We start from the raw sequence: 57,671 nt of genomic DNA, 5'->3' as shown, positions 1-57,671 counted from the left end.
TCGTCCGGCAGGGCGAGGATCGCCTGCAGGCTTCGATACAGTTCGTGCGAATCGCCGCCGGGGAAATCCGCCCGGCTGGTGCCGCTGTCCGGCATCATCAGCGTGTCATGCACGAAAGCCGCGTCACCGGCGACATAGGTGATCGACGCCATGGTGTGGCCGGGCGAGAACATGACGCGCACCGGAATGGTGCCGACCAGGAACACCTCGCCATCCCTGAACAGGTGGTCCCATTGGCTGCCGTCGGTCGGGAAGCCGTCCAGAAGGTTGTAGATGTCCTTCCAGAGCTTCTGCACCTTGACGACATGCTCGCCGATGCCGGCGGGCGCGCCAAGCTTCTCCTTCAGATAGGGAGCGGCGGAGAAATGGTCGGCATGCGGGTGGGTGTCGAGCACCCAGACGATTTCGATTCCGGCCTGTTCCACATAGTCCAGGATTGCGTCGGCGTTCCCGGTGCCGGTCGACGCCGAGCCGGGATCGAAGTCGAGCACCGGATCGACGATGGCGCCTTTCATGGTTTTCGGATCGTGGAACACATACTGCCAGCTTCCGGTCGGTTCGTCCCAGAAGCTCTCGACGATCGGCGAAACACTCATGTCAGTCTCCTTTCATTGTCATGGACCGAAACGCCCGGATCACGATCGCGATCCGGGCTCTCGTCGTCGGCCGGATCACAAGGTCCTGGTCGAAAAGTACCAGTCCCTGGTGTCGTAGCCCTCCGAGGCGCGGGCCTCGGCCGCAGCCACGGTGCCCGGCGTCGGAACGATCACCGGATCGCCCGGCTTCCAGTTTTCCGGCATCGCGCATTTGTTGGCGTCGGCGGTCTGCAGGGCGACGACGAGGCGGTGGATCTCGTCAACCGAGCGGCCCGCATTCATCGGGTAGTAGACCATGGCGCGCAGCACGCCGTTCGGATCGATGATGAAGGTTGCACGCACCGCCGCCGTGTCAGAGGCGCCCGGCTGGATCATGCCGTAGTCATGAGCGACCTTCATGTTCAGGTCGGCGATGATCGGGAACCCGATCTCGACGCCGAACTTCTCCTTGATCGAGAGCACCCAGGCGATGTGCGAGTAATGGCTGTCGATCGACAGGCCCAGAAGTTCGACGCCCATCGCCTTGAAGTCGTCCTGGCGCCTGGCGAAGGCGATGAATTCCGTCGTGCAGACCGGCGTGAAATCGGCCGGGTGCGAGAACAGGATCATCCATTTGCCCTTGTAGTCGCCGAGCGACTTCTCGCCGTCCGTGGTCAGGGCCTTGAAGTCCGGTGCGGGTTCGTTGAGCCGGGGGCCCTTGCGTTCGACAGTGTCGGTCATCGTCGTGTTCCTTTGTTCATCTGGTTGTCTTTTGCGTTTGCACGACGGATATGGGCCCTCTTGATTCATTTTAGAAACGAATTATTTTACTCACACTGATCGATAACCTGAATGCTAAAGTGATGATCCTGCCAAGCCTGCAACAGTTGCGCTTTCTCGTTTCGCTTGCCGACGAGCTGCATTTCGGCCGCGCGGCGGAAGCGTGCCACGTCACCCAGTCGACGCTGTCCAACGGCATCAAGGAACTGGAGGCGACGCTCGGCGTGTCTCTGGCGGAGCGGTCCAAGCGCTCGGTGCTGCTGACACCGGTCGGCGCGGAAATCGCCGACCGGGCGCGCCGGCTCCTCACCGACGCCGCCGAACTCGTCGATACCGCCAAACGCTTCTCCGGCACGCTGCGCGGTGACCTCAGGCTCGGCGCCATTCCCACCGTCGGCCCCTTTCTCATGCCGAAACTGATGCCACGGGTGCGCGAGCGGTTTCCCGAACTGCGCCTCTATGTCCGCGAGGAACTGACGGAATCCCTGATGGCCGGCCTCAGGGCCGGCCGCCTCGACGCGATCGTCTTCGCCCTGCCCTTCGATCATGAAGGGCTTGAGATGATCGACCTTTTCGACGACGACTACCAACTCGCCATGCCAACCGGCCACCGGCTGGCTGACCGTGACGCCGTCACCGGCGGCGATCTTGCCGGGGAGAAGCTGCTGCTTCTGGAAAAGGGCCACTGCCTGCAGCGCCACGCCCTGTCCGCGTTTCCGGACGCGCATGCGACCCAGGACGACAGCTTCGCCGCGACCAGCCTGATCACGCTCGTCTCCATGGTCGAAGAGGGTCTCGGGATCACGCTCCTGCCGCAATTGACGATCGATGCCGGCGTGGCACGCGGCGCGCGTGTGGCGCTGTCTCCGCTCGAGGGAGCCTGCCCGCGCCGCATCGTCCTGGCGTGGCGGAAGACGTCGGCGCGATCGGAGGAATTCGCACAACTCGCCGAGATCTTTCGCGCGGCCCGCGCCGACCTGCAGCCCTGACGAAGGGGCATCCCGGCGATGGCCGAACCCGGGCCAAGGGCATGCCCGGACGCCGCCGGATCGCTTTCCGGTGCACAAAATCGCAGTGAGGCGTTTCGCGTTCGGCATTTCCATGTATACAACACGGCACGCGCGCTTGGTTCCGGAACCAATCGAAAAGGCGGCTTGCCGCCGGGAACCGGGCGCAACGGGGAGACGGGGATTTTTCGCGATCGAGGGTTGAGCGAAACGTCTCCGGGATCGCAGGAGGAGGATTGCGGTGCGCAAGATCGACATTTTCAATCACATCTGGCCGACGCCGTTTTATGACGCATTGCGCGAGAAGATCGGCGAGATGACCCATATCACCCGGCGCTCGGAAGCCGTGCCGATGATGACCAATCTCGACCGTCGCTTCGAAGTGATGGACATGTTCGGGCCGGAGTATCAGCAGGTTCTCTCGCTGGCGTCTCCTCCGCTCGAATATCTCGTCGAGCCGGACGACGCTGCGGAACTCAGCCGGATCGGCGCAGACTCGATGGCCGATCTGTGCCGGCAATATCCCGACCGCTTCCCCGGTTTCATCGGCACCGCGCCGATGAGCAATCCGGACCGCCTCGTGGAGGAATGCCGCTACCAGGTCGAGACTCTCGGCGCTCTGGGCATGCAGATTTTCACCAATGTCAGCGGCAAACCGCTGGATTTGCCGGAATTCCTGCCCTTCTTTGAATACATGGCGGCGGCCGGCAAGCCGGTCTGGCTGCACCCCGCGCGCAGCGCGAAATTCACGGATTACCTGACCGAGGACGAGTCCCAATACGAGATCTGGTGGACCTTCGGCTGGCCCTACGAGACCTCGGCCGCGATGGCCCGCATGGTGTTCTCAAAGCTGTTCGACCGGTGCGAAGGCCTGAAGGTGATCACCCATCACGCGGGCGGCATGATCCCTTATTTCGAGGGGCGGGTCGGGCCCGGATGGGACCAGCTTGGGGCACGCACCACCGGCAAGAACTACCGGGAGATCCTGTCGGATCTGAAACGGCCGCACCTTGAATATTTCAAGGATTTCTATGCCGATACGGCGACGTTCGGCTCCCGCCGGGCGATCGAGCATGCGATCGAGTTCTTCGGCGAGGAGCACGTGCTGTTCGCATCCGACGCCCCTTTCGATCCGGAAGGCGGGCCGATGTATATCCGCGAGACGATCAAGATGCTCGAGGACGCCGACATCTCGGACGAGACGCGTCACAAGATCTATCACGGCAATGCCGAGCGACTGCTCGGTCTGTAGGGTCAAGAGATCTCGCGAGGCGCGCCGGCGGGGATCCGGCGCGGCCGCGCGGCCTGTTCGAAGGACCGATCGGAGATCACGGTTTTTTTCGACCGCAGGCTTTCATTGTATACGCGGGGTGGTAAATTCGCTCCGTTCATCAGGGAGGACAGCATGTTCAAGATAGTCAAGCTCGTTGCCGCTACGGCAACTGCAGCAATCGTCGGGCTCGCCGCGCATGGCGCGTCGGCGCAGAACCGGATCACGATCGGCACCAATCCGCAGGGATCGCTCTATTATTCCGTCGGCGGCGGCATGGCCGCGGCATTGCAGGAGGCGATGCAGCGCCAGGCGACTGTTCAGCCCTATGCGGGATCGACGGTCTATCTTCCGCTCGTGGCCAACGGCGAACTCACCGTCGGCATCAATTCCAGCGTCGACACCGGCGCGGTCTACAATGGCGAGCATGGCAATGCCGCGCAAAAGGACCTGCGCATGCTTGCCCGGCTCTGGCCGCTTCGCGTCGCCTTCGTCGTGCGCGCCGAGAGTGACCTGAAAGAGGTCAAGGATCTCAAGGGCAAGCGCGTCGTCACCGACTTCTCCGCGCTCAAGGCCGTGGGCCTCGTCAATCAGGCCATGATCCAGGCCGGCGGCCTCAGCCTCGACGACGTCGACGGCGTGACCGTTTCAGGTCTCGGACCGGGCATGGAGGCGCTGACCGAGGGCGATCTCGACGCGACCAGCATCGCGGTCGGCATCCCGCTCACCCAGCAGGCCCACGCTTCGATCCCGGGCGGCATCCGCTACCTGTCGATCACCGGCGACAATGCGACGAGCGAGTTCATCAACGAGATCTATCCGGGCACCTATCTCCTGCCGGTCGAGCCTTCGGCGCGCCTGCCGGAAGTCACCGAACCGGTGACCGTGGTCGGTTACGACGTGTTCCTGACGACCAGCGCATCGCTGTCGGACGAAACCGCGACCGCGATCCTGGAAGCGCTCTACGAAGCGTTCCCCGCGTTGCAGGAAGACTATCCGCCGATCCGCAGCGGCAGCCGCGACAAGTTCGCAGTTCCCTCCAACACGGTGCCCTACCATCCGGCGGCCGTGGCCTTCTTCAAGGAGAAGGGCCTCTGGACCGAGGAAAATGACGCCCGCGACGCCGCGGTCGCTCAGTAACACAACTCCAAACGTCCGAAGGGCGGCCTATGGCGAAGACCGTTCTAGCCGCAATCCTTCCGGTGCTCGGCATCCTCTGGATGATCGATGCGCCGGAATGGATCGGCTTTGTGCCGATTACCGAGCAATATCTCGCGCTCATGATCGGGATTGCGATCCCGGCCGGGCTTGTGGCGGCGCCGCTGCCCGGCAGGTGGCGCATTCTCGACTGGCTGCTCGGTCTGGCCGCCTTTCTCAGCTGGATCTGGCTGGCGCGCAACTACGAGGCCTGGCTCCTCGATCCGCTCAATCGCGGCCCCGAAAAATGGGTTCCGGCGATCTTCGCGATCGCCGGGGCACTTGAGGCGACGCGGCGCCAGTGCGGGCTCGTGCTCGCGGCACTCGCCGCGTGTTTCATGCTCTACGGCTTCATCGGCTGGATGGCGCCCGGCATCTTCGAGGCGGCCTATCTGACGCCCGCCCGCTATCTCCTTTATATCTACAACGACACCAACGGCATTCCCGGCCTGGTGATGAATGTCGGTGCCACGCAGATCCTCGGCTTCATCGTTTTCGGCGCCACGCTGACGGCGGCCGGAGGCAGCCGGATCATGACGGATCTGGCCATGGCGACCATGGGCCACCGTCGCGGCGGCCCGGCGAAAGTGGCGATCCTCGCCTCCTCGCTGTTCGGCACGCTGTCCGGCTCCACCGTTGCCAACGTGATGTCGACCGGGGTGGTCACCATCCCGATGATGAAGAAGTCCGGCTTCCCGGCCCGCTACGCCGCGGCGATCGAAGCGGTCGCCTCCAATGGCGGCCAGATCGCGCCGCCGGTGATGGGCGCGACCGCCTTCGTCATCGCGGAATTCCTGCAGGTCGCCTATACCGACGTGGTGATCGCAGCGGCGCTGCCGGCGGCCTTCTACTACTATCTCCTCTACCGGCAGGTGGACCGTTTCGCGGTCGCCCACGGCCTTGAGGGCGAGGCGCGCGAGAACCTTCCGCCGCTCGGCGGCAGCCTGATGAAGAGCTGGCCGCTATTGGTGCCGCTCGGCGTCCTGATCTGGTTCCTGTTCTTTCTCGGCTACTCGCCGGGCAAGGCGGCCCTCTATTCGGCCGGCGCGACCTTCCTTTTGCATCTCGTGGCAGCGCCCAAGGACGCGCCGCGGCTCGCGCTGATCCCGCAGATTGCCCGCGACTGCGGCGCGACGCTGATCCCGATCCTGCTCGTCTGCGCCATTGCCGGCATCGTCATCGGCACGATCAACATCACCGGGCTCGGCTTCGCGCTCACCCTGGCGCTCGGCAAGATCGCGGCCGTCGGCGGCGTGGTCGCGCTGCTCGCCGCCACGGCGGTGATCGCCATCATCCTCGGTGTCGGCATGCCGACGACCGGCGTCTATGTGATCGTCTCGGTGCTGCTCGCACCGGCGCTGGTCCGCCACGGCATCCCGATGATGTCGGCGCATCTGTTCATCTTCTATTTCGGGCTGCTGTCGATGCTGACGCCGCCGGTGGCGGTCGCCTCCTATTCCGCGGCCAGTATCGCCGGCAGCGACATGTGGCAGACCGGCGTCACCGGCGTTCGGCTGGCCGTCGTCGCCTATCTCCTGCCGTTCATCTTCGCCTTCAACCCGGCGCTGCTGATGCATGGAAGCTGGCTTGAAATTGCCGTCTCCTGCGTGACGGTGGCGGCCTCCGGCCACATCCTGGCCGAGGTGCTTGCCAACCGGCGCGCCTATGGCGGCGGCGCGATCCGCATCGGCGCCATGTTGCTGGCGCTTGCCATCGGCGGAAGCACCGCCGCTCTCGCCCCCGGCAGCATTCCGGCCATCGCCGTCGCGCTGGCCTCCATCCCGGTTGCCTACCTGCTTTCGCGTCTTTCGGCGCCCGTCCTTTCTACAGCCAAGGAGCCCACGCCATGACCGAACGATATCCGGCAATGCCCCCGAGAAACCCGTCGCCGCCCTACAAGCGGATCGCGACGGAGGAGGCCTGGCTGCCGCCGGAAATCATGGATCTCTACATCAAGGAGATCCAGGAGAAGAACATCAACGAGCCTGGCTTCAACCAGCTCTGGGGCTTCTTCACCGGTGATTCCGAGCTGGCGCGCAACCATCGCCGCCGCATCCAGTCGCTCGGCGACGACCGCATCGCCGACATGGATGGTTCGGGCATCGACATGCAGGTGCTGTCGCTAAGCTCTCCGGGCGTGCAGCTCTTCGATCCGGCCACGGCGACCGCGCTGGCGGCCAGCGCCAACGACCAGCTCGCCGAGGGGATCGCCAAGCATCCCGACCGCTATGTCGGTCTCGCCGCCTTCAGCCCGCTCGATCCGGACAATGCCGCCAAGGAACTGGAGCGCGGCGTCAGCAAGCTGGGCCTGCGCGGCGGCATCCTGAATTCGCACACGCTCGGCACCTATCTCGACGACGAGAAATACTGGCCGGTCTTCGAAGCCGCCGAGGCGCTGGACGTGCCGATCTACCTGCATCCCAACACCCCGTCGCCGCAGATGATCGAGCCGTTCCTCAACCGCGCGCTCGACGCCGCCGTCTACGGTTTTGCCTGCGAGACCGGGCTGCATGCCCTGCGCCTGTTGGTGTCCGGCCTGTTCGACCGCTTCCCGAAGCTGCAGATCATCCTCGGCCATTGCGGCGAGGCCCTGCCCTACTGGCTCTACCGCGTCGACTTCATGCACACCCGCATCTCGTCGACCGACCGTCATCCGAACGTGCGGCCGCTGAAGCGCCGGGCATGGGACTATCTGTGCGACAACTTCTACTACACCTCCTCGGGTGTGGGCTGGGCGCCGCCGGTGAAGTTCGTGCAGGACGTCGTCGGTGTCGACCGCATGCTCTACGCGATGGACTATCCGTGGCAGTTCGTGCCCGAGGAAGTCGGCGCGCTCGATGCGATGGACATCACCGAGGACGCCAAGAAGGCGTTCTTCGAGGACAACGCCCGCAAGCTCTTCAAGATCGCCTGACGGGCAGACGACCGCCGGCCGCTCCCGGGCGGCCGGCGCTTTGCGTCAATAGGCGCCGCGACCGCCCAGAACCGCCCGGGCCGTCAGGAGCATGATGGCGAGGTCGAGGAACACCGACTTCGAGCGCACATAGGCGAGGTCCATTTCGATCATCTTGTCGAAGCCGATCTCGGCGCGGCCGGCGACCTGCCAGATGCCGGTCAGGCCCGGACGGGTCGCGAGCCGGCCCAGGGCGGCCGCCGGATAGGCCTCCACTTCGGCCGGAAGCGCCGGGCGCGGGCCGACGACGCTCATCTCGCCGCGCAGGATGTTGATGAGCTGCGGCAGTTCGTCGATGGAATAGCGGCGCAGGATGCGGCCGACGCGGGTGATGCGCGGGTCGTTGCGCGCCTTGAAGCACACGCCCTTGCGATCGGTCAGCTTGAGGACTTCGGCGCGCCGCGCCTCGGCATCCACATACATCGTGCGGAACTTCAAGACCTCGAATGTCTTGCCGTTCTGGCCGACGCGCGTCTGGCGGAACAGGACCGGACCCGGACTGGTCAGTTTCACGGCCAGCCACACCGCCAGAAAGAGCGGGCTGAGCGCGGCCATCGCCGAACCGGCGACGGCGACGTCCAGCGCGCGATGCCGCCAGTTGCCGTTCGCCGTCTCGCGCCGGTTGCGCGTTGCCTCGGCAAGGGCCCGGCCGAGAAATGTCAGGTTTCCGACGAGATAGCGGCCGGCCATGCGGCGCGGCTCGACGGCAAGCCGCCACATCCACTCGCCGCCGAGCCGGCGCAGGAAGGACGGCGCGCGCGACACGCGGCCGGACCAGAAATCGAACTGGGCGCCGACGCCCATCACCAGCTTCGCGTTCAGGCGATGGCGGTTGCGGGCGATCCAGACATCCTGCTTCGGCACGCCGAGCGCCACGAGAACGATGTCGGCGCCGGTCCGGTTGATCTGCTCGATGACCGCACCCGTCTCACCGTCTTCGAAGAAGCCGTGCCGCGTCCCGGCCACGCGCAGACCCGGCACGCATTCCAAAGCCTTGCGAGCGGCCTTTTCCGCCACGCCCTCCTGGCTGCCGAGCAGGAACACCGACATGCCGCGCTCCGCCGCCTGGCGGCAGAGCGGCAGGAACAGGTCGGTTCCGTTCAGGTTCTCCTTGAAACGCCGTCCCGTCAGCCGCGCCGCGACCGAGACGCCGGACCCGTCCGGCAGGACGTGATCCGCCCGGCCGAGCGCCCAGCGATATTCCGGCGACTTCGCGGCGACATTGATGCAATGCGCGTTGACGAAGGCGGCGGTCTTCGGCTCGGACCCGTCGAGAAGCAGGTCCAGCGCCTCGTCCTGTCCGGCGCTGAGGATGTCGAGCGAGAACAGTCGGTGGGTTTCGATCGCGGTCATGGCAGTCTCCATTGTTCGTTGAGTGGAGCATGCCCTTGCCGCGGCCTCGTTTCACGCGTGCCGAAGGATAGACCGGCCGTCAGAGGCCGGCCATGATGGTCCATGGGAACAAATGCGGATATGCTTTCGGCTAGGTGTTATGCGCTTAAGCATTTACCGCGTGTCAGGTCTTTTGGACCATAAAAGCTCGCATTTACCTTGGGGGAGAGCCCGCATGAAGGTGCTTCTGGCAGATGATCACGAACTGGTGCGCGACACGATCTGCGCCTTTCTCCAGTCGGAGAAGGACATGGACGTGTCCGTGGCTGCCGATTTTGCCGAAGCCGCAGACATCATCACGCGCGCCGGCCCCTTCGATCTCGTCCTGCTCGACTACACCATGCCCGGTATGGACGGGCTGGAGGGCCTGAAAAAGGCGATGAAGCTGAATTTCGGCAGTCCCGTCGCGATCATTTCCGGCACGATCAACCGGGCCAATGCGGAAGAGGCGCTGGCGCTGGGCGCCGCCGGCTTCCTGCCCAAGACCATCGCCGCGAAATCGCTGATCCATGCCATCCGGTTCATGGCGGCCGGCGAGCAATACGCGCCGGTGCGCTTTCTCACCGAGATCGAGGAGGAACAGACGCATCCCCTGGCCGACAAGCTGTCGGCGCGGGAAATGCAGGTGCTCAAGGGCCTCGCCCACGGCCAGTCCAACAAGGAAATCGCCCGCGACCTCGACCTGCAGGAGGTGACGATCAAGCTGCATGTGAAGACGCTTTGCCGCAAGCTCGACGCGCGCAATCGAACCCATGCCGCGATGATCGCCAAGGAAGAAGGCCTGCTTTGACGCCTGACCTATCCTTTGGGATAGGCCGGCCCTGCTGCCGGACGGGCGCTTAGCCTTACGCCGCCCCGGACGCTTCGCGCGCATCGGCTAGGAAACCTCAACATTGGGGATCCGCCATGAACGCACCGCTGAATTTCGACACGCTCCCGCCCGGCGCGCCGGGCCGCGACGGCCGACGGAACACTGTGGGCAAGACCCGTGGCGCGTGGTCGACTCTTCGGCGTCTGCGCGACGCCACGCGCCTGAAACGCACATCGTTTCGCGGCCTGTCGTTCTGGCGCCTCCTGCGTGGCGGCCGGCTCAACGACGCGGGCCGGCTCCCCCGCTACGTCCTCGTCATCGGCGTCGTTCTGGCGTCGGTCTGGGTGCCGATCATCACCTATCTCAAGGTCGCCGCGCCGTCCTACACGTCCAGCGTTTCCCTGATCCTTCCCGGCACCGGCGTGTCCAGCTCGGTCAGCCTGTCCGAGATCGGCCAGGCCTCGACCTCGGCGAACTCGCCCTATGCGAGTTCCTCGGTCAGTCCGACGGTCACCTATCAAAAGCTCGTCCAGTCGCGCCGGGTGATCAGCATCGCGGCGCGCGACGCGAAGATCGACGAGGCGCAGTTCGGCCAGCCGCGCGTCAAGCTGGTCGACCAGACCAGCCTGATGGAAATCCAGATGAAGGGCGGCACGCCGGAAGAGGCGCGCCTCAAGACTGAGGCCGTGCTCGCCGCGTTCCTGACCGAACTGAAGGTCCTGCGGGACGACGAGATCCAGCGCCGCGAGGATTCCGTGACCGGGACCGTGCGCAAATACAAGGATTCGGTGGACACCATTCGCGACGAGATCAGCTCGCTGCAGATCACGACCGGGCTGAACTCGACCGATCAGTATGACGGCATCGTCGAGCGCAACGAGCAACTGATGTCGGCGATCGCCGACGGCCAGGCGCAGTTGGAACTGGTGAAGAACTCCGTATCGTCGCTGTCCGCCCTTCTGGAGATCGCGCCCGAGGCCGCTTCCAAGACGATCAAGCTGCACGCCGATCCCGAATATGGCGCCCATTCGGTGGCCCTGTCGGAGGCCGGCGCCAAGCTGGCGGAACTCGGCAACCTCTACGGCGCGCGCCACCCCGAAGTCGTGGACGCGCAGACGCGCGTCAACGGCCTGCGCTCCAAGATGCTCGGCCGCGCGATGCAGGTGACCGGGCTCGACGCGGAGACGCTTGAGCGTGGCCTCGACCGCACCGCCATCGGCGAACGCGGCGTCCTGCTGTCGCAACTCGTCTCCGAGGTCGCCAAGCGGGACGGTCTCGTCGCGCAACTGGCGAGCCTCGGCGAGAAGCTCGCCGTCAACAAGGCGCGGCTTGTCGAATTGTCGGACACCGCATCACGGCTGGAACGGCTCAACCGCGACTACAAGGTCGCCGAGGCGGTCTTCACCTCGGCGCTGGCACGACTCAACGTGTCGAAGACGGATGTCTTCGCCTCATATCCGATGGTCCAGATCGCCGAGCCGCCGAGCCTGCCCTGGGCGCCGTCCTCTCCGAACAAGATGCTGGCGATCGCCGCCGGCGTGATGGCCACGCTGTGCACGCTTGTCGGCCTCGTCCTGATCTGGGTTCGCCGGCCGGTGATCGACCTTCTGACCGGCGCGCGCCGCAAATCGGGCGGGACGCCGAATGAAGCGGCATAATCCGGCGGAATCCTTCGTCTACTGGGCGCTTGCCCTGACCTGGGCTTTCTACGCCTTGGGGGCGCTCTATCTGGTTGGCCCGGTCGTCGCCTGGCTTCTGGCCGGGATGGCCTTCCTGTCGCTCTATTTCGGCCCGGCGATGCGCGCGGATCTGCGCGCCACCGGGCCGGTGCCCTGGCTCGTCTGGCTCTGGTTTGCCGGCATGGCCGTGATGCTCGTCGCGCTCTGGCTCGGCCATGTCGACTGGGATCTCGGGATGAAGCAGACGATCAAGTCTTCGGTCGGCTGGGCGAAGGGCTGGGCGCTGATCGCCCTCTTGATCTTCGCCGGTGCGGTGCTGCCGATCAGGCGTTCGATCGTGGTGCGCGCGCAAGGCGTCGTGGCCCTTTGCACGCTCGCGCTCCTGCCGATCCTCTTCGCCGCTCCCCATCTCGGCCTGCCGGAAAAGATCTTCGTATCGCCACTGAAAGCGGCCGGCGGACCCGGTCCTGAATATTTCAGCGTCTATCTCTACACGCTCGACCCCGCCAGCTGGACGCCGCGCTGGCAGTTCTACGCCCCCTGGTCTCCCTTCGCCGGCCTGATCGGGGTCGTCACGGTCGCCTTCGCGCTGGAGGAGAAGGACCGCAAATGGCTGGTCATCGGCATCGCCGCCGGCCTCGCGATGATCCTCCTGTCGAAATCGCGCATGAGCCTCGTTGCGCTGGTGGTCTGCACCGTGACGCCGCGCATGATGCCGCTCGTGGCGCGCGGCTTCGCCTGGCAGCTGGCGGCCGTGTTCATGGCCTCCATGGCGGTGCTGGGCACGGCGGTGCTGCAATTCGTGCTCGACGGCATCTCCGCCTTCAAATCCGCCCGCGCCGACAGCACCCGCGTGCGTGAAACGCTGCAGCGCATCGCCTATGAACGCTGGCAGAGCGAAGCGATCTGGTTCGGGCACGGCACGGTGCAGCCCGGGCCGCATATCGTCGAATACATGCCGATCGGAAGCCATCACACCTGGTACGGCCTGCTCTTCGTGAAGGGCCTGACCGGCCTGTTCGCGCTGGCCGTTCCCATGATCACCCATTTCGCGGTGATCATCGCCGATTCCGTGCGCCACAGCCGCGGCCGCCTGCCGCTCTCGATCATGCTCACCCTGGTCATCCTGACCTTCGGCGAGAACCTGGAGATCGAAGCCTATCTGCTGTGGCCCGCTCTGCTGGTGCTGGGCATCCATCTGCGCGAGATGGATGGCGAACGCGCCTGAGCGAACCCGCGCCCGGCAGGATTGCGCCTCGCCGCACTGATCCAAACGAACAGGACCCGGGCGCCTGCCGGCGGCCAGACCGCTGACAGCGGCCCCTTCGCTCATCCTAGAAGTGTTGCAGAGCGACCCCACATCCCAGCCCGAGCATGCGAGAACCCGGACGAACCTGAGAAGAGCTTCCAATGGACGAGGCCCTGAACCCTGCCGGTCCCTGGTTCTCGCCGCGCCCGGCCAAGGGCGCTGCGGAGAGGCAGGACCCGATCTGGGCGGAGGCTCCAACGCAAACAAAAAAGCCGCCGACTTGTGCCGGCGGCTGGTCGTGTCGATCCGCGAAGGATCACGCGGCGAGCGCGAGATCCCGTTCGGTGTCCAGGGTGTCGATCAGGAGCTCGGTCCAGGCTCCGACGAAGCGCAGCGCCGCATCCTGCGCCACCGCCCGGCCCCGCAGGCCCTTGGCTGCGATGTCGCGACGATCGACCGTCTCGAAATAGGCCTTCCAGCCCTCGACGCCGTTGTCGCCGATCTCGATCGCACCGGCCTCGATGTGGTCGGCAAGGCCGTCGATGCGCGGGCAGAGCACGGCGCGGCCGGCGGCCATGGCTTCCAGCGCCACGAGACCATAGGGCTCCCAGCGCGACGGCATGGCGACCGCGTCGCACTCGGCGACCGCAGCCGAGGTGTCGGCCGAGTAGCCGTGAAAGACGACGTTTCGATGCGAACGCGCCATCGACGCCAGTTTCTCGGCCTCCGGCCCGTCGCCGTGGAAGTGAAGTTCGATGTCGTCGCGCTGGGCGGCAAGGAAGCCTTCCAGCAGGACGTCGAAGCCCTTCTGGACATCGAAGCGGCCGATCGCGCCGATCACCATGCGCTCACGCGGCGCGACAGGACCGACCTCGAAGAAGGGCGCGAGATCCGCGCAGGATCGGATGGCCGTCAGCTTGTCGGCCGGGCAGAACTGCCGGCGACGCATCCACCGATACTGCGCGTCGCTGACCGCGACCACCGTGTCGAAAAGGGCGTAGGCGGTGCGCAGGAGCGTGTCGAAACGGTCCTTGTTGTCGACACGGGCGGCGACGAAACGCTGGGAGTAGCTGTGCTCGACATGGATGATCGGCGTGTCGGGATAGGCGGCGCGCAGGGCCGTCAGCATGGGCAGGTTCGCCCAGTTGACCGACAGATGCGACACGATCACGTCGGCCGTCACGACGGGCGACGAGAACTGGCCGCGCCGGACGCGGACGATGCGGTGCTGGTGGTGGCGCTGCAGCGCCTCGCTGCTCGACATGTGATCGAGCATCCGGTTCACGCCGCCGAAGGACGCGTCGTCGATGAGGTGGGAAACGGCTCTTATCATTGTTCTTGCTCCGTTGTTCAAAGGTGTGTCAGGCGGCGCGTGCGCCCAGCATGCGGCGCTCGGCGACGAGGTAAAATGCCGCGCCGAGAAGGCGAAGCGTCACGGCGGCGCCGATGGTGACCACGGTCTTGACCGGCTCCTCGATCAGCGGACGCGAGGAGGTCGCTACCGAGCGCCGGCAGAGGTCGAAGGCCAGCGCGCCGTTGCGCATCGAGATCGCGCGGCGGCACAGATAGCGAAGCTGGTAGGCCGTCGCGGCGGCGCCGTGGCGGGCGACGACCTCCGGCGCGATGCGGGCGATCTTGTCGCGCATGCGCAGCCAGGTCTCCAGCTGGACGTTCACATTGGCCGACAGGGCGCCCATGTGGATGCGATAGAGCGTCAGGAGGCCGGGGATGCCCTCGATCTTCCAGTCCTGGGTCAGGGCGAAACGCAGCCAGCCCTCGATGTCGTCGGACTGGCGGAAGGTCTCGTCGAACCACCAGTCGCGCTCCTGCTCGCCTGCCGGGCGATAGGCGAACCCCTCCAGCGCCTCGCGGCGCATCACGGCAGCCGAGCCGTTGCCGATCGGGTTGCGCTTGAAGATGTCCGCCACCGTGATGTTGCGCAGCTTCGGCGTCTGGTTGACGCCGATCGGGCGGCCTTGGGCGTCGATCATGCGCGAGCCGGAGAAGCTGATCCCGACATCGGGATTGGCGCGCAGATGCTCGACATGCTTTTCCAGCTTCTCCGGCACCCACAGGTCGTCGGCGTCGCAAAAGCCGATGAACTCGCCCTTCGCCTCGTGAATGCCGGTGTTGTGCGCGCCGGCGAGGCCGCGGTTTTTCTGCCGGATCAGCCGGATGCGGCGATCGTCGAAAGAGTTCACGATCGTGGGCGTCTCGTCGCTCGACCCGTCATCGACGACGAGGATCTCGAAGTCCTGGAAGGTCTGGTCGAGGAGCGACTGCAACGTGTCGGCGATGGTTTCCTGCACATTGTAGGCGGGAACGACGAGGGTGGCGACGGGCGCGGAATTGGTCATCGGTTCGTCCTTTCTGACGGGTCAGTGCATGGCCGCGAATTTGCGGAGGCTGCGCGGCATGACCAGGTCGGCGATCGCCGCCAGGAGGGTCAGCCCGCCGCGGCGGGGATCGGAGAAGAAGCCGCGCGGGCTCTTCGCGAGGGCGGCAAGCACCAGGTCGAAGGCGGCACGGCGCGAGGCGCGGACGCGCAGCGCCCGGCGAGCCAGATAGCGCAGGTGGACCGCCTCGGCGGCCGCGACCTCGCGCGGACCCAGCGCCGGGTCGGCGCGGCGCACGGTCTCCAGCGTCTTGCTCCAGCCCTCATGCATGGCCGCCAGATTGGCGGACAGGCCGCTGTCGCTGGTGCGGTAATAGACCAGCACCTCGTCGAGCCCCTCGATCCGGCGGCCGTCGGCGATAAGCCGCACCATCCACTCGACGTCCTCGCCGTAGCGCAGCGTCGTGTCGAACCCGCCGCTCGCCTTGAAGGCATCGGCATGTACGACGACATTCGACATGGTGCAAACAGCATTCTCCCGCAACAAGTCGCCCGGCGTCAGCGCCTCGGTCTTGACGGTGGAATAGGTCCGCACGGAGCTCTCTTCGAAGGTGCCGGAACCGGCGCGGAAGAAGCCGATGCGGCCGTAGAGCGCGTCGGGGGCGTCGGACCTGCAGAAGAGTTCGGCCATGCGCAGCAGCTTGTTCTCGACCCAGAGGTCGTCGGCATCCAGGAAGGCGAGAACCTGTCCCTTGGCGTAGGAGAAGGCGGCAACATTGCGCGCATTGCTCGGGCCGCCCTGCTCCAGGGTGATGAGCTTGAAGCGGCAGTCGCGGGCAGCGAAACGCGCGGCAATGGCGGCGGTCGCGTCGGTCGAGCCGTCGTCCATCACGACGACCTCGAAATCCGGGAAAGACTGGCGCTCGACAGACGACAGGGTGGCCTCGAGGGTGTCTTCAGCGTTCCAGCAGGGAACGATCACTGAGAAAAGCGGCATGAGTTTCACCTTTCGATTCTGATGCGTTGAGGAAGGACGTGGATGAACAGAACGGCGACGGACGCGACGAGTTGCGAAAAGACCGAGGTGACGAGAACGCTCCAGACGACGGATGAGAGGCCGAAGGGGGCGGCGACAACGATGCCGAGCGTCACGAATGCCGCGATGAAGACCGAACACACGAGTTCCACATCCGGACGACCGGCCGAGCGCAGCCACTGGGCGGCGGCGGACCAGACGATGGCCGGCAGGGCGGCGAAGCACAGGATGGAAACAAGCGGCGCGACGGAAGCCCATTTCTCGCCGAAGATGATCGGCACGTAGATCGGCGCGGCGAGCGCCTGCACGGCGATGATCGGGAACAGGGCGACAAGCGCGACGGCCAGGGCGTTGCGCAGCGTCGCGACGCGGTTCGCGGCCCCGCAGAGATGCGGAAACAGGACCGTCGAGAAGGCGACCGAGAAGGAGTTCGCGATGCCGAGGCCCGCATTGAATGCGAAGAAGTAGATGCCGAGCGCTTCCGGGCCCATGAGGACGCCGATGATCAGCTTGTCGGCCTGCATGCGCAGGACCTTGAGGAATTCGATCCCGAGGATCGCGGCGCCGAAGCGGGCGAAGGGACGGATCGGCGCCGGAATGACGCCAGCCTTCGGCGCCCACGGGCGCAAGCGGCGCATCCCGGAGAGCCAGATCGGCGCGCTGGCCAGCCGTGCCGCGGCGACGGCGAGCGGGCTCGGCCAGATCAGCACCATGGCCGCAGTCATCAGGTTCGCGGCGACGTTCTGCGCGCCGGCGACGGTGGCGGTGCCGGCGAGCTTGCCTTCGCGCATAGCAAGGCCGCACTGCACGAGCCCGGCCGGCATCAAGAGATACTCGCCCGCCATGAGGGCGATCAGCAGCGGTCCTGCGACCTGCCCGGTCGCGAGATGGAAGGCCGCCGCGATCGAAACCTGAAGGGCGAACAGACCGCCGCTCCAGGCCCAGTTGATCCGGCGCGCGGTGTGGCAAGTCGCTTCCAGATCGTCAGCCGAAGCCGAGATGATCTTCTGGATGACGCCGTTCTCGGTGAAGGCCTTCAGCAGTTCGGAGATGGCGAGAGCGCCGGCCACGACGCCGACCTGCGCCGGCGTGAGCACACGGGCCAGCGCGATCACCGCGACAAGCCGCGAGACCTTTGTCACCGCCTCGGAAGCGCTGTAGGCGGCAAGCCCGCTCAACAGGGATCCGCGGGCGAACATCCGCGTCATGTTGGCGATTGCGACGGTCATGCTTGGCACCTTCTCTCACGCCCGGAGGCGTCGTTTCGATGACCATATGTCTAGCGGCTGCCGTCGTGAGCCGGGGGAAGCGTTGGGTCAGCCGGGGATCAGGAGGGCGAGAGGGTGCTATCCGTCGGTATAGGGTTCGACGCGAAAGAACCTGGTCATGCACGGATGACGCGCCCGGCTTGTTTTCCACACGCGTAAGAGCATGCGCACTGCTTTCGCACACCCTTGGAGTTGTGCGTTCTTCCTGATTCAACCCCGTGATACGGATGAAAGGATCTGTTTCATGCGCATGTCACTTCCCAAGAAGCGCAAGGGACTGCTTCGGACAACCGCGCTGATCCTGGCCACGAGCTTCGCTGCAACCGGCTGTTCTTCGCTGAGCGCCATCGACAATCGCGAGCCGGTTTCACAAGGCCTGAGCTACCAGGCGGAATATCGTACGCCGAAGGACCGCGGCCGGCATTGGGACCGATCGGCGTCGAGCCAGAACCGCAGCCAGTGCAGCGACAATGGCGCGGCCTCGCTCGCGCATGCGCCGATGAACACGGCGTTCACGCCGGACACGGTGCTCCTGTCGGCCGGCGACCTCGTCATGGTGATGGTTGGATCGGACGCGACCTTCACCGGCACGCATGAGATCGCGCAGGACGGCAGGCTTGCGCTGCCGCATCTGGCGCCGATCATCGCCCTCGGCCGGACGACGGACTCCATCGAGCGGGAATTGGGTCAAGCCCTCGTCTCGCAAGGCTATTACGATCAACCGCCGCGCATCTCGGTGCGGCTACAGGACTTCGCGCCGGCCCGCGTCTTCGTTTCCGGCTCGGTCTTCGAGCCAGGCGCGGTCACGATCGGCGGCGTCTCGGGCGCGGACCGCGACAGCATCCGCCAGGAAGCGCTCGGCGCCACGGCCGAAGCCCGGCGGTTGTCGCGTGCGTTGCAATCGGCCGGAGGCATTCGGCCGGACGCCGACCTTTCCTCGGTGCGCATCCGCAGGGGCCAAAAGACGATCGTGGTCGATGCGCGCCCCGCCATGCTCGGCCGGCCCTATAACGACCTGATCCTGCTTGCGGGCGACCATGTGGACGTCGGCAGCCGCGATTGTTTCCAGGAGGAACTGGTCAAGCCGACACCGGTGACAACACCCGGCGTGAAGGTGTTCATGTCGAACCTGACGCAGCCGGCGGCCTCCAACGCGAATTCCGCGATCGGCAAGGAAGCACGCGAACTGCGCTACGGCACGCGCTTTCTGGAAGCGATCGTGGGCATGAACTGCATGGGCGGGACGAAACTCGTCAACGCCAACCGCACCGCGGCGCTGATCTCGCGCAATCCGGTCACCGGGGAATCGATCGTCATCGAACGCCGCGTGGAGGAACTGCTTCGCTCCGCCGACCGCGACGACTTCAATCCCTACATGATGCCGGGCGACGCGCTCGCCTGTTACGATTCGGGCGTCACCAATGTCTTCGATGTGGCGAGGGGCATGAGCTCGGTCGCCGCAGCGGCGGCGCTGCTGACGCTCTGAGGAGGCCTTAGGGAGACTGGACCGAGCCGCGTCGGTGTCTACCGACGCGGCTCTTCTTGCACCCGATGAAACTGCAAAAGGTCTGCGGCGCCTCGAGGCGCGATCAATTCGTCTCGTCTGCGGCAGGCGCGTTCTGCATGTCGCGGATCGCGAGAACCGATTTGCGCTCGAGTGCGCCTATTTCGGCAATCAGTTCCTTCAGATCCTCGCCCCGCTCCTCTGCAGCAAGATCCTGCGCCAGGCGCAGCACCTCTGCGAGCGAAACCGCGCCGAACATGGCTGCCGACCCGGCGTGCTTGTGTGCGACGTCGCGCGCCGCCGCGAAATCCCCGCGCTCGATCGCGTCCGTCAGGCGGTCGCCGATCTGCGCCGATTCCGCCCGGAAGATCCCGACGGCAACCTCCAGCCGGTCCTTCGGCATCAGCGAGGCGAGTTCCCTGAACACCTCTTCGTCGAGGATGACATTGTCTTCGCCCTCGTCGGCCGGATCCTCTTCCTCGGTTTCGACATCCAGGCGTTCGAGCACCTTGACGAGATTGCGCCGACGCAAAGGCTTGAGGAGATAGTCATGCACGCCGAGTTCGCGCATGACGTCCTCCTCGTTGTCCATCACATGGGCCGTCAGCAGGACGATCCGGCTCTTGCGCGACCGGCCGGGTCCCGCGCGGATCCTGCGCGTGGCTTCCAGCCCGTCGATGTTCGGCATGCTGATGTCCATCAGGATGATGTCGAAGCGGGCCTCGTCGGCCTTGGCGATCCCGTCGCCTCCGTCCACCGCCTGGGTGACAGTGCACCCTTCCTCTTCCAGCATCGCCTGCGCGACGAAACGATTGGTCTCATTGTCCTCGACCACCAGCACCCTGAAATTGCGCCGGGATCTCCCCGACTCCTTTTCAGGCGCGTCGGCTTCCTCTTCCGACGAGGTCGCCAGCTCCGCTTCCGGAATGCTCACGGTGAAGGTGCTGCCCTTCCCGAGTTCGCTCTCGACGGTGATCGTGCCATCCATCGCCGCGGCGATCCGCCGGCAGATCGCCAAGCCGAGACCATAGCCTTCCGCGCCGCGTTGATAGGAGGAGTCGAGCGTGACGAAATCGTCGAAAATGCGCCTGAGATTCCCCTCGGAGATTCCGACACCGGTGTCACTGACCTTGATTTCGACGCGTCTCCGGCCGTCCTGATCGTAGCTTTCGCTTACGGCGACAGTGATGGCGCCGCTCTCGGTGAATTTGACCGCATTGCCGACGAGGTTGAGCAGGATCTGGCGAAGCCGGTTTCGATCGAGCTTCACGCGCGGTTTGGCAAGAACGATCGAACACGTGATCGCGTTGCCGCGCGCCTTGGCCCCGAGTTCGTGGCTGCGCCGGACTTCATCCAGAAGGTCGGGCAGGTCGAACCGGGTGGGATGGATGTCAATCGCGCCAGCCTCGATGCGGGTGATGTCGAGCACGTCGTCGATGTGATGCTGCAGGATTTCGCCGGAGGTGATCGCTGTTTCCACGAGCTGCTGCTGCCGGTCGTCCAATTTCGAACCGGAGAGCAGATCGAGGATCGCCATGACGCCGTTAAGCGGCGTGCGCATCTCATGGCTCATCACCGCCAGGAATTGCGATTTCGCCTTGTCGGCGGCGAGCGCCTGATCGCGGGCGTTCGTCAATTCGCGCTGCACCTCGCGCCTTGCGGAAATGTCGCGCACGAAGGCGATGAAGATCGGCTTCCCATCATCGCCCTCGGACACGCCGATCGACATCTCGACGGGAAACAGAATGCCGCTGGCGTGCATGGCGTCGATCTCGAAGCGCCCGGCGCCGACCAGGTGCGGCTCGCCCGTTCTGAGAAACCGCTCCATGCTGTCACGATGCGCCTGGCGCTGTTTCGGCGGCACCATCATCTCGGCGACCGTCGATCCGACGGCCGTCGCGCGCGAATAGCCGAACGCCATTTCGGCCGCCGGGCTGAAATCCAGGATCACGCCGTCAGCGTCGGCGACGATGATCGCATCCAGCGAGGAATTGATCGCGCTGGCATAGCGCGCATGGCTCTGGCGTATGATCTCCGCGCGCCGCTCGGCCACGCGATGCTGCCGGTAGACGATCGCAAAAGACCCGACGAGGGCGAAGATCAGGAGCAGCCCGATCGACGCCGTCTGAAACAGGAGGACGGCCAGGCGGCTTCGGTTGAGATCCGACTGGACCGCGAAGACGCGCACGCCTTCCAGCGAAAACGTGCGGGTCGTCGGTCTCAACGCTTCGTAGGTCTCACGCAGCGCGGGAAGCGCGGCATAGAGAACCGCGTCATCGCCATCGATGATCGGGATGCTCTGCTCCAGCGTCTCGCTGATGGTCTCGAGATATGTTTCGGCTTCCGAGAGCGCTCTCAGGCTCTCGAACGCGGAGCTGATGCGGATCGTCTTGGCGCGGCTGTAGAAAATGTCGAAGCGTTTGCGCGCCTCATTGAGCAGTGCCGCGTCCGGCTCGGGCTTCTCCTCGGCGTCGCGCACCGCGCTCATGAATGTCAGCAACTCGATCTCGAGTTGCGCCAGCGTCCACTGGATGTTGTCGCGCGGCGCGGAGCGAAGCCCCGAGACTTCCGTGTATATCTGCTTGCCGAGAACAGAGAAAAGGCCCGCGATCAACACTGTGAGCACGGGCACGACATAACGCAGTCGAAATCTCTTGGGCCTGTCAGGCATTGGACCTCCTGCCGCGCCTGTCCTTATTCGATCTTCAACCGGTCAAGCTGCCAGATCGCCCGCGCATAGATCGTCTCCTTACGATAGTCGGTGGAACTGTCGAAGGGATAGATGAGCCAGAGCGGGCCCTTGTCGCGCACCGACATGACTTCGCCATCCATTTCATAGGCGATGATCGGGCCGCCCTTCACCGCATCGCTTGCCGGGATGTCGACGGCATAGTCGTTCAAAGCGATCGCGTTGACATTATCACCTTTGGCGCCAACCGCTGCCAGGAAATCATCCAGCGCCACGCCGGTGTATTCGTTGACGCCGTCCGTCCAGATCGTCGAGGTCTCGAAGGTGGTCGCAGGCAGGGCCTTGAGCATGTCCATGTCGAACACCGCCGCGCCGTCCTTGTTGGTCACGACGATCGCGCCGGTGACTGTGAGCACGATGTCGCTCTCGGGGGCAGGCAGGTCGTCGGCGGTCGCGCCGCCAAGACCCAGTATGAGCGCCAGCAGGAACGCGCTGGCGAGGGCAAGATGCTGTCTCAGCATGATCGCATACCTCTGCAGAGTGATTGGCTGCCCTTCAGTAACCTCTTTCGACTCCAGCGACGCGCACGATCAAGGATAGTCGCCTATACGAAAGGATAGGACGCTTCCGATCTCGGGACGGATGCTCACGTCTTCAAATAGGAAGCGATGTTCACCCAGCGCCCGCCGCGTTTGGAGGACTCCACGCAGGCCGCGACAAAGGCGACGCCCGCGACCCCATCTTCAATGCCCGGAAACATGACCTCCTCCGGCACCGGCCGACCGTCACGCCGCGCGGCGATCGCTTCGGCCGCCTCAGTGTAGACATTCGCGAAGCCTTCCAAATAGCCTTCGGGATGGCCGCCCGGAATGCGGCTGACCCGGGCTGCCGCGTCCGTCGCGCCGGCGCCGCCGCGCGTCAGGAGCCGCTTCGGCTCGCCCAACGATGTGTGCCAGAGGCGGTTCGGCTCTTCCTGAGCCCATTCCAGCCCGCCCTTTTCGCCATAGATGCGCAGCTTCAGCGCATTCTCGTTGCCGGGCGCGACCTGGCTGCACCACAGCATGCCCTTGGCGCCGCCGGCAAAGCGCATCAGCACATGGCCGTTGTCGTCCAGCTGGCGTCCCTCGACGAAACTGTCGAGATCGGCGCAGAGCGATTCCAGCTCAAGACCCGAGACGAAGCTTGCGAGGTTGAAGGCGTGGGTGCCGATGTCGCCGGTCGATCCGCCAAGGCCGGACCGCGCGGGATCGGTGCGCCAGCCGGCCTGTTTCTGGCCCGTTTCCTCGATGCGCTCCGACAACCAGTCCTGCGCATATTCCACCTGGACGAGCCGGATCGCACCGAGTTCTTCCCTGGCGACCATGTCGCGCGCCTGGCGCACCATCGGATAGCCGGTGTAATTGTGCGTCAGCACGAACAGGGCGTCGGCGCTTCTTGCCGCCTTGGCGAGCCTGTGCGCGTCAGCCAGCGTCGCCGTCAGCGGCTTGTCGCAGATGACATGAATGCCGCGCTTCAGGAACTCGCGCGCCACGGGGAAATGCATGTGGTTGGGCGTCACGATGGCGACGGCCTCAATGCCGTCCTTCAGACGCGCTTCACGCTTGGCCATCTCCTTGTAGTCGCCATAGGCGCGGTTCGGCGCGACGCCGAGATCGGCGGCCGACGCCTTCGATTTCTCCGGCGTGGAGGAGAAGGCACCCGCGACCAGTTCGTAGCGGTCATCGATGCGCGCGGCGATGCGGTGCACCCCGCCGATGAAGGCGTCGCGGCCACCGCCGACCATGCCGAGGCGAATTCGCTTTCCCATGATGTTCCTCCCTCGTCGCGATCAGGATATGCCGAGCATACGGCGATTGGCGGCGTCGTCCGTGCCGGAATCGGCGAAGTCGTCGAACGCCTTGTCCGTCACGCGGATGATGTGATCGGAGACGAACATCGCGCCTTCGCGTGCGCCGTCTTCGGGGTGCTTCAGGCAGCATTCCCATTCGACGACCGCCCAGCCGTCGAAATCGAACGCGGAGAGCTTGGAGAAGATCGCGCCGAAATCCACCTGCCCGTCGCCAAGCGAACGGAAGCGCCCGGCCCTGTCGACCCAGCCCTGATACCCGCCATAGACGCCCTGCCGGCCGGTCGGATTGAACTCGGCGTCCTTGACGTGAAACATCCGGATGCGGTCGCGATAGATGTCGAGGTGGTCGAGATAGTCGAGGCACTGCAGCACGTAGTGCGACGGGTCGTAGAGCATGTTGCAGCGTTCGTGACCGTCGAGCCGGTCGAGAAACATCTCGAAGGTGACGCCGTCATGCAGGTCCTCGCCCGGATGAATCTCGTAGCAGACATCGACGCCGCATTCGCCGGCGCGATCGAGGATCGGGCGCCAGCGCTTCGCCAGTTCGTCGAAGGCCGTCTCGATCAGTCCGGCGGGGCGCTGCGGCCAGGGATAGACATAGGGCCAGGCGAGCGCGCCCGAGAAGCTCGCCATGCGGTCGAGGCCGAGATTGCGGGAGGCCTGAAGCGCGAGCATGACCTGATCGACCGCCCAGGCCTGCCTCGCGGCCGGATTGCCGCGCACCTTTTCGGCCGCGAACCCATCAAAGGCCTCGTCATAGGCCGGATGCACCGCGACGAGCTGACCCTGCAGATGGGTCGAGAGTTCGGTCACGACGATGCCGTTCTCGGCGGCCACGCCCTTGAACTCGTCGCAATAGTCCTTCGAGGCGGCGGCCTTTTCCAGGTCGAACAGCCGATCGTCCCAGCTCGGAACCTGCACGCCCTTGTAGCCGCAATCGGCCGCCCAGGCGGTGATCGCCGGCCAGGAATTGAACGGCGCCTCGTCGCCGGCGAACTGCGCCAGAAACAGGGCCGGCCCCTTGATGGTCTTCATGAAACGTCTCCTCACGTCGGTTTGAGGAAAAGACAGAGTTCCCCGCCGTTTTTCAACCCGGCAAAGCGCATTTCACGTCACGATTGCGGCGATCACGACCGGTCCGAGCATAGGGCCCGGTGGTCCGAGGCCTCACCACAAGCGGGGAATGTTCTCCCATTGCAGGTCACCGAAGCCGGGGCCCTGCGTCGCCTCGGTGAACTTGACCCCGTTATGGCCGCCGTTCCATTCCAGAATCTGCGGCTCGCCCGCCTGATCGATCGTGAAGTCCCAGCCGATGCAATAGGCATAGGGGAATCGCGCCTGCAGCCGGGTGGCGATTTCGACGCATTGCGAATATCCCGGGATCATCCTGTTCGCGAACTCGACGCCGGAATCCGGATGGCGGTCGGTTCGCCGCCAATTCGGGAGGTACCCGAACGCGCCGAGTTCGCCTGTCGCGACATCAACCGGAATGCTGACACTTGTGCCGAACTTGACATGGGTGTCGCCGGTGCGGCCGAAGCGCAGATATGCGGCCCGGACGGACGCCACGCCACGTGGATCGACGACGGAGGTCAGCCGCAGGGTCGCGACCGAACTGGCGGTGAAGTCCTCGAAGAAGGCATGTTGGCGGATCAGCTTCTGGAAGACGCCGTTTCCGAGCCTGTCGGCATCAGGCGCGCGGAGATCCTCCGGGCCGAAGAAATGAATGCCCTTGCCCCGCGCGGAATCGTCTTCCTTGAAGACCACCCTGTCGCGATCTGAAAACAGGCATGCCTGAAGGCCGGCCGCGTCGAGGACATGGTTGTTCCGGTCGTAGAAGCGGCCGTTCACGCAATAGGCAAGGTCCGGCAGGTCCACGTCGCCGAACAGATAGGGCGCGACAGCCTTCTGGTTGGCGATCGCGCCATAGGCGCCCTTGCCCCGGCGCACCACGTGGCGACCGTAATAGTTGTCGGGCATCCAGCCTTCCCTGAACTCCCCCGCGACCGCCGAATAGACATAGAGCCACGGCGCGTAGAGTTTCGATCCGAACACGTCGCGCGCGTAGTCGTCGCAGCGTCGAACGATTTCCTGCGAAAGCGGTCCGGTGTCCTGCTCGATGGACCGGAGATAGCGCAGGGCCTCTTTTCTGTGCTTGCGGTGATAGAGCCGCTCGGAAATCCGTTCGGACAGAACGTCGCCGGTCTTGCGCAGTCTCTTCTTCAGGGGCGGTTTCGCGGACATGACAGGTCACCCCTTGCTCGTGATCCGACGCCCTTCTCCCCAAACGGAAAGGCGACGCTTCCGTTCGGGTAACACTCCGGCCGGCGGATGTCAGCAGGGTCCGGGCATGAGATCGCCGAATTGGCGGCAACGCTTGCGCTCAGGCCCAGGGCGGCGGGTCGAAATCGCTGCGGATGTGCTCGATGAACGCCGCCAGCTCCGGCCGCGAGGCCTTGTGGCGCGGGATCATCGCCTTGAACCAGATCGGGATCACCGGGAAATCCGGCATCAGCGTCACGAGGCGGCCATCCTTGAGCGGCTGGCGGGCGAGGAATTCCGGCACGATGGCGAGCCCCAGCCCCTTGGTGGCCGCATCGACGAGGATGCGGCTGTCATTGACCGTGTAGCGCGCATGGATATCCAGCGAGATCGGGCCGCTCGGGCCGCTGAAGGTCCAGGTGTGGCCGACCGGCACGAAGGCCAGGCAGTCATGGCCGACAATGTCGGCCGGCGTCTGCGGATGATAACGCTTCTTCAGATAGGCGGGCGCGGCGACGAGCAGGCGCGGATAGGGGCAGATGGGAATCTCGACCACGCCGCCGAAGGATTGCGGCAACGCGCCGAGCGAGATGTCGAAGCCCTCCTCCAGCGGATTGACCGGGCGGTCGATCAACAGGAGCTCGATCGTCATGTCGGGGTGCCTGGCCTGGAAGCGGTTCACCGACTCGCCCACATAGGCCGCCCCGATGGTCGTGGTGGCGCGCACGCGCAACGTGCCGCGCATGCCCTTGCGCTCGCGGTTGTAGAGCGTGTCCTCCAGTTCGGCGACCAGTTGCTGCAGGCGCGGCTGCAGCTTCTCGCCGTCCGGCGTCAGGGTCAGGGCCCGGGTCGTGCGCTTGAACAGCCGCGTCCCGATCTCATCTTCCAGGCGACCGACCCGCTTGGAGACGACCGAGGGCGTCGTGCCGATTTCGCGGGCGGCGCTGGAAAAGCCCCCGAGCCGGGCGCTGGAAAGAAAAGCCTTGATGTCGATCAGTAAGGGCATCTGTTCCTTCACTCCTCCTCGCGCGGCCGCGCGCGATACCGGGAACCGTCCCGATTTGCAGACCCATCGAAGCGATGGCGGAAGGGAGTGGGTGTCGAACCCACCTAGGACCGGCTGACGGCCCCACCCGGATTTGAAGTCCGGACGCTCCACCGGGAGCGATTCCCTTCCCCGACACGATCCGCCGGAGCGGCCATGTCCGTCTGCCTTGCCTGCTTGTCTTCCTGCCTCACATAGTCGTCCACGCGGTTCGCCGCGATGCGGCGCAGATCGCCGCGCCGCACTGTCAGACCGATCCGGTCGAAATGTTCCAGAAGCTCGATCGCGACCTTGCGGCCATTGTTGAGCCGGTCGCGGAACTGCGCCGCCGAGAACCAGCCGTCCTCCGCGCTTCCGGCGACATCGGCGGCGATCCCCGCCATCTCGCCGAGCGCCGGTCGCAGGAAGAAGCGGTCGGGCGCGACCTCGATGACGCTGCCCTGCCGGGCCATCGCCTTGAGCACACGCCGGACCTCCGCTTCGCGCTCGCCCAGCGATTTCGCGCATTCCCTCGCCTGCGGCGGCCGAAACCGGTTTTCGCCCGACAGATGCGGCGCGAGGCGCTGCCACAGGCGGTGGTCGCGCGCGTCCAGCGCAAGCCGATGGCCGGGCAGGCGGACGGCGCCGCCCTGGAAGAGGAGCGTGCCGTCGGCGATCAGGGCCCGGATCACCACCGTGCCGGTCTTGACGCGCAGGCGCGGCTCGAGCCGCCCCGCAAGCCAGGCGATGCCGGGTCCCAGCAATTGCGGATGCGCGCGATGATAGGCATCCAGCGTCGCGCAGGCGCTGGACGAAAGCTTCGCCCAGACATCCGGCGAGAACAGCAGGTCGTCGCCACCATGGGCGGCGCGCGCATGCGGGACCGCGGCAAGCAGCGCCTCTGCCTCTTGCGCGCCCATCGCGCGATCGCGGATGAAACCGGCGATGTCGACGGCGTGAGGCGGGCAATCGAGCAATGCGGCCAGCACCGATGCGGGCTCGGGAAGCGACAGCGCGTCCAGCTGGGCGCGCCGCTCGGGCGTGCGCCGGCGGCGCTGCGGGCCGCGCAGATCGACGAGCCGGCCGCCGCCCATGGTTCGCGAACCGGAGGTGTCGCGGATGATGAAGCGGTCGCCGACGGCGGCCGCGATCGGTTCGTCGAGCACGAGTTGCACCCGCCCGTCCTCGCCGGGCGCGATCGGGGCTTCCTGCAACAGGGCGATGCGGGCGCCGGTCTCGCTGGCGGCGTGGTGCAACCGCACCGGGGTCCAGTGCTGCAGCGGGCGCGGTTCGCTCGCCAGGAGGCGCAGTTGCGCGTCGATGCGAGATGCCGGCGCATGGGCGGCCGCGGCAAGCGCCACATCGCCACGGCCGACGGCGTGCGGGCTGATCCCGTCGCCGACCAGATTGAGCGCGCAGCGTTCGCCGACCCGGCCGGTCTGGACGCGGCGGTTCTGGGCGTGGATCGAGCGCACGCGCGCCTGAAGGCCCGACGGGCTGACCGTGACGGCATCGTCGATCCGGACCGAGCCGGAAAGCACGGCGCCCGTCACCACGGTTCCGACACCCTGAAGGCTGAAGCTGCGATCGACGGCAAGGCGGAAGAGCCCCTGCCCCCCGGCCGGCGCGAAGCTGCCCGCGGCTTCGACCAGCGCGGCGCGCAGGGCCTCGATCCCCTCGCCCGTGACGGCGGAGACGGGAAAGACCGGCGCAGCGGCAAAGGGCGTGCCGGCAAGCAGCGCCTCGATTTCACCGATGACCTCCTCGCGCCGCTCGGGCGCGACGAGATCGCATTTGGTGAGCGCCACGACGCCGCGCTCAAGGCCGAGCAGACGGACGATATCGAAATGCTCGCGCGTCTGCGGCATGACGCCGTCATCGGCGGCGATTGTCAGCAGCACGAAGTCGATGCCCGTCGCGCCGGCGAGCATGTTGCGCACGAAGCGGTCATGGCCGGGGACGTCGACGAAACCCAGGATGTCGCCCTCTGCCGCCGGCATGTAGGCGAAGCCCAGATCGATGGTGATGCCGCGCGCCTTTTCCTCGCGCAACCGGTCTGCGTCAATGCCGGTCAGCGCCTTCACCAGCGCCGTCTTGCCGTGATCGATATGGCCTGCCGTCCCGACGATCATGCGGCACCGTCACGGTCGAGGCCGGCAAGATTGGCTAGGAAATCGTCTTCCGCGTCCAGGCAACGCAGATCCAGGAGCAGCGCGCCATTGGCGATGCGCCCGATGACCGGCCGCGGCAGCGCCCGCAGCGTCGCGGCGAGACGATCGAGCGCGCCGCCGCCGCCCGCTTTCGGCGTCAGCGCCAGGGCGGCGCTCGGCAGGGTTTCCACCGGCATTGCCCCCGACCCGACCTGGCTGGAGCAGGCGACAACATCCACCGTCACGTCAGGCCCGAGCGCGTCGGCAACCTGCGGCGCGATGTAGCGCGCCGACGCTTCGATCTCGCCGACATGGCGCGCCAGCTGCCGGTAGGTCGGCACGGTCTCGGTCAAACGGTCGGGATCGCGGTAAAGGCGCAGGGTCGCCTCGATGGCGGCGAGGCGGATCTTGTCGACGCGCAAAGCGCGCTTCATCGGATTGGCGTTGATGCGCTCGATCAGAGCCCTGCGGCCGACGATGAAGCCGGCCTGGGGGCCGCCGAGCAGCTTGTCGCCGGAGAAGGTGACGAGGTCGGCACCGGCCGCGACCGCCTCGGCGACCGTCGGCTCGTGCGGGAGACCGAAGCGGGTCAGATCGATCAGCGTGCCGGATCCGAGATCGTCGACGAGCGGAACATTGTTCTCGCGCGCCAGTTCGGCCAGGTCTCGCGCCGGCACGGCCGCAGTGAACCCCTCGATGCGATAATTGGAGGTGTGGACCTTCAGGAGCAGGCCCGTCTCGTCATCGATCGCGGCGGCGTAATCGCGCTTGTGGGTCCGGTTGGTGGTGCCGACCTCGACGAGTTTCGCGCCGGCGCGGCGCATGATTTCCGGCATGCGAAAGGCGCCGCCGATCTCAATCAGCTCGCCGCGCGAGACGATCGCGCCGCGCCCCTGCGCCAGGGTGTTGAGCGTTAGGAGGACCGCGGCGGCGTTGTTGTTGACGACGGTCGCGGCTTCGGCGCCGGTCAGTTCGCACAGCAGGTCGCGCACGAGGTCGTCGCGTTCTCCGCGCTGGCCCTTGTCCACGTCGAATTCCAGCGCAACGGCGTTTCGCATCGCTTCGGTCGCCGCGGCGACGGCCGCCTCGGCCAGAAGCGCGCGGCCCAGATTGGTGTGCAGGATCGTGCCGGTGAGGTTGAAGACCGGCTTCAGCCGGGGGGCGCTTGCCTTTTCCAGCAGGCGCTGCGCGTCCGCCGCCGCTTCGTCGGGCGAGACATGCGGGACCGCGCCCTGACGCGCGGCGGCAATCGCGTCGCGGATGGCAGACACGGTCGCGGCATGGCCGAACCGCCCGGACAGGGACTGCCCGAGCGGTGTGCGCAAAACCGTGTCGACGGAGGGCAGCCGTCTCGTCTTTCGCCCTTCTGCGCTATCTCCGTGCATGTCCACCCTGCATTGCGGCCGTCCTCACGCGTCGCGCCACGCGCCGGTCGCCAGATACCGGTCGAGCGCGACGGCGGCCGCTGCCGCGTCGCCCATGGCGCCGACGGCGCGATGCGGCGAGCCCTCGCGCACATTGCCGACGGCGCAGAGGCCCTTGGCGTCGCTGCGCATCGCGGCATCGACGCGGATGCGGCCCGTGTCGTCCAGCGCGACGAGGTCGGCGACGAGGCCGGTGTTGGGCACGAGGCCGATGAAAGTGAAGATCGCGTCGGCGGCGATTTCATCCTCGACGCCGGACGCCTCGTCCTTGACCTTGACCGCCGTGACGGCGTCCTCGCCGACGATCTCGGTCGGCACCGTGTTGCAGCGCAGTTCGATCTTCGGGTTCTCCTCCACAGCCTCGCGGTAGCGCGCCTGACCGGCCAGACCGTCGCCGCGCATGACCATGATCACCTTTTCCAGATGATCGGCAAGCACCAGCGCCTCCTGCATGGCGGAATCGCCGCCGCCGGCGACCACGGCGACCTTGCCGCGCAGAAGCGGCGCGTCACAGCTGGCGCATTCGCTGACGCCCTTGCCGTGCAGACGCTCCTCGCCCGGCAAGCCCAGCCTGGCCATCGCCGTTCCGGTCGCCATGATCAGGCCGCGGGCGACGATGTCGCCGGCGCCGCTGGCGATCTTCCAGCCCTCGCCTTCCGCCGAAATGCCTGTCGCCGGCTCGTCGACGAATTCGACGCCCAGTTCCTCGGCCTGTTCCTGGGTGATCGGGCAGAGATCGTAGCCGGGCACGCCCTCGGCATAGCCCGGCACGCCGTCGATCTTCTCGATCTTGAGCAGCTCGCCGCCGGGCACCCCGTCGGTGAGCAGCACCACGCTGTGTCCCAGCCGGCCGGCGGTCAGGGCGGCGCTCAGGCCGGCCAGTCCGCCACCGATGATCGCCACGTCGAATTCCTGGCTCATGATGCGTGTCTCATCCTGTCTATACGATTGTGATTTCCGGCGTGCCGGCCTCGGCGACGCCGACGATCGAAGCCGCCGGATAGCGGGCCTGCCGGATGTCGGCGAGCACGGCTTCGGCCGCGTCCGGGGCGACGGCGACCAGAAGGCCGCCGGAGGTCTGGGGATCGGCCAGCAGCAGCCGCCGCCAGTCCGGGAAGCCTTCGGGCAGCGTCACCTCGTCGCCATAGCTTGCCCAGTTGCGGTGCGACGCGCCGGTGATGAAACCGCCCTGCGCCAGCGCCGCGGCTTGCGACAGCAGCGGCACCGCGTCGGCCTGAAGCTTCAGATGCAGGGCCGAGCCGCGCGCCATTTCCAGCCCGTGGCCGAGAATGCCGAAGCCGGTCACGTCGGTGATCGCGTGGACGGCCGCGTTTTCGGCGAGCGTCGTGCCGACGCTGTTGAGCAGCGTCGTCGTCGCGATCATCTCGCCATAGCCGGCCTCGTCCAGATCGCCCTTCTTGAAGGCGGCGGAATAGATGCCGACGCCAATGCCTTTGGTGAGGATCAGCACGTCGCCGGGCTGCGCGCCGGAATTGCGGCGCAGGCGATCCGTCGGGCAGACGCCGATGACGGCGAGGCCGTAGATCGGCTCCGGCGCGTCGATGGAATGGCCGCCGGCGACCGGAATTCCGGCATCGGCGCAGACGGAGGCGCCGCCGGCGAGGATGGCGCGCACCATTTCGGGCGCGATCTTGTCCACCGGCATGCCGAGGACCGCGAGCGCCATGATCGGCCGGCCGCCCATGGCATAGACGTCGGAAATCGCGTTGGTCGCGGCGATGCGGCCGAAATCCGTCGGGTCGTCGACCACCGGCATGAAGAAATCGGTGGTCGCGATCACGCAGGTGTCGTCATTGATGCGATAGGCCGCCGCGTCGTCGCCGGTCTCGGTGCCGACCAGAAGATCGGGAAAGGCCTGCATCGCTGGCTGGCCGGCGAGAAGGTCGCGCAGGACCGCGGGCGACAATTTGCAGCCGCAGCCGCCGCCATGGGCGAGGCTCGTCAGGCGAAAGGGCGCCGGCTCGGCCTTTTGCGCTCCGGTCACGCCCATGATGAAATATCCGTCATTCGCGTCTCCTCCCCGATCCGCAATTGGTCCAGCCAGAAAGCACAGGATCGGCGGCGAGAGAATTCGGTTTCTTTGAAAAAGGATCTTCGCGATTCACGAAAGATCGGCCGACAAACACCGGCGATCCGACCCTCGATCGCGAAAGATCGAGGGTGTCATCGCCAGTCATCGACGCGAACGGTCGGCAATTTGCCGCCGGTCATCGTGCCGGGCCCGAGACCGCGATAGCGGCCGCTGATCATCTTGAAGGCGCCCTGCGTCTCGCCGCCGATGACGACGATGTTGATGTCTTCCGGCCGGAAGATCGAGATCATCTCGTCGGGCGCGGCCCTCAGGCGGCTGGCGAAGGGCTCGACGCCGGCCACGGCATGCGGCTTGACCAGCGTCGTCGTCCACTGGTCGTCCCAGTAGTTGCGCGCCGGCATCTTGGCGTTTTCGGCGCACCACTCGATCAGCGACTGCTTGGAATAGCCCATGTCGTCAAAGGCGCGCGCGACGATCGGGTCCATCACGATCAACGGCGGGCTGAAGTGGTCGGTCGCTGTCAGGCAGCGGATGAACTTCTCCTTCCACGTTTCGCGCGGGCCGAAGCCGGACTGGGTGTACCAGCCGCCGAAGAAGACGCTGACGGTGGAATCGCTCGCCTTGAAACCGTTGTCGACATGGAAGGGCGACCACGGGCTGCGCTCCTCGTTTTCGGCGAAGCAGGCCGTGTAGTTCCAGTTGGACCCGACGGAACCCATATAGGTGTCGCCCGGCACCGAGCCGCCCTGCACGTTCTGGCTGGCCAGGCAATAGGCCCGGCCGATCGTGGCGTTGGCGTGGTTGTAGGGTCCGAGCGTGCCGATGCCGCTATTCATGCCGATCTCGTCGCGGATCGGGCCGTTGACGATCGACAGCGCCGCCCAGGAGGTGGTGCTGGAGGACCGCGCGGACACGCCGCTCGCCGTCAGCGCCAGGATCACCGGCAGATATTCCGGCCGCGCGCCGGCCATCACCGCGTTGACCGCGACCTTTTCCACGTCGAAGGCCCAGGCCTCGCGGAAGGCGGTCGGACGCATGTGGCCGACATGCTTGTCGGGCGCATGCGAGGTGCCCTTGAGCATCGCTTCGACGCGCGCCTCGGTCGGCAGCACGACCGGAAGCTGGTCGGTCCAGTGGTTTTCCAGGAAGAGCTGGTGGAGGTTGTCCTCCGTGTCCGGCTCCAGGAAGCGCGGCATTTCGCGCTCGAAGGTCGCGCCCTTCAGGTCCTCGTCGCTCAGCGGCTGGGTCAGCCCGTCAATGACGCCCTGCATGAAGGGGCGCTTCTCGATCGGGTCCATGCCCTCGATATAGTCGCGCAGTTCCGACGGCGTGCGGCCGACGACCGGCTGCGGCACGTAGCAGTTGCGCAGGGTCGGCATGCCGCCCGTCTTCGCGGTGGCCTTGGCCAGCCTTGCGAAGGCATGGGTGGAGACCGGGATCGTCGGGATCCCCGCTTCTTCCAGTGCTAATGCGAAGCCCACGACCGTGGGACAGCAGGTGCTTCAGAGGCCGACGCCCATGATGGCGACGTCACCTTGCGCCACCACCGTCGCCCTCATCTCCGGATCGTCCTTCCAGCTCTCGCGCGGCTTGATGATCCGGGTTTCCACCGACGGCATGTTGGTGGCGAACCAGTCGCGCAGCTGTTCCATGAAGACGTCGGCATTGTCGAAGAGCGCGTCGATCAGGTAGAGCACCTTGCCGTCGAGACTCATCGGCCGGTTGGCGAGACGTTTGCCGACCACTTTCGGCGGGTATCCCCGCGGATCGAGCACCTTGATCTTGTCCGCCATGGCAGCCTCCCGAAGTCCTGACGCGGCCCGATCCGGCCGCTTCGTGTATACATGACTGACCGAAAGGATTCGGGCTGTCAACCGGCGACACCGCAAAGACAGGCCACAAATTCGACCCGGCAGAACTTTCGCCGGCTATTGTATTCACGCTCGCGAAAACTGCATTCGCGGAACGGTATTGGCGGGCGGAATTGGAGGGGATTGGGGCGCGCGCGGCAACGGGCCGGCCCCTCTGACCCGTCATCCTCGGGCTTGACCCGAGGATCCATTCCGTGAGGCTGACGGGTGGGCCGCGGTGTCCGAATGTGATGGCACCTGTTCTGCCTGTTCTGTGAAGTGGGACGTTCACGGAATGGGTCCTAGGGTCAAGCCCTAGGATGACGGGGAGAGGTTTCGGGTTCACGGCCAATCGCCAAAAGCATGAAGAGTCGGCTTCCGTACGCAGAGACAGGCGCGCGGTAACGACACCGCGGCTCGTCTTCGAGTGCGGATTGCAGGATTCGGAGCGGTCGATGCCCTTCACGACGTGTCCGGCCTCAACGCCTGCAGCGCGAGGCCGTGGCATTCGCGCAGGACGCTGTCGACCGTGTGGGTGGAGAGTTTGCGGTGGCCCGGGGGCCAGCCGTGGCGCAGGGGAGGTCTGGCTCTCGCGCGCCCTTTGTTCGCGCCCTTAAGCTGCGCTTCGCTTGCTGGCGCGAAAAGGGTTGCGGCGCGTCGGGCCTGCAGTCGGGCGAGCCGTCTTGCGTGTCCGTCGATATCCTCCAGAGCGCGCTTCAGCGCCTTGAGGCGGGCGCAGAGGTGGTCGGCGCTGACGTCCTCGTGGTCGTCGGCAAGATCGAACCCGTCGCGCGGGAACGGGCGCCTTCCGTCCCAGCCCTTCGGGTCGAAGCGGCGCGGCGGGTCGGTGAGCGCGAAGGTCGGGGGGCGTGGCGGTGCGGGTTGCTGAACTTCGGGTGGTGGCTGCCACATGCGGGCAAGGCCGAGATTGAGGCCGGTGTGGGTGATGACAAGTCCCGCCGCCTGGAGCTGTTCGAGGGCGGTTGGCTCCTTCGCGGGGCGCGGTTTCAGGAGGCCGACGCCGATGCTGCGCGCGGCGATGACGATCAGCCGACGGGCGGCGGATTCGGCCGGACGCAGCACGCGCAGGATCACCCGCCAGGCGCGCCGCGTCACCAGATCGGCCCCGCCCTCGTCCAGCCCGGCGCGCACGAACAGCACCGCGACGATGCGCAACAGCGCCTCGCGGTTGCGGTCGATGGCGGCTTGCCAGTCGAAGGTGGGGCCTTGCGGGTCAGTCATCGGGCAAGGGTATGGGCGGTGGCGGGATGGTGGATAAGTTGGGGGCGATTTTCTTGTGGTGTGGGTGATTGGGTGCGGGCGACAAACACACCGCGTCATCCTCGGCCTTGAGCCGAGGATCCATTCCGTGAAGCTGACAAGGCGGCGGCTGTGCCTATTCGGGAGGGCGACTGTTCTGCATCTCCAGTGACGTGGCGCATTCACGGAATGGATCCTAGGGTCGAGCCCTAGGATGACGGCAGTGGGGGATATGGCTCGGCTAATCGCCAATGCATGACGTTAGCCGCGATGCCTCTTCCCCCGCCGTCATCCTCGGCCTTGAGCCGAGGACCCATTCCGTGAAGCCGACAAGGCGGCAGCTGTGCCTGCATGGGAAGGCGGGCGTTCTGGACCTCCAGTGAAGTGGGGCATTCACGGAATGGATCCTAGGGGCGACGACGGCGCTCCGCTTGTCTCGGGTCGAGCCCTAGGATGACGGAGGTGGGGATATGGCTCGGCTAATCGCCGACATCAGTTCACTTCGCCCCCGCTCCTTCACCGGGCCAAACGCACACCGCCGGGGGCCTTTTCGGGGCTCCCGGCGGGTTGGCTTCCTCCCCTCGCCTTTCGGGCGAAGGCGGTCAGTGGCTGATTTGCCAGGGGCGCGAGGACGGGAAGGTCTTGGAGCCGTCGGCGCGGTAGACCGCTTTCGACTTGCCCTTGCCGGAGCAGCAGGAGCAGCCCGGGCCGTGGCCCGTCTTGCTGGAAACCTTCGGCTCGTGGCGCGACTTCTCGTTGGTGGCGTGGGCCATGCGGGTCGACGAATCCATCAGCGCGAAATTCGGCGCCCGCAGGATCGCGCGCGGCGACTGGCTGCCGCAGTCGGGACAGTGGCAGGGCTCGCCCGACATGGCCATCGGCCGCATCGCGGTGAAGGGGCCGCATTCTTCGCATTGGTAATCGTAGAATGGCATGATCGTCGCCCCTTCCTCAGAGATCCGGCGCGAGCGGCACGTCGATGGAGCCGTCGAGATATTTCGTCGGTCCGTCGGCGCCCGGCATCATGTCGAACTCGAACACGTCGGTCGGCAGCCACAGCGTCGCGCAGGCATTCGGGATGTCGACGACGCCCGATATGTGGCCCTGCACCGGCGCGGTGCCGAGGATGGCGTAGGCCTGGGCGCCCGTGTAGCCGAACTTCTTCAGATACTCGATCGCGTTGAGGCAGGCCATGCGGTAGGCGATGTGCACGTCGAGGTAATGCTGCGTGCCGGCCTCGTCGACCGAGATGCCCTCGAAGATCAGGTAGTCGTCATATTTCGGCACGATCGGCGACGGCTTGAAGATCGGGTTCCTGATCCCGTATTTCGAGACGCCTTCCTTGATCAGCGACACCTTGATGTGCAGCCAGCCCGCCATCTCGATGGCGCCGCAGAAGGTGATCTCGCCGTCGCCCTGGCTGAAGTGCAGGTCGCCCATGGAGAGGCCGGCGCCGTCGACATAGACCGGGAAGTAGATCTTGGAGCCGCGCGACAGGTCCTTGATGTCGCAGTTGCCGCCATGTTCGCGCGGGGGCACGGTGCGGGCGCCCTCGGCGGCGGCCTTGTCGCGGGCCTCGCCCTTCAACTGGCCCATATGCGCCGACTGGGTGGTCGGCAGGGCGGCGAGCTGCGGCACGCGGTCCGGGTCGGTGTCGAAGAGCGCCTTTTCGCGCTCGTTCCACATGTCGAGCATCGCGCGATCCGGCAGGCAGCCGATCAGGCCCGGATGGATGAGACCGGCATAGCGCACGCCCGGCACATGACGCGACTTGGTGAACATGCCGTCGATGTCCCAGATGGATTTCTGGGCCTCGGGGAAATGCTCGGTCAGGAAGCCGCCGCCATTCTGCTTGGAGAAGAAGCCGTTGAAGCCCCAGAGACTGTCATCCTTGGCGCCGATGTCGAGGATGTCGACCACCAGCAGGTCGCCCGGTTCCGCACCTTTCACGCCGATCGGGCCGGAGAGATAGTGGACCTGTTCGAGCTCCACGTCGCGCACGTCGGCGGCGTCGTCGTCGTTGTTGATCTGGCCGCCGGTCCAGTCATAGGTCTCGATCTTGAAATCGTCGCCGGGCTCGACCCAGACGGCGATCGGAATGTCGGGATGCCAGCGATTGTGCACCTTCTCGTTGGTGTGCGGCGATTCCGAGAGATCAACGGAGATCAGTGTTTCAGCCATGGCTTTCTCCTCTGGTTGGCGCCGTTCTTCGGACGCGTGTGAAGGGGTTGAAGGATCAGACGGACAGGAAGGCGGCGACCTTGGCCTCGTCGACGCCGGCGCGCGGTTCGTCATGGACGAGGCGGCCGTTTTCCAGGACGAGGACGCGGTCGGCGACGTCGAGCGCAAACGACAGCACCTGTTCGGAGACGACGATGGACAGGCCGCGCTCGTCGCGGATGCGTTTGAGCGTGCGCGCCATCTCGCGGATGATGGAGGGCTGGATGCCCTCGGTCGGCTCGTCGAGGAGCAGCACCTTGGGGTCGGTGGCGAGCGCCCTTGCGATGGCCAATTGCTGCTGCTGGCCGCCGGAGAGGTTGCCGCCGCGCCGGCCCTTCATTTCCAGGAGCACGGGAAAGAGTTCGTAGATGTCGGCCGGCACCTTCGTCTTGCCGGAGACGGTCAGGCCGGTCTCGATGTTCTCGCGCACCGTCATGGTGGAGAAGATCATGCGGCCCTGCGGCACATAGGCGATGCCCCTGGCGACGCGGTCGTAGCTCTTCATCGCCGTGATGTCGGTGTCGCCGACTCTTGCCGCGCCGCCGCTGGTGGGCACGATGCCCATCAGCGACTTCATGAGCGTCGTCTTGCCCATGCCGTTGCGGCCCATGATGGCGATGATCTCGCCGGGGGCGACGGTGAAATCCAGGCCGTGCAGGACTTCGCTCTGGCCGTAGGCGACGTGGTAGTTCGCGACATTGAGCATGGTCTGGCTCCTAGTGACCGAGATAGACGTCGATGACCTTCGGATCGGCCTGGACCTTGGCCATGGAGCCTTCCGACAGGATCTTGCCCTGGTGCAGGACGGTGACGCGGTGGGCGATGTCCTCGACGAACTTCATGTCGTGCTCGACCACCATGACCGAGCGGCCCTCCGTGATCTTGTTGAGGAGTTCGGCGGTCTGGACGCGCTCCGACACGCTCATGCCGGCGACCGGCTCGTCGAGCATGAGGAGTTCCGGGTCCTGGATCAGCAGCATGCCGATCTCCAGCCACTGCTTCTGGCCGTGGCTGAGCAGCGCGGCCTGCTTGTCGAGCAGCTTTTCGAGGAACACCATGCGGGAGATTTCGCGCACCCGCTCGACCACCTCGTCGTCGCGGCGGAAGGTGAGCGCGCCGAAGACGTCGCGGCCGCGGGGAAACGAGATCTCCAGGTTCTCGAAGACGGTCAGGTCCTCGTAGATCGACGGGTTCTGGAACTTGCGGCCGACGCCCTGGCGCACGATCTCGTGCTCCTTCATCTCCGTCAGCTCCTTGTCGCGGAAGCGGATGGAGCCCTCGGTCGCCCGGGTGCGGCCGCAGATCAGGTCGAGGACGGTGGTCTTGCCGGCGCCGTTGGGGCCGATGATGACGTGGATCTCGTTCTCGTCGACATAGAGGTTGAGGTCGTTGACCGCCTTGAAGCCGTCGAAGGAGACCGTCAGCTTCTCGATGGAGAGCAGGAAGTCGTTGTTGGTGGGTGCGACAGTGTTCATCGGTCGGCCTCCTATTCGGCAGCGCGGGCGGCCGCTTCGGGCACGGCGTCGCTGGCGGGTTCGTCGTCGTCAGCCGGCTTCTTCACGCCGAGCAGGCGGTCGACATGCGGCTGCAGGTAGCTGCGGTAGAGACCGGCGAGACCGTTCGGGAAGACCAGCACGACGGCGATGAACAGCGCGCCGAGGCCGAACAGCCAGAGTTCGGGGAAGGTCTCGGAGAAGGTGGTCTTGGCCCAGTTGACGAGCAGGGTTCCGTAGACCGCGCCGAAGATCGACAGGCGGCCGCCGACCGCGGTGTAGATGACCATCTCGATGGACGGGACGATGCCGACGAAGGACGGCGACATGAAGCCGACCTGCAGGGTGAACATGGCGCCGCCGATCGCCGAGAAGGCCGCCGCCAGGCAGAAGGCGAAGATCTTGAAGTTGGCGACGTCGTAGCCGGAGAAGCGCACCCGGTCCTCCTTGTCGCGCAGGGCGACGAGCAGGCGGCCGAGCTTGGACTTGCGCACCGCCTGGGCGGCGACGATGACGGCGATCAGCAGGCCGGCATTGACGAAATAGAGGACGTATTTGGCGCTGTCGGTGCGGATGTCCCAGCCGAGCAGCGTGCGCAGGTCTGTGATGCCGTTGACGCCGCCGGTGTAGCCCTGCTGGCCGATGATCAGGATCGTCAGGATGGCGGCGATCGCCTGGGTGATGATGGCGAAGTAGACGCCGCCGACCCGCCGCTTGAACATGGCCGCGCCGATGACGAAGGCGAACAGCGACGGCAGCGCCACGATGGCGACCAGCGTGAAGGGGAAGGAGTGGAACGGCTCCCAGAACCAGGGCAGTTCGGTGAGCTGGTTCCAGTCCATGAAGTCGGGGATGCCCGGCGTCGACTGGATCTTGGTGGCTTCCGGCGTAGAGGCCTCGAGCTTCAGGAACATCGCCATGCAGTAGCCGCCGAGGCCGAAGAACACGCCCTGGCCGAGCGACAGGATGCCGCCCATGCCCCAGCACAGGACGAGGCCGATGGCGACGAAGGCGTAGGTCAGGTACTTGCCGATCAGGTTGAGGCGGAAGATGTCGACCGAGGCCGGCAGAACCACGAGGATCAGTAGTGACACCACTGCCAGGCCCAGGAGTTCCTGGCGGGTCAGAAAGCTGTTTCCGGACGTCATGGTCGGGCTCCCTCAGCGACGGATTTTCAGCGAGAACAGGCCTTCGGGGCGCAGCATGAGAATGCCCACGACGGTCAGGAGCGTCAGGACCTTCGCCATCGAGCCGGACAGGAAGAACTCCATCGTCGATTGCGCCTGAGAGATGGTGAAGGCGGAGGCGATGGTTCCAAGCAGGCTTGCTGCGCCGCCGAAGACGACGATCAGGAATGTGTCGACGATGTAGAGCTGGCCGGCGGTCGGGCCGGTCGAGCCGATCATCGTGAAGGCCGAGCCGGCGACGCCGGCGATGCCGCAGCCGATCGCGAAGGTCATGCGGTCGACGCGCTCGGTGTTGATGCCGACGGCGCCGGCCATGACGCGGTTCTGCACGACGGCGCGGGTCTGCATGCCGAGCCGCGAGCGGAACATCAGGAAGTAGACGCCGACCGCGATCAGGAAGGTCAGGCTCATCACGAAGAGGCCGTTGATCGGGATCTCGATCAGGTCGGTCAGCGGCCAGGAGCCGAGCAGCCAGCTGGGCAGCGAGACGCCGACCTCGCGGGCGCCGAAGATGGAGCGGTAGGCCTGCTGCAGGATGAGGCTGAGGCCCCATGTCGCCAGCAGCGTGTCGAGCGGCCGCTTGTAGAGGTGGCGGATCAGCCCCCACTCGACCAGCGCGCCGAGCGCGCCGGAGGCGAAGAAGGCCAGGATCATCGCGACGAAGAAGTAGATGCCGAACAGCGCCGGCAGGTAGGTGGAGAAGAAGTTGGAGCACAGATAGGTGACATAGGCGCCCAAGATCATGAACTCGCCATGGGCCATGTTGATGACGCCCATCTGGCCGAAGATGATCGCAAGGCCGAGCGCCATCAGGACGAAGACCGAGAACAGGATCAGCCCTGCGAAGCCCTGCATGGCGAAGATGGAACCGAGTTCGGACCAGGAATAGTCGGCGAACATTGTGCTGCCTCCAGAAAGCGCGCGCCGCGAACGGGCGAGAATGGCGATGCGGATGTCGGACAGGGCGCCCGCCGGAACGGCCGTCCGGCGCGGCTGCCCGTGCGAACGGCCCGGCGCGAGGCCGGGCCGGCCGGACTTACTGGTAGCCCTCGGGGAACGGATCCGGCTCGACGAGGTCGGCGGTCTCGTAGACGAGGTCGTACTGGCCGTCGTCGCGGGCGCGGCCGACGCGGGTCTTGGACCACAGGTGATGGTTCTCGTGGACCTTGACGTAGCCTTCCGGCGCCTTGTCGAACTCGATGCCGGGCAGCGCCGCCTTGATCTTGTCGATGTCGAAGGAGCCGGCCTTCTCGACGGCGAGCTTCCACAGCCACGGGCCGAGATAGGCCGCCTGGGTCACGTCGCCGATGACGATGTCGTCGCCCCACATTTCCTTGAAGGCGGCCACGAAGGCCTCGTTGTTGGGATTGTCGAGCGACTGGAAGTACTTCATGCAGGCATAGGCCCCGACGATGTTCTCGCCGCCGATGCCGAGGATTTCGTCCTCGGTGACCGAGATGGTCAGCAGAACCGGCTTTTCCTTGGTCATGTCGATGCCGGCAGCCTTGAGCTGCTTGTAGAAGGCGACGTTGGAGCCGCCGACGACGATGGCGTAGATGACATCGGGCTTCTTCAGCTTGATCTTGTTGATGACCGAGTTGAACTGGGTGTGGCCGAGCGGGTAGTACTCCTCGCCCACGACCTTGGCGCCGAGATGCTCCTCGATGTGCTTGCGGGCGATCTTGTTTGAGGTGCGCGGCCAGATGTAGTCGGAGCCGAGCAGGTAGAACGACTTGGCGCCCTTCTCCTTGGCGACCCAGTCAAGACCGGCGATGATCTGCTGGGTGGCTTCCTGGCCGGTGTAGATGACGTTCGGGCTCTCCTCCAGGCCTTCGTAGAAGGTCGGGTAGAACAGCATGCCGTTATACTGCTCGAAGACCGGCAGCACGGCCTTGCGCGAGGCCGACGTCCAGCAGCCCATCACGGAGGCGACCTTGTCGTTGACCAGGAGCTTCTTGGCCTTCTCGGCGAAGGTCGGCCAGTCGGACGCGCCGTCTTCCTGGATGAACTCGATCTTGCGGCCGAGCACGCCGCCCATCTCGTTGATCTGCTTGATGGCGAGCTTTTCGGCCTGCACGGAGCCGGTCTCGGAGATCGCCATCGTGCCGGTGACGGAGTGCAGGATGCCAACCGTGACCGTGTCGTCGGTGACCGCCAGGCCGGTCGTGTTGACCTCGGCTGTCGGATAGTCCTGGGCGCGAACCGGGCCGCCCAGCATGCTCATCATCGGGATCGAAGCCATGCCGGCGAGGAGCTCGCGGCGTCGCAACGAGAATGCGTTTTCGCTACGCGTTTTCTCAGTCATATTTCCCTCTTCGTGTCTCGCGGTGGTGGTCGAGAGCGCTGACAATTTGGTGCCAACTGCCCGAATTTTCGTCACCGATTGTGCGACGCAACAATGGGGTATTTGACGTATATGGCCCCGGTCATTCTCTCCATATGATAGGTGCAAATGAGCAATTCCCCGTGCCAAGGCATTGGAATTGCGAGGGATTTTGAACCGCATCTTGCAGGGGCACGAGGCGCGCGAGGGCAAGGCCACGGTCCGGGCGTGGCGCAGGCGGGTTGGCGTGTTTTTTGCATCGCATGCAACAAGGCCGCCGGCGCCGGCACATCCCCGGCCGCGGCATCGACATGGTGGGCGTGAGCCATGCTGACTGAACGCATTCCACGTATCCGGCGCACCTACAACAAGTGGGTCGCCAACCAGACGCTGGAGGACTACGCGCTCCGCTTCACCGCCTATGGCGTCCGGCGGTTCTCCTCCTCGCGCATCGCCAACACCGCCATCGGCGCGGTCTCCTTCCTCGCGCTGGAGGCGATCGGCGGGGCGATCACGCTCAATTACGGCTTCACCAACGCGGCGGTGGCGATCCTGGTGACGACGGCGCTGATCTTCTTCGCCGGCCTGCCGATCTCCTACAACGCCGCCAAGTTCGGGGTCGACATCGACCTGCTGACCCGCGGCGCGGGCTTCGGCTATATCGGCTCGACCATCACCTCGCTGGTCTATGCCAGCTTCACCTTCATCTTCTTCGCCATCGAGGCGGCGATCGTGGCGACGGCGCTGGAGCTCGTCTTCGGCATCCCGCTGCCGGTCGGCTACGTGATCAGCGCGCTGGTGGTCATTCCGCTGGTCACCCACGGCGTCACCTTCATCAGCCGCTTCCAGGCCTGGACGCAGCCCTTCTGGGTGGTGCTGCAGCTGGCGCCGTTCATCTTCATCGGGGCGCAGAGCCTCGATTCCGTGCGCGCCTGGACAGGCTATACCGGCCTCTACGGCGCGACGGACGGCTCGTTCTCGATCGCGCATTTCGGCGCGGCGTCCGCGGTGCTGTTCTCGCTGATCGCCCAGATCGGCGAACAGGTGGACTATCTGCGCTTCCTGCCGCGCCGCCAGAAGGGGCAGCGGCGACAATGGTGGATCGCCATGATCAGCGCGGGGCCGGGCTGGATCGTGATCGGCGCGCTGAAGATCTTCGCCGGTTCCTTCCTCGCCTTCTACGCCTTCCAGCAGGGGGTGGAATTCGCCGAAGCCTCCGATCCGGTGCACATGTATCTGACGGTGTTCGCCAAGATGGTCTCGTCGCCGGAATTGGCGCTCGGCCTGACCGGCGTGTTCGTGGTGATCTGCCAGTTCAAGATCAACGTCACCAACTCCTATGCCGGGTCGATCGCCTGGTCGAACTTCTTCTCGCGGCTGACACACAGCCATCCGGGCCGGGTGGTGTGGCTGGTGTTCAACGTGCTGATCAGCCTGCTCCTGATGGAGTTCGGCATCTACAAGGCCTTCGACCACATTCTCGGCCTCTACTCGATCATGGCGGTGGCCTGGGTGGCGGCGATCGTCTCCGACCTGGTCATCAACAAGCCGCTCGGCCTGTCGCCGCGCCATATCGAGTTCAAGCGCGCGCATCTCTACGACATCAACCCGGTCGGCTTCGGCGCGATGAGCCTGGCGATCATCGCCGCGCTGTTCGCCTATTTCGGCGCCTTCGGCGAGACGCTGACGCCGCTCTATTCCTATGTCGCGCTGGTCGTCGCCTTCGGCCTGGTGCCGGTGATCGCCTGGGCGACCGGCGGGCGCTTCTACATCGCCCGCGATCCGGCGCGCGACTGGGGCGGGCAGCAGGCGATCGAGTGCTGCATCTGCGAGTATGAATTCGATTCCGAGGACATGGCGCGCTGCCCGATCTATTCCGGGCCGATCTGCTCGCTGTGCTGCTCGCTCGACGCGCGCTGCGGCGACCTGTGCAAGACGGACGCGACGCTGGGCGACCAGTTGCGGGTGTTCTCGGAACGCTACCTGCCGCAGCGGGTCGCCGGCTGGGTCGGCACCAGCCTGGCGCGCTACGTGGCGCTGATGGTGCTGGTCGTCTCGGTGATCGGCATGGTGTTCGGGCTGATCTTCGTGCAGTCGACCATCGACGGCTCGATCCCCAAGGCGGCGATCGCGCTGACGCTGACCAAGCTGTTCGTCATCATCCTGGTGATCACCGGCATCGTGGTGTGGCTGTTCGTGCTGACCCAGGACAGCCGCAATTTCGCCGAGGAGGAGGCCCGCCGCCACACGCAGCTCCTGATGGCGGAAATCGACGCCCACAACGAGACCGACCGGCAATTGCAGCGCGCCAAGGAGGCCGCCGAATCCGCCAACCTGGCGAAGAGCAAATACATGGTCGGGCTGAGCCACGAATTGCGAACGCCGCTGAACGCGATCCTCGGCTACGCGCAATTGCTGGAACGCCAGAAGGAGGAGCCGCCCTTCATCCACAACGCGGCGCGCACCATCAAGCGGTCCGGCGAGCACCTGGCCGGCATGATCGAGGGGTTGCTCGACATCTCCAAGATCGAGGCCGGCAAGCTGGAGATCTATCGCCAGAAGACCGCGCTGAAGCCGTTTCTCGACCAGATCGTCGACATGTTCGCGCTGCAGGCCAAGGCGAAGGGCATCCGCTTCGACTTCGAGGCGAGTTCCGCCCTGCCCGACTATGTCCACACCGACGAGAAGCGGCTGCGGCAGATCCTGATCAACCTCCTGTCCAACGCCATCAAGTTCACCCGCGAGGGGCGGGTGTCGTTTGCGGTCGGCTACCGCAACCAGGTGGCGACCTTCATCATCGAGGACACCGGCATCGGCATCTCCGGCGACGACCTGGACCGCGTCTTCCTGCCCTTCGAGCGCGGCGAGATGCCGCCGGGCTCCGAACAGGAGCCGGGCACGGGGCTGGGGCTGACGATCACCCACCTGCTGGTCGACATCATGGGCGGCAACATCGTCGCCGAGAGCGAGCCGGGCGTCGGCACGCGCTTCACCATCCGCCTGATGCTGTCGTCGGCGCATGGCAGCGAGGAGCGCAAGGTGGCGGCGCGCGCGATCACCGGCTATCGCGGCCCGCGCCGGACCGTGCTCGTCACCGACGACAACGCCGCGCATCGCCGGCTGGTGGAGGATTTCCTGCGCCCGCTCGGCTTCCGGGTGATCCCGGCGTCCAACGGCCATGGCTGCCTGTCGGCGCTGGCGCTGCACCGGCCGGACCTGGTGATGCTCGACATCACCATGCCGGACCTGTCGGGCTGGGAGGTCGCGCGGCGCATCCGCTCCAGGCACGGGCCCGGCCTGCCGATCCTGATGATCTCGGCCGATGCCGGCTCGGAGCGCAACCGGCCCGAATATCGCGACCTGCATGACGGCTACCTGATCAAGCCCTTCGTGCTGGAGGCGATGCTCGACCAGCTCGGCTCGCTGATGACGATCGAATGGCTGCATGCCGTGCCCGGCGAGGAGGCCGACGAGCCGCAGGCCTCGTTCGCCGCCGCCGAACTGCCCAGCCCGCGCCATCTGCGCCAGCTCTACACGCTCGGCGAGGCCGAACTGGTGCGCTCCGCCAACGCCGTCCTGTCGGAGATCCAGACGACGCGGCCGGACACGGCGCGCTTCTGCGCGCATCTGCGCCAGCTGATCAACGGCCACCAGGTGCCCGAATTCCTTGCCACGATAGAAAAGGCGCAGACCGATGCTGTCTGAGACACATGATCCGACATCGGTGCTTCTCGTCGACGATTCGCCGGATACGCTCGCCATGCTGACCGACGCGCTGAGCCTTTCGGGCATGAACGTCGAGGTCGCCCATTCCGGCCGCGAAGCGCTGACCTCCGTCGACCGGCGCCTGCCGGACATCGTGCTGATGGACGCGATGATGCCGGGGCTCGACGGGTTCGAGACCTGCCAGATCCTGAAGGGCGAAAAGGGGCTGGAGGACGTGCCGATCATCTTCATGACCGGCTTCGACGAGACCGAGCACGTGGTGCGGGCGCTCGCGTCCGGCGGCGTCGATTTCATCGCCAAGCCGGTGCCGCTGGACGAGTTGCTGGCGCGCATCAAGGTGCATCTGGCCAATGCCCGCAAGGCGCGCTCGGCGCGCAAGGCGCTCGACCGGACCGGCCGGCGGATCGTCGCCTGCGACCAGAACGGCGCGATCCTGTGGACGACGCCGCAGGCCGCGCAGTTGCTGGCGCGCGCCGGCCTGCGCGCCGACGAGGGCGACCGGCTGCCCTGGGAGGTGATCGACTGGCTCGGCTCGGAGATGGAGAGCGAGACGGCCGGGCTGGCCGGGCTGCGCACCCGCAAGACCGGCGCCTGCGTCGAATTCCGCCTCCTGGAGCGGGCCGCCGACGGCGAGATCCTGCTGCGGCTGTTCGACTGCGACCAGGGCTCCGACGAGGAGCGGCTGGCCGACGGGTTCGGCCTGACGCTGCGCGAGGCGGAAGTGCTTCTGTGGATCACGCATGGCAAGTCGAACAAGGAGATCGCCGAGATCCTGCAGATGTCGCCGCGCACCGTGAACAAGCATCTGGAGCAGATCTTCAACAAGCTCGGCATCGAGAACCGCACCGCGGCGGCGACCATGGCCGTGCGCATCCTGTGGAACGAGGGCTGACGGGTTCGGCGACCCGCGAAGAAGCGGGTTGGCAACGGGCCGGCTTGCATCGATAAAGGCGCCCGAACGGTCGCGCCCGCGACAGGTCCGGAGACGCCATGACATCCGCAAAGACAGCCGACGCCCCGCAAATGGGCGATGACCAAACCGCGCCGCAGGCTCCCCTCGCCGGCCTCAAGGTGCTGGAACTGGCGCGGATCCTGGCGGGGCCGTGGATCGGGCAGACGCTGGCCGATCTCGGCGCCGACGTGATCAAGGTGGAAAGCCCCGAGGGCGACGACACGCGCACATGGGGGCCGCCCTTCATCGAGCGCGACGGCGAGAAGGCGGCGGCCTATTTCCATTCCTGCAACCGGGGCAAGCGCTCGATCACCGCCGATTATCGAAACGCGGACGACCTCGCGCTCATACGGCGGCTCGCGGGCGAGGCCGACGTCGTGGTCGAGAATTTCAAGCTCGGCGGACTGGCGAAGTTCGGGCTCGATTACGCGACCCTGTCGGCGGACAATCCGGGCCTCGTCTACTGCTCGGTCACGGGGTTCGGCCAGGACGGGCCCTATGCGGCGCGCGCCGGCTACGATTTCCTGATCCAGGGGATGGGCGGCATCATGGACCTGACCGGCGATCCCGCCGGCGAACCGCAGAAGGTCGGCGTCGCCTTCGCCGACATCTTCACCGGGCTCTACGGCGTCATCGCCATCCAGGCGGCGCTGGCCGAGCGCGCGCGGACCGGCCGCGGCAAGCATGTCGACATGGCGCTGCTCGACTGCATGACGGGCGTTCTCGCCAACCAGGCGATGAATTTCCTGGCTTCCGGCGCGACGCCGCACCGGATGGGCAACGCGCATCCCAACATCGCGCCCTACCAGACCTTCGAGACGGCCGACGGCTGGCTGATCGTCGCTGTCGGCAATGAAGGGCAGTTCGCGCGGCTGTGCGGCGTCCTCGGGCTGGAGGCACTCGCCGCCGACGCGCGGTTTGCGACCAACGCCGCGCGGGTGGAAAACCGCGAGGCGCTAGCGGGCATGATCACCGAGAAGACGACGCGCCGGACGCGCGACGACCTGCTGGCGGCGATGGAAGCGGCGGTGGTGCCGGCCGGGCCGATCAACACCGTGGCCGACGTCTTCGCCGACCCGCAGGTGGTCCATCGCGGCATGCGCATCGACGTCGGCGGGGTGGCGGGCCTGCGCACGCCGATCCGTTTCGCCGGGGCCGACGCGCCCGTGGCCGAGCGCCCCTCGCCGCGGCTCGGCGAACACACCCGATCGGTGCGCGAGACGGGCTGGTCGTGAGCCGAAAAACCCGCCGCGACGCCGGCAAAAGGCCCCGCTGCAATTGATCTGGACGGTCCGCCGTGCCAATGACTGTTGCAACGAGCAGTTGAACGACCATGGCGTAGAGGAACCGGACGCGCGCCGGCCCGGACGCAATCGAAATCGCCGGCCGGGCCAGTATCCGGCAGTGCAAAGGCGCCGACAATACCGTCGCCGGGGGCCGGCAGGCCTGAGGGCGCAAGACTTTCGGCGACGAAGACATCAGCCAGGAAGACCGATCGCACAGAAGCAGGGGGACCTTGAGATGACGATCAGCCTGAAACCCGTTTTGTCGAGACTGGGCGCGCTCGCGTTGATCGCGGCGGCGGCACATCCGGCAGCGGCGCAATCCGGCGGCGACGGCGCGACCCCGCCGCCCGAACCCTGGGCCGTGCAGTGCTCCGGCGCAGGCCGCAACGCGGCGCTGGAATGCGCGATGGAGCAGCGCATCGTCAACAAGCAGAACGGCGCGGTGCTGGCGCGCATGGTGATCCGCAAATCCGCCTCCGCCAACAACGCGGCCTTCATGATCCACGTTCCGCTGCGCACCCTCCTGACCGAGGGGCTGAAGGTCAGCGTCGACAGCAAGCCGATCGCGCAATTGCCGTTCCAGACCTGCGACCCGCAGGGCTGCTATGCCGGCGGCCAGATCACGGCCGACATGCTGACGGCGATGAAGGCCGGAAACGGGGCGATCGTGGAATTCGCCGACAATGGCCGGCGCCCGATCCTGCTGGAATTTTCGCTGCGCGGCTTCACCAAGGCGTTCGGCGACATCCAGTAGGACCGCCGAAACGGCATTGCGGCGAAACGCGGTTCGGGGCAGGTTCCGACCTCTCAAAGCCCACGGGACGCGGATCGCGCAATGGTGTCAGAACATATCGAGCTGGTGATCTTCGACTGCGACGGCGTGCTGATCGACAGCGAGGTCATCAGCGCGCGCATCCTGATCGAGCAGCTCGGGCGCGTCGGCGTGCGCGTCGATTTTCCCTATGTGCAGAAGCACTTCCTCGGCCGCTCCTGGACGAAGGTCGCCGCGGAGGTGCGCATAACCTACGGGCTGGCGCTCGATTCCGACTTCGAGGAGCGCTACCGCAGCGAATTGCTGGCCGCCTTCGAGACCGAGCTCGACGCGGTGCCCGGCGTGGCCGACGTCATCGACGCGCTGGCGGTGCGCTCGTGCGTGGCGACCAGCTCCAGCCCGACACGGGCGCGGCGCTCGCTGGCGCTGACCGGCCTCGCCGACCGGTTCGGCGACCGGCTCTACACCGCCTCGCAGGTGAGCCGCGGCAAGCCGGAGCCGGACCTGTTCCTGTTCACTGCCGACCAGATGGGCGTCGATCCGCGGCACTGCCTCGTCGTCGAGGACAGCATGCCGGGCGTCTTCGCCGCGCGCGCGGCGGGCATGGACGTCTGGCGCTTCACCGGCGGCAGCCACCTGCAGGGCCTCGCCGCGGCTGAGCTCAGCGAGAACGGCGCGCTCACGATTTTTGACAAATGGGAGCATTTCTTCGAAATGGCGCCTCATTTGCGCATATCCGAAAAGGCGGCGACGACAGGCCATGGCCAGACAAGACAATGAAACGAGCCGGCTGGACGACGCGGCGCGCGCGGGCTGGCTCTATTACGTCGCCGGCAACACGCAGGACGAGATCGCCCGCAAGCTGGGCGTGTCGCGGCAATCGGCGCAGCGCCTGGTCTCGCTCGCCGTCAGCGAGAAGCTGATCAAGGTCCGCCTCGACCATCCGATCGCCAAATGCATGGAACTGAGCGTCAGGCTGACCGAGACGTTCGGCCTGAACGGGTGCGAGGTGGTGCCGAGCGATCCCGACGCGCCCTCCTCCATCGTCGGCATCGCCCAGGCGGGCGCCGCGGAGATGGAACGGCACTTCAAGTCGCAGCATCCCAAGATCGTCGCCATCGGGACGGGGCGCGCGCTGCGCGCCTGCGTCGAGCAACTGCCGCCGCTCGACTGCCCGCAGCATTCCATCGTCTCGCTGCTCGGCAACATGATGTCGGACGGGTCGGCGACCGCCTACAACGTCGTCATCCGCATGGCCGAGCGCGTCAACGCCAAACACTATCCGATGCCGCTGCCGGTCTATGCGCGCTCGATCGAGGAGAAGCACATCCTCCACAACCAGGAGCCGGTGCACAACATCCTGGAGCTGGCGCGCCAGGCGGACGTCACCTTCGTCGGGATCGGCAACATGGACATGACGGCGCCGCTGCTGGTCGACGGCTTCCTGACGCGCGACGACATCCGCGCCTTCGACCGGGCCGGCGCGGCGGGCGAGATCACCAGCTGGGTCTATGACGGCAAGGGCGAGGTCATCAAGGGCCTCGTCAACGACCGGGTGAACAGCGCGCCGCTGGTCGCCGACTCACCGAATCCGATCGTCGGCATCGCCGCCGGCGAGGCCAAGGTGGAGGCGATCCGGGGCGCGATGACCGGCCGGCTGATCAACCGCCTGATCACCAACGAGCACACGGCAGAGCTTTTGCTCAACAGATGAGCTATTGCTCATCTACCGTAAATATCTGATATAACAACACGAATCGCCTTCTCCCCAGCCGACCGCAAGAATCTGCGCTGTCGGCGGGTTGACTCATGCGCTTGTCGATGTGAGTATCTGCCCGTTATCGTAGCAAATGCCCGACAACGGCATTGGGAGGAAAATCATGAAAATCTTCGTTCGCGCCCTCCTGGGCGCGTCTGCGTTGTCACTCGCCGTCACGGGGGTCTCCGCCGAGACCCTGACCATCGCTACCGTGAACAATGGCGACATGATCCGCATGCAGGGGCTCACCGAGGACTTCACGGCCAAGACCGGCCATGACGTCGAGTGGGTCACGCTGGAAGAAAACGTGCTGCGCCAGCGCGTCACCACCGACATCACCACCAAGGGTGGCGCTTTCGACATCATGACCATCGGCATGTACGAGACCCCGATCTGGGGTGCGAACGGCTGGCTGGTCCCGCTGGACGACCTGAGCGCCGAATACGACGCCGACGACATCCTGCCGGCGATGGCAGGCGGCCTGAGCCATGACGGCACGCTCTACGCGGCACCGTTCTACGGCGAATCCTCGATGATCATGTACCGGACCGACCTGATGGAAAAGGCCGGGCTCGAGATGCCGGACGCGCCGACCTGGACGTTCATCCGCGAGGCCGCGGCCGCGATGACCGACCGCGACAACGACATCAACGGCATCTGCCTGCGCGGCAAGGCCGGCTGGGGCGAAGGCGGCGCCTTCATCACCGCGATGTCCAACTCGTTCGGCGCCCGCTGGTTCGACATGGACTGGAACGCCCAGTTCGACACCCAGCCCTGGAAGGACACGCTCGAGTTCTTCGTCGGCATGATGTCGGAATCCGGCCCCGCCGGCTACGCCACCAACGGCTTCAACGAGAACCTGTCGCTGTTCCAGCAGGGCAAGTGCGGCATGTGGATCGACGCGACCGTCGCGGCGTCCTTCGTGACCAACCCGAACGACTCGACCGTCGCCGACAAGGTCGGTTTCGCGCTCGCTCCGGACAACGGCCTCGGCAAGCGCTCCAACTGGCTCTGGGCCTGGGCGCTGGCGATCCCCGCCGGTTCGCAGAAGGTCGACGCGGCCAAGCAGTTCATCGAGTGGGCGACGTCCAAGGGCTACATCGAGCTCGTCGCTTCGAAGGAAGGCTGGGCCAACGTTCCTCCGGGCGCACGCAAGTCGCTCTATGAGAACCCGAACTACATGGACGTGCCGTTCGCCAAGATGACGCTGGACTCCATCCTGACCGCGGACCCGAACAACTCCACCGTCGAGCCGAGCCCGTATGTGGGCGTCCAGTTCGCGGCCATCCCGGAATTCGCGGGCATCGCGACCGAGGTCAGCCAGGAGTTCTCGGCAGTCTATGCAGGCCAGCAGAGCGTCGACGAAGCGCTCGCCAAGGCCCAGGCGATCACCAACGACGCCATGGAAGCCGCAGGCTACAAGTAAGCCATCCTCCCACCGGGGGGCGGCCACCGGCCGCCCTTCGGGCCTTTCGTCAAGTCCCTTACAAATACCGTTCTCGGCGGCGATTCCCGTCAACAGAGGAGGTGTGTCCATGGCTACCCAGCATTCCCGCTCCGCAGCCCGCCTGATGATGGCGCCCGCTGTGATCCTGCTTCTGGGATGGATGCTCGTCCCGCTGACGATGACCCTCTTCTTCTCCTTCAAGAAGTACCTGCCGCTCAGGGGCGATTCCCTCGGCAACGGGCTGGAGTGGGTCGGCTTCGAGAACTATGTGCGCTTCGTGTCCGCCAGCTCCTTCTGGCCGAGCGTCTTCACCACCCTTCTCATCGTCGGCGGCGTGCTCGTCATCACCGTCGTCCTCGGCATCCTGCTGGCGATCCTCCTGGACCAGCCGATGTGGGGCCAGGGCATCGTGCGCATCCTGGTGATCGCGCCCTTCTTCGTCATGCCCACCGTTTCCGCGCTGGTCTGGAAGAACCTCTTCATGGACCCGGTCAACGGCTTCCTGGCGCATGTCTTCCGCTTCTTCGGCGCGACGCCGGTCGAATGGCTGAGCCAGGCCTCGCTGCAGTCGATCATCATGATCGTCAGCTGGCAGTGGCTGCCCTTCGCGACGCTGATCCTCCTGACCGCCATCCAGTCGCTCGACAGCGAGCAGCTGGAAGCCGCCGAAATGGACGGCGCGCCGGTCACCTCGCGCTTCGTCCACATCGTGCTGCCGCACCTCGCCCGCGCGATCACCATCGTGATCCTGATCCAGACGATCTTCCTTCTGTCGATCTTCGCGGAAATCTTCGTGACCACCGGCGGCGCGTTCGGCACAAGGACGCTCACCTACCTGATCTTCCAGCGGGTGCTGGAGAGCCAGAATGTCGGCCTCGGATCGGCCGGCGGCGTCTACGCAATCATCCTTGCCAACATCGTTGCCATCTTCCTGATGCGCATCGTCGGCAAGAACCTGGACGCGTGAGGAGGACAGACCCATGGCCCGCGCAGTCACCACGCAACGCAAGACGATCAACACCGTCGTCGCCTGGGGGATCGGCCTGCTGATCTTCTTCCCGATCCTGTGGATCCTGATCCTGTCCTTCAAGGCGGAAGGCGACGCGATCAAGACGCCGATCGAGGTCCTGACATCGGCCTGGACCTTCGAGAATTACGGGGTCGTGCAGGAGCGCTCGGACTATTCCAAGCACTTCTTCAACTCCGTGATCCTGGCCTTCGGCTCGACGATCCTGGGGCTGATCATCGCCGTGCCCGCCGCCTGGTCGATGGCCTTCGTGCCGTCCAAGCGCACCAAGGACATCCTGATGTGGATGCTGTCCACCAAGATGCTGCCGGCGGTCGGGGTGCTCTATCCGATCTACCTCGTCTTCATCCGGCTGGGACTGCTGGACACGCGTGCGGGCCTGGTGATCGTGCTGATGCTGATCAACCTGCCGATCATCGTCTGGATGCTCTACACCTACTTCAAGGAAATCCCCGGCGAGATCCTGGAAGCCGCGCGGATGGACGGGGCGAGCCTGCGCGAGGAGATCCTCTACGTGCTGACGCCGATGGCGATCCCGGGCATGGCCTCGACCGTCCTCCTGAACGTCATCCTCGCCTGGAACGAGGCCTTCTGGACCCTCAACCTGACGGCGGCCAAGGCGGCTCCGCTGACGGCCTTCATCGCCAGCTATTCCAGCCCCGAAGGGCTGTTCTACGCCAAGCTTTCGGCGGCTTCGACCATGGCCATCGCGCCAATCCTGATCATGGGCTGGTTCAGCCAGAAACAACTCGTCCGGGGCCTGACCTTCGGCGCGGTGAAGTGAGGAGCGCAAGATGGGACGCATTCAACTCAAGCAGGTCAAGAAGTCTTTCGGCGACGTCACCGTCATCCCGCCGCTGGACCTGGAAATCAACAATGGCGAGTTCGTCGTCTTCGTCGGCCCGTCGGGCTGCGGCAAGTCCACGCTGCTGCGCCTGATCGCCGGGCTGGAGGACGTGACCGGCGGCGTCATCGAGATCGACGGCGCCGACGCCACGGCCATCCCGCCCGCCAAGCGCGGCCTGGCGATGGTGTTCCAGTCCTACGCGCTCTATCCGCACATGACCGTGCGCAAGAACATCGCCTTCCCGCTGCGCATGGCCAAGGTTCCCGCCGACGAGCAGGAACGGCGGATCACCAACGCGGCCGAGGTGCTGAACCTGACGCCCTATCTGGACCGCCGGCCGGGCCAGTTGTCCGGCGGCCAGCGCCAGCGCGTCGCGATCGGCCGCGCCATCGTGCGCGAACCGGCGGCGTTCCTGTTCGACGAGCCGCTGTCGAACCTCGACGCGGCGCTGCGCGTCGGCATGCGACTTGAGATCTCGGAGCTGCACAAGCGCCTGAAGACCACGATGATCTACGTCACCCACGACCAGGTGGAGGCCATGACCATGGCCGACAAGATCGTGGTGCTGCATGCCGGCGTGATCGAGCAGGTGGGATCGCCGCTGGAACTCTACCGCGCGCCGCGCAACCTGTTCGTCGCCGGCTTCATCGGCTCGCCGAAGATGAACTTCATCGAGGGCGCGGAAGCGGCGAAATACGGCGCCCACACGATCGGCATCCGGCCCGAGCACATCGACGTCTCGGAGGCCGAGGGCCCGTGGCGCGGCACCGTCGGCGTGTCCGAGCATCTCGGCTCCGACACCTTCTTCCACATCCAGGGCACCGGCCTGGTCGACGCGCTGACGGTGCGGGCGAGCGGCGAAGTGGGCCTCAATCGCGGCGACACGATCTTCATGACGCCGCAGGCCGACAAGATCCACCGCTTCGACGCGCAGGGATTGCGGATCGGATGAAACGGCTCGACGGCAAGTCGGCGCTGATCACCGGAGCCGCGCGCGGCATCGGCAAGGCGTTCGCGCAGGCCTATCTGCGCGAGGGCGCGTCGGTGGCGATCGCCGACATCAACCTGGCGGGCGCGCAGGCGACCGCCGCCGAACTGGGCAGCGCCGCCATCGCCGTCGAAATGGACGTCACCAGGCAGGAGAGCGTCGATGCGGCGGTCACGGAGACCGTCGACAGGCTGGGCCGGATCGACATTCTGATCAACAATGCGGCGCTGTTCACCGCCGCGCCGATCGTCGAGATCACCCGCGAGGACTACGCCCGCGTCTTCGACATCAATGTCGGCGGCACGCTGTTCACGCTGCAGGCGGTCGCGCGCCACATGATCGAACGGGGCGGCGGCGGCAAGATCATCAACATGGCGAGCCAGGCGGGACGGCGCGGCGAAGCGCTGGTCGCCGTCTATTGCGCCACCAAGGCCGCCGTCATCTCGCTGACCCAGTCGGCCGGACTGGACCTGATCAGGCACGGCATCAACGTCAACGCCATCGCGCCCGGCGTGGTCGAGGGCGAGCACTGGCTCGGGGTCGACGCCTTCTTCGCCAAATATGAGGGGCTGGCGCCCGGAGAGAAGATGAAACAGGTCGGCGCTGCCGTTCCCTACGGCCGCATGGGCCGCGCCGAGGACCTGACCGGCATGGCCGTGTTCCTGGCTTCCAAGGAAGCCGATTACATCGTCGCCCAGACATACAATGTCGACGGCGGCAACTGGATGAGTTGATGACCATGGCCACGAAGCTGTCGCTTGCCGCATTGCCCGCGCTTCCCGAAAATGTCGCGAAGCCCTCCTATGGCCGCGAGGACCTCTCCCCCGGCATCGTCCATATCGGCGTCGGCAATTTCCACCGCGCCCACCAGGCGATCTACCTGCACCGGCTGTTCGAGACCGGCGAGGACCGCGACTGGGCGATCGTCGGTGGCGGCGTGAAGCCCTATGACGCCGCGATGCGCGCCAAGCTGGAAGGCCAGGACTGGCTGACCACGGTGGTCGAACTCGACCCGAACGGCTTCTCGGCGACGGTGAGCGGCTCGATGATCGGCTTTGCAGACGTCGACCCGGACGCGCTGATCGAGACGATGACCCGGCCCGAAATCCGCATCGTGTCGCTGACCGTGACCGAGGGCGGCTATTTCGTCGATGCCAAGACCGGCGGGTTCGACGCCTCGCATCCCGACATCGTGGCCGACCAGGCCGACCCCGACCATCCGAAGACGGTGTTCGGCCTGCTGATCGCCGCGCTGATGCGCCGGCGCGAGGCCGGCACCCCGCCCTTTACCGTCATGTCCTGCGACAACCTGCCGGAAAACGGCCATGTGGCGCGCAACGCCGTGCTCGGGCTGGCGGCGGGCCGCGCCGACGGATCGCATGACTGGATCGCCGAGAACGTCGCCTTTCCGTGCGGGATGGTCGACTGCATCACGCCGGCCACCGGGCCGCGCGAGATCGCCATCGTGCGCGACCAGTTCGGCGTCGAGGACGCGGCGCCGGTGATCTGCGAACCGTTCCGCCAATGGGTGCTGGAAGACAATTTCCCGCAGGGGCGCCCGGCGCTGGAGACAGTCGGCGTGGAATTCGTCGAGGACGTCGCGCCCTACGAACTGATGAAGCTGCGCATCCTCAATGGCGGCCATGCGACGATCGCCTATCCGGCCGGGCTGATGGGCATCCATTACGTGCACGAGGCGATGGCGGACCCGCTGGTCTCGGGCTTCCTGGCCAAGCTCGAATTCTCCGAGATCATCCCGACCGTGCCGGAGATCGCGGGCGTCAGCCTGACGGGCTATTACGAGAAGATCGTCGAGCGCTTCTCCAACGCCGCGGTGGGCGACACGATCCCGCGGCTCTGCCTCGACGGCTCCAACCGGCAGCCGAAATTCATCCTGCCGACCGTCGCCGCGCGGCTGGCCGCAGGACAGACGGTGGACGGGCTGGCGCTGGAAGTCGCGCTGTGGTGCCGCTACTGCGCCGGAACGGACGACAAGGGCAACGCGATCACGATCGAGGACATCGCCG

Annotated in this window: 46 protein-coding genes, 1 tRNA gene and 1 pseudogene (2 of these 48 cut by a window edge); 21 read left to right on the top strand and 27 right to left on the bottom strand. The window is 66.0% G+C overall.

Annotated elements, in window-relative coordinates; genetic code table 11:
- A protein-coding gene (locus MRY80_RS26635; RefSeq protein ID WP_293294826.1) for an MBL fold metallo-hydrolase crosses the window boundary here: on the bottom strand, positions 1-596 show its 5' portion. The gene continues 274 nt to the left of window position 1, outside the view; the window shows 596 of its 870 coding nt (coding positions 1-596); it begins with the start codon at positions 594-596; its stop codon lies off the left edge, out of view.
- Between the two features lie 75 nt (positions 597-671).
- Entirely contained in the window at positions 672-1,316 is a 645-nt protein-coding gene (locus MRY80_RS26630) for a peroxiredoxin (protein WP_293294824.1), read from the bottom strand.
- Between the two features lie 122 nt (positions 1,317-1,438).
- Here MRY80_RS26630 and MRY80_RS26625 point away from each other — a divergent pair, with 122 nt between their 5' ends.
- The 5 genes from MRY80_RS26625 to MRY80_RS26605 all read left to right on the top strand — a co-directional run bounded on the left by MRY80_RS26625 (position 1,439) and on the right by MRY80_RS26605 (position 7,743).
- Positions 1,439-2,344, top strand: coding sequence for a hydrogen peroxide-inducible genes activator (locus tag MRY80_RS26625; protein ID WP_293294822.1), 906 nt, complete (start codon positions 1,439-1,441; stop codon positions 2,342-2,344).
- 259 nt (positions 2,345-2,603) lie between these two features.
- A complete protein-coding gene (locus tag MRY80_RS26620; RefSeq protein ID WP_293294820.1) occupies positions 2,604-3,614 on the top strand; it encodes an amidohydrolase family protein in 1,011 nt (336 codons plus the stop codon).
- Positions 3,615-3,767: 153 nt separating this feature from the next.
- The gene (locus MRY80_RS26615) at positions 3,768-4,772 is read left to right on the top strand and encodes a TAXI family TRAP transporter solute-binding subunit (RefSeq protein WP_293294818.1); all 1,005 of its coding nucleotides are present in this window, start codon (positions 3,768-3,770) and stop codon (positions 4,770-4,772) included.
- A 29-nt stretch (positions 4,773-4,801) separates the two neighbouring features.
- A complete protein-coding gene (locus MRY80_RS26610) occupies positions 4,802-6,679 on the top strand; it encodes a TRAP transporter fused permease subunit (RefSeq protein ID WP_293294817.1) in 1,878 nt (625 codons plus the stop codon).
- Positions 6,676-7,743, top strand: coding sequence for an amidohydrolase family protein (locus MRY80_RS26605; protein WP_293294815.1), 1,068 nt, complete (start codon positions 6,676-6,678; stop codon positions 7,741-7,743). Before MRY80_RS26610 ends, MRY80_RS26605 begins: the two co-directional genes overlap by 4 nt.
- A 45-nt stretch (positions 7,744-7,788) precedes the next feature.
- Here MRY80_RS26605 and MRY80_RS26600 read toward each other — a convergent pair whose 3' ends face one another.
- Entirely contained in the window at positions 7,789-9,135 is a 1,347-nt protein-coding gene (locus tag MRY80_RS26600) for a WecB/TagA/CpsF family glycosyltransferase (protein WP_293294813.1), read from the bottom strand.
- 214 nt (positions 9,136-9,349) lie between these two features.
- Here MRY80_RS26600 and MRY80_RS26595 point away from each other — a divergent pair, with 214 nt between their 5' ends.
- The 3 genes from MRY80_RS26595 to MRY80_RS26585 all read left to right on the top strand — a co-directional run bounded on the left by MRY80_RS26595 (position 9,350) and on the right by MRY80_RS26585 (position 12,892).
- The gene (locus MRY80_RS26595; protein WP_293294811.1) at positions 9,350-9,964 is read left to right on the top strand and encodes a response regulator transcription factor; all 615 of its coding nucleotides are present in this window, start codon (positions 9,350-9,352) and stop codon (positions 9,962-9,964) included.
- 116 nt (positions 9,965-10,080) lie between these two features.
- A complete protein-coding gene (locus tag MRY80_RS26590) occupies positions 10,081-11,643 on the top strand; it encodes a hypothetical protein (RefSeq protein ID WP_293294810.1) in 1,563 nt (520 codons plus the stop codon).
- Entirely contained in the window at positions 11,630-12,892 is a 1,263-nt protein-coding gene (locus tag MRY80_RS26585) for a hypothetical protein (protein WP_293294809.1), read from the top strand. Before MRY80_RS26590 ends, MRY80_RS26585 begins: the two co-directional genes overlap by 14 nt.
- Positions 12,893-13,229: 337 nt before the next feature.
- Here MRY80_RS26585 and MRY80_RS26580 read toward each other — a convergent pair whose 3' ends face one another.
- From MRY80_RS26580 to MRY80_RS26565, 4 genes are read right to left on the bottom strand one after another with little or no spacing between them, the layout of a single operon-like run.
- A complete protein-coding gene (locus MRY80_RS26580) occupies positions 13,230-14,246 on the bottom strand; it encodes a glycosyltransferase family 4 protein (RefSeq protein WP_293294807.1) in 1,017 nt (338 codons plus the stop codon).
- 28 nt (positions 14,247-14,274) lie between these two features.
- Positions 14,275-15,270: a glycosyltransferase family A protein gene (locus MRY80_RS26575; RefSeq protein WP_293294805.1), complete on the bottom strand. Its 996-nt coding sequence runs from the start codon at positions 15,268-15,270 to the stop codon at positions 14,275-14,277.
- 21 nt (positions 15,271-15,291) lie between these two features.
- Positions 15,292-16,245: a glycosyltransferase gene (locus MRY80_RS26570; RefSeq protein WP_293294804.1), complete on the bottom strand. Its 954-nt coding sequence runs from the start codon at positions 16,243-16,245 to the stop codon at positions 15,292-15,294.
- Positions 16,246-16,250: 5 nt separating this feature from the next.
- Positions 16,251-17,513: an oligosaccharide flippase family protein gene (locus MRY80_RS26565; RefSeq protein WP_293294802.1), complete on the bottom strand. Its 1,263-nt coding sequence runs from the start codon at positions 17,511-17,513 to the stop codon at positions 16,251-16,253.
- Between the two features lie 283 nt (positions 17,514-17,796).
- Between MRY80_RS26565 and MRY80_RS26560 the strand changes: the two genes are divergently transcribed.
- Positions 17,797-19,038 (top strand): polysaccharide biosynthesis/export family protein, encoded by a 1,242-nt coding sequence (locus MRY80_RS26560; protein WP_293294800.1) that lies wholly within the window; start codon positions 17,797-17,799, stop codon positions 19,036-19,038.
- 103 nt (positions 19,039-19,141) lie between these two features.
- On the opposite strand, the gene MRY80_RS26555 is transcribed toward MRY80_RS26560, so the two are convergent.
- The 20 genes and pseudogenes from MRY80_RS26555 to urtA form a co-directional block, all read right to left on the bottom strand.
- Positions 19,142-21,727: a PAS domain-containing hybrid sensor histidine kinase/response regulator gene (locus MRY80_RS26555; RefSeq protein WP_293294798.1), complete on the bottom strand. Its 2,586-nt coding sequence runs from the start codon at positions 21,725-21,727 to the stop codon at positions 19,142-19,144.
- Positions 21,728-21,750: 23 nt separating this feature from the next.
- On the bottom strand, positions 21,751-22,266 hold the full coding sequence (locus MRY80_RS26550) for a molybdopterin-dependent oxidoreductase (protein WP_293294796.1): 516 nt from the start codon (positions 22,264-22,266) through the stop codon (positions 21,751-21,753).
- 125 nt (positions 22,267-22,391) lie between these two features.
- Positions 22,392-23,552 (bottom strand): Gfo/Idh/MocA family oxidoreductase, encoded by a 1,161-nt coding sequence (locus tag MRY80_RS26545; protein WP_293294795.1) that lies wholly within the window; start codon positions 23,550-23,552, stop codon positions 22,392-22,394.
- A gap of 21 nt (positions 23,553-23,573) precedes the next feature.
- The gene (locus MRY80_RS26540; RefSeq protein ID WP_293294793.1) at positions 23,574-24,629 is read right to left on the bottom strand and encodes a sugar phosphate isomerase/epimerase; all 1,056 of its coding nucleotides are present in this window, start codon (positions 24,627-24,629) and stop codon (positions 23,574-23,576) included.
- 132 nt (positions 24,630-24,761) lie between these two features.
- Positions 24,762-25,838, bottom strand: coding sequence for a sugar-transfer associated ATP-grasp domain-containing protein (locus tag MRY80_RS26535; protein ID WP_293294792.1), 1,077 nt, complete (start codon positions 25,836-25,838; stop codon positions 24,762-24,764).
- Between the two features lie 139 nt (positions 25,839-25,977).
- Positions 25,978-26,862, bottom strand: a complete 885-nt coding sequence (locus MRY80_RS26530; RefSeq protein WP_293294791.1) for a LysR family transcriptional regulator — start codon at positions 26,860-26,862, stop codon at positions 25,978-25,980.
- A gap of 75 nt (positions 26,863-26,937) precedes the next feature.
- A tRNA-Sec gene (locus MRY80_RS26525) sits at positions 26,938-27,033 on the bottom strand.
- 149 nt (positions 27,034-27,182) lie between these two features.
- A pseudogene (selB, locus tag MRY80_RS26520) lies at positions 27,183-29,012 on the bottom strand (selenocysteine-specific translation elongation factor); the annotation flags it as partial.
- Entirely contained in the window at positions 29,009-30,415 is a 1,407-nt protein-coding gene (gene selA, locus MRY80_RS26515; RefSeq protein ID WP_293294789.1) for an L-seryl-tRNA(Sec) selenium transferase, read from the bottom strand. The gene selA and the pseudogene selB, both read right to left, overlap by 4 nt.
- Positions 30,416-30,439: 24 nt before the next feature.
- On the bottom strand, positions 30,440-31,375 hold the full coding sequence (locus MRY80_RS26510; protein WP_293294787.1) for an FAD-dependent oxidoreductase: 936 nt from the start codon (positions 31,373-31,375) through the stop codon (positions 30,440-30,442).
- 19 nt (positions 31,376-31,394) lie between these two features.
- Entirely contained in the window at positions 31,395-32,465 is a 1,071-nt protein-coding gene (selD, locus tag MRY80_RS26505; protein ID WP_293294785.1) for a selenide, water dikinase SelD, read from the bottom strand.
- Between the two features lie 173 nt (positions 32,466-32,638).
- On the bottom strand, positions 32,639-34,300 hold the full coding sequence (locus MRY80_RS26500) for a UGSC family (seleno)protein (RefSeq protein ID WP_293294783.1): 1,662 nt from the start codon (positions 34,298-34,300) through the stop codon (positions 32,639-32,641).
- A gap of 519 nt (positions 34,301-34,819) precedes the next feature.
- On the bottom strand, positions 34,820-35,599 hold the full coding sequence (locus MRY80_RS26495; protein ID WP_293294781.1) for a hypothetical protein: 780 nt from the start codon (positions 35,597-35,599) through the stop codon (positions 34,820-34,822).
- 620 nt (positions 35,600-36,219) lie between these two features.
- On the bottom strand, positions 36,220-36,552 hold the full coding sequence (locus tag MRY80_RS26490; protein WP_293294779.1) for a zinc ribbon domain-containing protein: 333 nt from the start codon (positions 36,550-36,552) through the stop codon (positions 36,220-36,222).
- Positions 36,553-36,568: 16 nt separating this feature from the next.
- Positions 36,569-37,798 (bottom strand): formamidase, encoded by a 1,230-nt coding sequence (gene fmdA / locus MRY80_RS26485; protein ID WP_293294778.1) that lies wholly within the window; start codon positions 37,796-37,798, stop codon positions 36,569-36,571.
- A gap of 55 nt (positions 37,799-37,853) precedes the next feature.
- On the bottom strand, positions 37,854-38,543 hold the full coding sequence (gene urtE / locus MRY80_RS26480; protein ID WP_293294776.1) for an urea ABC transporter ATP-binding subunit UrtE: 690 nt from the start codon (positions 38,541-38,543) through the stop codon (positions 37,854-37,856).
- 10 nt (positions 38,544-38,553) lie between these two features.
- Positions 38,554-39,312 (bottom strand): urea ABC transporter ATP-binding protein UrtD, encoded by a 759-nt coding sequence (gene urtD / locus MRY80_RS26475; RefSeq protein WP_293294774.1) that lies wholly within the window; start codon positions 39,310-39,312, stop codon positions 38,554-38,556.
- Positions 39,313-39,323: 11 nt separating this feature from the next.
- Positions 39,324-40,478 (bottom strand): urea ABC transporter permease subunit UrtC, encoded by a 1,155-nt coding sequence (urtC, locus tag MRY80_RS26470; protein WP_293294772.1) that lies wholly within the window; start codon positions 40,476-40,478, stop codon positions 39,324-39,326.
- Between the two features lie 12 nt (positions 40,479-40,490).
- A complete protein-coding gene (gene urtB, locus MRY80_RS26465) occupies positions 40,491-41,417 on the bottom strand; it encodes an urea ABC transporter permease subunit UrtB (protein WP_293294770.1) in 927 nt (308 codons plus the stop codon).
- A 136-nt stretch (positions 41,418-41,553) separates the two neighbouring features.
- Entirely contained in the window at positions 41,554-42,822 is a 1,269-nt protein-coding gene (urtA, locus tag MRY80_RS26460; RefSeq protein WP_293294768.1) for an urea ABC transporter substrate-binding protein, read from the bottom strand.
- A 345-nt stretch (positions 42,823-43,167) separates the two neighbouring features.
- On the opposite strand from urtA, the gene MRY80_RS26455 reads away from it, so the two are divergent.
- The 12 genes from MRY80_RS26455 to MRY80_RS26400 all read left to right on the top strand — a co-directional run.
- Positions 43,168-46,545 (top strand): ATP-binding protein, encoded by a 3,378-nt coding sequence (locus tag MRY80_RS26455; RefSeq protein ID WP_293294766.1) that lies wholly within the window; start codon positions 43,168-43,170, stop codon positions 46,543-46,545.
- Positions 46,535-47,458, top strand: coding sequence for a DNA-binding response regulator (locus MRY80_RS26450; RefSeq protein WP_293294764.1), 924 nt, complete (start codon positions 46,535-46,537; stop codon positions 47,456-47,458). The genes MRY80_RS26455 and MRY80_RS26450 overlap by 11 nt, the downstream gene beginning before the upstream one ends.
- Positions 47,459-47,589: 131 nt before the next feature.
- A complete protein-coding gene (locus MRY80_RS26445) occupies positions 47,590-48,753 on the top strand; it encodes a CaiB/BaiF CoA-transferase family protein (RefSeq protein ID WP_293294935.1) in 1,164 nt (387 codons plus the stop codon).
- A 286-nt stretch (positions 48,754-49,039) separates the two neighbouring features.
- Positions 49,040-49,558, top strand: a complete 519-nt coding sequence (locus tag MRY80_RS26440) for an invasion associated locus B family protein (RefSeq protein WP_293294763.1) — start codon at positions 49,040-49,042, stop codon at positions 49,556-49,558.
- A gap of 81 nt (positions 49,559-49,639) precedes the next feature.
- Positions 49,640-50,356 (top strand): HAD family hydrolase, encoded by a 717-nt coding sequence (locus MRY80_RS26435; RefSeq protein ID WP_293294762.1) that lies wholly within the window; start codon positions 49,640-49,642, stop codon positions 50,354-50,356.
- Positions 50,337-51,290, top strand: coding sequence for a sugar-binding transcriptional regulator (locus MRY80_RS26430; RefSeq protein ID WP_293294760.1), 954 nt, complete (start codon positions 50,337-50,339; stop codon positions 51,288-51,290). The genes MRY80_RS26435 and MRY80_RS26430 overlap by 20 nt, the downstream gene beginning before the upstream one ends.
- Positions 51,291-51,456: 166 nt before the next feature.
- Positions 51,457-52,761: a sugar ABC transporter substrate-binding protein gene (locus tag MRY80_RS26425; RefSeq protein ID WP_293294758.1), complete on the top strand. Its 1,305-nt coding sequence runs from the start codon at positions 51,457-51,459 to the stop codon at positions 52,759-52,761.
- Positions 52,762-52,870: 109 nt separating this feature from the next.
- Entirely contained in the window at positions 52,871-53,749 is an 879-nt protein-coding gene (locus MRY80_RS26420; RefSeq protein ID WP_293294756.1) for a sugar ABC transporter permease, read from the top strand.
- 13 nt (positions 53,750-53,762) lie between these two features.
- Positions 53,763-54,593, top strand: coding sequence for a carbohydrate ABC transporter permease (locus tag MRY80_RS26415; protein ID WP_293294754.1), 831 nt, complete (start codon positions 53,763-53,765; stop codon positions 54,591-54,593).
- A gap of 10 nt (positions 54,594-54,603) precedes the next feature.
- A complete protein-coding gene (locus MRY80_RS26410) occupies positions 54,604-55,608 on the top strand; it encodes an ABC transporter ATP-binding protein (protein WP_293294753.1) in 1,005 nt (334 codons plus the stop codon).
- The gene (locus MRY80_RS26405) at positions 55,605-56,378 is read left to right on the top strand and encodes an L-iditol 2-dehydrogenase (protein ID WP_293294752.1); all 774 of its coding nucleotides are present in this window, start codon (positions 55,605-55,607) and stop codon (positions 56,376-56,378) included. The genes MRY80_RS26410 and MRY80_RS26405 overlap by 4 nt, the downstream gene beginning before the upstream one ends.
- Positions 56,379-56,383: 5 nt before the next feature.
- On the top strand, positions 56,384-57,671 hold the 5' portion of the coding sequence (locus tag MRY80_RS26400) for a mannitol dehydrogenase family protein (protein ID WP_293294934.1). The gene runs 179 nt beyond the window's last position; only the first 1,288 of its 1,467 coding nucleotides appear in the window; its start codon is at positions 56,384-56,386; the stop codon falls past the right edge of the window.

The sequence above is a fragment of the Oricola sp. genome, assembly GCF_022763245.1.
In the GTDB taxonomy this organism is placed as follows: Bacteria; Pseudomonadota; Alphaproteobacteria; order Rhizobiales; family Rhizobiaceae; genus Oricola.
Note: the sequence above shows the minus strand (reverse complement) of the source record. Positions and strands in the feature narration are given on the sequence as shown.

What these genes read in the sequence shown, in the direction of transcription:
- MRY80_RS26630 (WP_293294824.1), bottom strand. Translation starts at nt 1,316, where the DNA reads ATGACCGACACTGTCGAACGCAAGGGCCCCCGGCTCAACGAACCCGCA.
- MRY80_RS26625 (WP_293294822.1), top strand. Translation starts at nt 1,439, where the DNA reads ATGATCCTGCCAAGCCTGCAACAGTTGCGCTTTCTCGTTTCGCTTGCC.
- MRY80_RS26615 (WP_293294818.1), top strand. Translation starts at nt 3,768, where the DNA reads ATGTTCAAGATAGTCAAGCTCGTTGCCGCTACGGCAACTGCAGCAATC.
- MRY80_RS26610 (WP_293294817.1), top strand. Translation starts at nt 4,802, where the DNA reads ATGGCGAAGACCGTTCTAGCCGCAATCCTTCCGGTGCTCGGCATCCTC.
- MRY80_RS26605 (WP_293294815.1), top strand. Translation starts at nt 6,676, where the DNA reads ATGACCGAACGATATCCGGCAATGCCCCCGAGAAACCCGTCGCCGCCC.
- MRY80_RS26600 (WP_293294813.1), bottom strand. Translation starts at nt 9,135, where the DNA reads ATGACCGCGATCGAAACCCACCGACTGTTCTCGCTCGACATCCTCAGC.
- MRY80_RS26595 (WP_293294811.1), top strand. Translation starts at nt 9,350, where the DNA reads ATGAAGGTGCTTCTGGCAGATGATCACGAACTGGTGCGCGACACGATC.
- MRY80_RS26590 (WP_293294810.1), top strand. Translation starts at nt 10,081, where the DNA reads ATGAACGCACCGCTGAATTTCGACACGCTCCCGCCCGGCGCGCCGGGC.
- MRY80_RS26585 (WP_293294809.1), top strand. Translation starts at nt 11,630, where the DNA reads ATGAAGCGGCATAATCCGGCGGAATCCTTCGTCTACTGGGCGCTTGCC.
- MRY80_RS26580 (WP_293294807.1), bottom strand. Translation starts at nt 14,246, where the DNA reads ATGATAAGAGCCGTTTCCCACCTCATCGACGACGCGTCCTTCGGCGGC.
- MRY80_RS26575 (WP_293294805.1), bottom strand. Translation starts at nt 15,270, where the DNA reads ATGACCAATTCCGCGCCCGTCGCCACCCTCGTCGTTCCCGCCTACAAT.
- MRY80_RS26570 (WP_293294804.1), bottom strand. Translation starts at nt 16,245, where the DNA reads ATGCCGCTTTTCTCAGTGATCGTTCCCTGCTGGAACGCTGAAGACACC.
- MRY80_RS26565 (WP_293294802.1), bottom strand. Translation starts at nt 17,513, where the DNA reads ATGACCGTCGCAATCGCCAACATGACGCGGATGTTCGCCCGCGGATCC.
- MRY80_RS26560 (WP_293294800.1), top strand. Translation starts at nt 17,797, where the DNA reads ATGCGCATGTCACTTCCCAAGAAGCGCAAGGGACTGCTTCGGACAACC.
- MRY80_RS26555 (WP_293294798.1), bottom strand. Translation starts at nt 21,727, where the DNA reads ATGCCTGACAGGCCCAAGAGATTTCGACTGCGTTATGTCGTGCCCGTG.
- MRY80_RS26550 (WP_293294796.1), bottom strand. Translation starts at nt 22,266, where the DNA reads ATGCTGAGACAGCATCTTGCCCTCGCCAGCGCGTTCCTGCTGGCGCTC.
- MRY80_RS26545 (WP_293294795.1), bottom strand. Translation starts at nt 23,552, where the DNA reads ATGGGAAAGCGAATTCGCCTCGGCATGGTCGGCGGTGGCCGCGACGCC.
- MRY80_RS26540 (WP_293294793.1), bottom strand. Translation starts at nt 24,629, where the DNA reads ATGAAGACCATCAAGGGGCCGGCCCTGTTTCTGGCGCAGTTCGCCGGC.
- MRY80_RS26535 (WP_293294792.1), bottom strand. Translation starts at nt 25,838, where the DNA reads ATGTCCGCGAAACCGCCCCTGAAGAAGAGACTGCGCAAGACCGGCGAC.
- MRY80_RS26530 (WP_293294791.1), bottom strand. Translation starts at nt 26,862, where the DNA reads ATGCCCTTACTGATCGACATCAAGGCTTTTCTTTCCAGCGCCCGGCTC.
- selA (WP_293294789.1), bottom strand. Translation starts at nt 30,415, where the DNA reads ATGCACGGAGATAGCGCAGAAGGGCGAAAGACGAGACGGCTGCCCTCC.
- MRY80_RS26510 (WP_293294787.1), bottom strand. Translation starts at nt 31,375, where the DNA reads ATGAGCCAGGAATTCGACGTGGCGATCATCGGTGGCGGACTGGCCGGC.
- selD (WP_293294785.1), bottom strand. Translation starts at nt 32,465, where the DNA reads ATGGGCGTGACCGGAGCGCAAAAGGCCGAGCCGGCGCCCTTTCGCCTG.
- MRY80_RS26495 (WP_293294781.1), bottom strand. Translation starts at nt 35,599, where the DNA reads ATGACTGACCCGCAAGGCCCCACCTTCGACTGGCAAGCCGCCATCGAC.
- MRY80_RS26490 (WP_293294779.1), bottom strand. Translation starts at nt 36,552, where the DNA reads ATGCCATTCTACGATTACCAATGCGAAGAATGCGGCCCCTTCACCGCG.
- fmdA (WP_293294778.1), bottom strand. Translation starts at nt 37,798, where the DNA reads ATGGCTGAAACACTGATCTCCGTTGATCTCTCGGAATCGCCGCACACC.
- urtE (WP_293294776.1), bottom strand. Translation starts at nt 38,543, where the DNA reads ATGCTCAATGTCGCGAACTACCACGTCGCCTACGGCCAGAGCGAAGTC.
- urtD (WP_293294774.1), bottom strand. Translation starts at nt 39,312, where the DNA reads ATGAACACTGTCGCACCCACCAACAACGACTTCCTGCTCTCCATCGAG.
- urtC (WP_293294772.1), bottom strand. Translation starts at nt 40,478, where the DNA reads ATGACGTCCGGAAACAGCTTTCTGACCCGCCAGGAACTCCTGGGCCTG.
- urtB (WP_293294770.1), bottom strand. Translation starts at nt 41,417, where the DNA reads ATGTTCGCCGACTATTCCTGGTCCGAACTCGGTTCCATCTTCGCCATG.
- urtA (WP_293294768.1), bottom strand. Translation starts at nt 42,822, where the DNA reads ATGACTGAGAAAACGCGTAGCGAAAACGCATTCTCGTTGCGACGCCGC.
- MRY80_RS26455 (WP_293294766.1), top strand. Translation starts at nt 43,168, where the DNA reads ATGCTGACTGAACGCATTCCACGTATCCGGCGCACCTACAACAAGTGG.
- MRY80_RS26450 (WP_293294764.1), top strand. Translation starts at nt 46,535, where the DNA reads ATGCTGTCTGAGACACATGATCCGACATCGGTGCTTCTCGTCGACGAT.
- MRY80_RS26445 (WP_293294935.1), top strand. Translation starts at nt 47,590, where the DNA reads ATGGGCGATGACCAAACCGCGCCGCAGGCTCCCCTCGCCGGCCTCAAG.
- MRY80_RS26440 (WP_293294763.1), top strand. Translation starts at nt 49,040, where the DNA reads ATGACGATCAGCCTGAAACCCGTTTTGTCGAGACTGGGCGCGCTCGCG.
- MRY80_RS26435 (WP_293294762.1), top strand. Translation starts at nt 49,640, where the DNA reads ATGGTGTCAGAACATATCGAGCTGGTGATCTTCGACTGCGACGGCGTG.
- MRY80_RS26430 (WP_293294760.1), top strand. Translation starts at nt 50,337, where the DNA reads ATGGCCAGACAAGACAATGAAACGAGCCGGCTGGACGACGCGGCGCGC.
- MRY80_RS26425 (WP_293294758.1), top strand. Translation starts at nt 51,457, where the DNA reads ATGAAAATCTTCGTTCGCGCCCTCCTGGGCGCGTCTGCGTTGTCACTC.
- MRY80_RS26420 (WP_293294756.1), top strand. Translation starts at nt 52,871, where the DNA reads ATGGCTACCCAGCATTCCCGCTCCGCAGCCCGCCTGATGATGGCGCCC.
- MRY80_RS26415 (WP_293294754.1), top strand. Translation starts at nt 53,763, where the DNA reads ATGGCCCGCGCAGTCACCACGCAACGCAAGACGATCAACACCGTCGTC.
- MRY80_RS26410 (WP_293294753.1), top strand. Translation starts at nt 54,604, where the DNA reads ATGGGACGCATTCAACTCAAGCAGGTCAAGAAGTCTTTCGGCGACGTC.
- MRY80_RS26405 (WP_293294752.1), top strand. Translation starts at nt 55,605, where the DNA reads ATGAAACGGCTCGACGGCAAGTCGGCGCTGATCACCGGAGCCGCGCGC.